This window comes from Bacillus sp. SM2101, assembly GCF_018588585.1.
Taxonomy (GTDB): Bacteria; Bacillota; Bacilli; order Bacillales; family SM2101; genus Nanhaiella; species Nanhaiella sioensis.
Window position 1 is genome coordinate 1 of record NZ_JAEUFG010000002.1, and the last position, 57,671, is coordinate 57,671.

57 protein-coding genes (1 of these 57 running past the window's edge) are annotated in these 57,671 nt (G+C 35.1%); 14 read left to right on the forward strand and 43 right to left on the reverse strand.

Features of this window, described 5'->3' with window-relative positions:
• Window positions 1–295 precede the first annotated feature (295 nt).
• On the reverse strand, window positions 296–1,171 hold the full coding sequence (locus JM172_RS02235) for a nucleotidyltransferase-like protein (RefSeq protein WP_214480458.1): 876 nt from the start codon (window positions 1,169–1,171) through the stop codon (window positions 296–298).
• A gap of 191 nt (window positions 1,172–1,362) precedes the next feature.
• Between JM172_RS02235 and JM172_RS02240 the strand changes: the two genes are divergently transcribed.
• Window positions 1,363–1,728 carry a YgzB family protein gene (locus JM172_RS02240; protein ID WP_214480459.1) on the forward strand — a complete coding sequence of 122 codons (366 nt, stop codon included), beginning with the start codon at window positions 1,363–1,365 and terminating at the stop codon, window positions 1,726–1,728.
• Window positions 1,729–1,777: 49 nt separating this feature from the next.
• On the opposite strand, the gene perR is transcribed toward JM172_RS02240, so the two are convergent.
• From perR to JM172_RS02340, 20 genes are all read right to left on the reverse strand, one after another.
• Complete coding sequence (gene perR, locus JM172_RS02245) at window positions 1,778–2,224, reverse strand: peroxide-responsive transcriptional repressor PerR (RefSeq protein WP_250886470.1); 447 nt, start codon at window positions 2,222–2,224, stop codon at window positions 1,778–1,780.
• Between the two features lie 666 nt (window positions 2,225–2,890).
• Window positions 2,891–3,523, reverse strand: coding sequence for a response regulator transcription factor (locus JM172_RS02250; protein ID WP_214480460.1), 633 nt, complete (start codon window positions 3,521–3,523; stop codon window positions 2,891–2,893).
• On the reverse strand, window positions 3,516–4,562 hold the full coding sequence (locus JM172_RS02255) for a sensor histidine kinase (RefSeq protein ID WP_214480461.1): 1,047 nt from the start codon (window positions 4,560–4,562) through the stop codon (window positions 3,516–3,518). Before JM172_RS02255 ends, JM172_RS02250 begins: the two co-directional genes overlap by 8 nt.
• Window positions 4,559–5,293, reverse strand: coding sequence for a cell wall-active antibiotics response protein LiaF (gene liaF, locus JM172_RS02260; protein WP_214480462.1), 735 nt, complete (start codon window positions 5,291–5,293; stop codon window positions 4,559–4,561). The genes JM172_RS02255 and liaF overlap by 4 nt, the downstream gene beginning before the upstream one ends.
• 155 nt (window positions 5,294–5,448) lie before the next feature.
• Window positions 5,449–6,084: a PspA/IM30 family protein gene (locus tag JM172_RS02265; RefSeq protein ID WP_214480463.1), complete on the reverse strand. Its 636-nt coding sequence runs from the start codon at window positions 6,082–6,084 to the stop codon at window positions 5,449–5,451.
• Between the two features lie 16 nt (window positions 6,085–6,100).
• Complete coding sequence (locus JM172_RS02270) at window positions 6,101–6,451, reverse strand: lmo0954 family membrane protein (RefSeq protein WP_214480464.1); 351 nt, start codon at window positions 6,449–6,451, stop codon at window positions 6,101–6,103.
• Window positions 6,452–6,622: 171 nt separating this feature from the next.
• Window positions 6,623–7,420 carry a patatin-like phospholipase family protein gene (locus JM172_RS02275; RefSeq protein WP_214480465.1) on the reverse strand — a complete coding sequence of 266 codons (798 nt, stop codon included), beginning with the start codon at window positions 7,418–7,420 and terminating at the stop codon, window positions 6,623–6,625.
• Window positions 7,421–7,475: 55 nt separating this feature from the next.
• Window positions 7,476–8,165, reverse strand: coding sequence for a DedA family protein (locus JM172_RS02280; protein ID WP_214480466.1), 690 nt, complete (start codon window positions 8,163–8,165; stop codon window positions 7,476–7,478).
• Window positions 8,166–8,182: 17 nt separating this feature from the next.
• Window positions 8,183–9,307, reverse strand: a complete 1,125-nt coding sequence (locus JM172_RS02285) for an MGDG synthase family glycosyltransferase (RefSeq protein WP_214480467.1) — start codon at window positions 9,305–9,307, stop codon at window positions 8,183–8,185.
• A gap of 426 nt (window positions 9,308–9,733) precedes the next feature.
• Window positions 9,734–10,435, reverse strand: a complete 702-nt coding sequence (locus JM172_RS02290; RefSeq protein ID WP_214480468.1) for an ABC transporter ATP-binding protein — start codon at window positions 10,433–10,435, stop codon at window positions 9,734–9,736.
• On the reverse strand, window positions 10,432–10,803 hold the full coding sequence (locus JM172_RS02295; protein WP_214480469.1) for a GntR family transcriptional regulator: 372 nt from the start codon (window positions 10,801–10,803) through the stop codon (window positions 10,432–10,434). Before JM172_RS02295 ends, JM172_RS02290 begins: the two co-directional genes overlap by 4 nt.
• A gap of 4 nt (window positions 10,804–10,807) precedes the next feature.
• Window positions 10,808–11,602, reverse strand: coding sequence for a hypothetical protein (locus tag JM172_RS02300; protein ID WP_214480470.1), 795 nt, complete (start codon window positions 11,600–11,602; stop codon window positions 10,808–10,810).
• Between the two features lie 319 nt (window positions 11,603–11,921).
• The gene (gene bcp / locus JM172_RS02305; RefSeq protein ID WP_214480471.1) at window positions 11,922–12,392 is read right to left on the reverse strand and encodes a thioredoxin-dependent thiol peroxidase; all 471 of its coding nucleotides are present in this window, start codon (window positions 12,390–12,392) and stop codon (window positions 11,922–11,924) included.
• A gap of 483 nt (window positions 12,393–12,875) precedes the next feature.
• Complete coding sequence (locus JM172_RS02310) at window positions 12,876–13,502, reverse strand: FMN-dependent NADH-azoreductase (protein WP_214480710.1); 627 nt, start codon at window positions 13,500–13,502, stop codon at window positions 12,876–12,878.
• Window positions 13,503–13,675: 173 nt separating this feature from the next.
• Window positions 13,676–14,383: a pirin family protein gene (locus JM172_RS02315; RefSeq protein WP_214480472.1), complete on the reverse strand. Its 708-nt coding sequence runs from the start codon at window positions 14,381–14,383 to the stop codon at window positions 13,676–13,678.
• Window positions 14,384–14,652: 269 nt separating this feature from the next.
• Complete coding sequence (locus JM172_RS02320; protein WP_214480711.1) at window positions 14,653–15,096, reverse strand: MarR family winged helix-turn-helix transcriptional regulator; 444 nt, start codon at window positions 15,094–15,096, stop codon at window positions 14,653–14,655.
• Between the two features lie 140 nt (window positions 15,097–15,236).
• Window positions 15,237–15,647 (reverse strand): potassium channel family protein, encoded by a 411-nt coding sequence (locus tag JM172_RS02325; RefSeq protein ID WP_214480473.1) that lies wholly within the window; start codon window positions 15,645–15,647, stop codon window positions 15,237–15,239.
• Window positions 15,648–16,083: 436 nt separating this feature from the next.
• Complete coding sequence (locus JM172_RS02330; protein WP_214480474.1) at window positions 16,084–16,869, reverse strand: ABC transporter permease; 786 nt, start codon at window positions 16,867–16,869, stop codon at window positions 16,084–16,086.
• Between the two features lie 4 nt (window positions 16,870–16,873).
• The gene (locus JM172_RS02335) at window positions 16,874–17,665 is read right to left on the reverse strand and encodes an ABC transporter permease (protein ID WP_214480475.1); all 792 of its coding nucleotides are present in this window, start codon (window positions 17,663–17,665) and stop codon (window positions 16,874–16,876) included.
• Window positions 17,658–18,671, reverse strand: coding sequence for an ABC transporter ATP-binding protein (locus JM172_RS02340; protein ID WP_214480476.1), 1,014 nt, complete (start codon window positions 18,669–18,671; stop codon window positions 17,658–17,660). The genes JM172_RS02335 and JM172_RS02340 overlap by 8 nt, the downstream gene beginning before the upstream one ends.
• A 653-nt stretch (window positions 18,672–19,324) precedes the next feature.
• On the opposite strand from JM172_RS02340, the gene JM172_RS02345 reads away from it, so the two are divergent.
• The 3 genes from JM172_RS02345 (at window position 19,325) to JM172_RS02355 (ending at window position 27,046) form a co-directional block, all read left to right on the forward strand.
• Entirely contained in the window at window positions 19,325–20,620 is a 1,296-nt protein-coding gene (locus JM172_RS02345; protein WP_214480477.1) for a glutamate-1-semialdehyde 2,1-aminomutase, read from the forward strand.
• Window positions 20,621–21,116: 496 nt separating this feature from the next.
• Window positions 21,117–25,589, forward strand: coding sequence for a glutamate synthase-related protein (locus tag JM172_RS02350; protein WP_214480478.1), 4,473 nt, complete (start codon window positions 21,117–21,119; stop codon window positions 25,587–25,589).
• 371 nt (window positions 25,590–25,960) lie between these two features.
• On the forward strand, window positions 25,961–27,046 hold the full coding sequence (locus JM172_RS02355; protein WP_214480479.1) for an FUSC family protein: 1,086 nt from the start codon (window positions 25,961–25,963) through the stop codon (window positions 27,044–27,046).
• 152 nt (window positions 27,047–27,198) lie between these two features.
• Here the strand turns inward: JM172_RS02355 and nikC are convergent, their stop codons facing one another.
• From nikC to fabL, 9 genes are all read right to left on the reverse strand, one after another.
• A complete protein-coding gene (gene nikC, locus JM172_RS02360) occupies window positions 27,199–28,098 on the reverse strand; it encodes a nickel transporter permease (protein WP_214480480.1) in 900 nt (299 codons plus the stop codon).
• A gap of 12 nt (window positions 28,099–28,110) precedes the next feature.
• Entirely contained in the window at window positions 28,111–29,121 is a 1,011-nt protein-coding gene (locus tag JM172_RS02365; protein WP_214480481.1) for an ABC transporter permease, read from the reverse strand.
• Between the two features lie 80 nt (window positions 29,122–29,201).
• Window positions 29,202–30,854: an ABC transporter substrate-binding protein gene (locus tag JM172_RS02370; protein WP_214480482.1), complete on the reverse strand. Its 1,653-nt coding sequence runs from the start codon at window positions 30,852–30,854 to the stop codon at window positions 29,202–29,204.
• Window positions 30,855–30,905: 51 nt separating this feature from the next.
• Window positions 30,906–31,874 carry an ABC transporter ATP-binding protein gene (locus JM172_RS02375; protein ID WP_214480483.1) on the reverse strand — a complete coding sequence of 323 codons (969 nt, stop codon included), beginning with the start codon at window positions 31,872–31,874 and terminating at the stop codon, window positions 30,906–30,908.
• The gene (locus JM172_RS02380; RefSeq protein WP_214480484.1) at window positions 31,849–32,865 is read right to left on the reverse strand and encodes an ABC transporter ATP-binding protein; all 1,017 of its coding nucleotides are present in this window, start codon (window positions 32,863–32,865) and stop codon (window positions 31,849–31,851) included. The genes JM172_RS02375 and JM172_RS02380 overlap by 26 nt, the downstream gene beginning before the upstream one ends.
• Window positions 32,866–33,200: 335 nt before the next feature.
• Complete coding sequence (locus JM172_RS02385) at window positions 33,201–34,961, reverse strand: ABC transporter ATP-binding protein (protein WP_214480485.1); 1,761 nt, start codon at window positions 34,959–34,961, stop codon at window positions 33,201–33,203.
• A 264-nt stretch (window positions 34,962–35,225) separates the two neighbouring features.
• Window positions 35,226–35,756 (reverse strand): nucleoside tri-diphosphate phosphatase, encoded by a 531-nt coding sequence (ntdP, locus tag JM172_RS02390; RefSeq protein WP_214480486.1) that lies wholly within the window; start codon window positions 35,754–35,756, stop codon window positions 35,226–35,228.
• Between the two features lie 359 nt (window positions 35,757–36,115).
• Window positions 36,116–36,322 (reverse strand): gamma-type small acid-soluble spore protein, encoded by a 207-nt coding sequence (locus JM172_RS02395; RefSeq protein WP_214480487.1) that lies wholly within the window; start codon window positions 36,320–36,322, stop codon window positions 36,116–36,118.
• 76 nt (window positions 36,323–36,398) lie between these two features.
• A complete protein-coding gene (gene fabL / locus JM172_RS02400; protein WP_214480488.1) occupies window positions 36,399–37,148 on the reverse strand; it encodes an enoyl-[acyl-carrier-protein] reductase FabL in 750 nt (249 codons plus the stop codon).
• 154 nt (window positions 37,149–37,302) lie between these two features.
• Here fabL and JM172_RS02405 point away from each other — a divergent pair, with 154 nt between their 5' ends.
• A complete protein-coding gene (locus JM172_RS02405; RefSeq protein WP_214480489.1) occupies window positions 37,303–37,479 on the forward strand; it encodes a hypothetical protein in 177 nt (58 codons plus the stop codon).
• A gap of 25 nt (window positions 37,480–37,504) precedes the next feature.
• Here JM172_RS02405 and mutY read toward each other — a convergent pair whose 3' ends face one another.
• Entirely contained in the window at window positions 37,505–38,599 is a 1,095-nt protein-coding gene (gene mutY, locus JM172_RS02410) for an A/G-specific adenine glycosylase (RefSeq protein ID WP_214480490.1), read from the reverse strand.
• Window positions 38,600–38,640: 41 nt separating this feature from the next.
• Window positions 38,641–38,934: a hypothetical protein gene (locus JM172_RS02415; RefSeq protein ID WP_214480491.1), complete on the reverse strand. Its 294-nt coding sequence runs from the start codon at window positions 38,932–38,934 to the stop codon at window positions 38,641–38,643.
• Between the two features lie 142 nt (window positions 38,935–39,076).
• On the opposite strand from JM172_RS02415, the gene JM172_RS02420 reads away from it, so the two are divergent.
• The 3 genes from JM172_RS02420 to JM172_RS02430 all read left to right on the forward strand — a co-directional run bounded on the left by JM172_RS02420 (window position 39,077) and on the right by JM172_RS02430 (window position 40,632).
• Window positions 39,077–40,054: a metal-dependent hydrolase gene (locus JM172_RS02420; RefSeq protein WP_214480492.1), complete on the forward strand. Its 978-nt coding sequence runs from the start codon at window positions 39,077–39,079 to the stop codon at window positions 40,052–40,054.
• Between the two features lie 214 nt (window positions 40,055–40,268).
• On the forward strand, window positions 40,269–40,433 hold the full coding sequence (locus JM172_RS02425; RefSeq protein ID WP_214480493.1) for a small, acid-soluble spore protein K: 165 nt from the start codon (window positions 40,269–40,271) through the stop codon (window positions 40,431–40,433).
• Window positions 40,434–40,470: 37 nt separating this feature from the next.
• Window positions 40,471–40,632: a YpzG family protein gene (locus JM172_RS02430; RefSeq protein WP_214480494.1), complete on the forward strand. Its 162-nt coding sequence runs from the start codon at window positions 40,471–40,473 to the stop codon at window positions 40,630–40,632.
• 43 nt (window positions 40,633–40,675) lie between these two features.
• Here JM172_RS02430 and JM172_RS02435 read toward each other — a convergent pair whose 3' ends face one another.
• Window positions 40,676–41,008: a YfhH family protein gene (locus tag JM172_RS02435; protein ID WP_214480495.1), complete on the reverse strand. Its 333-nt coding sequence runs from the start codon at window positions 41,006–41,008 to the stop codon at window positions 40,676–40,678.
• A gap of 281 nt (window positions 41,009–41,289) precedes the next feature.
• Window positions 41,290–42,954, reverse strand: a complete 1,665-nt coding sequence (locus JM172_RS02440; protein ID WP_214480712.1) for an L-lactate permease — start codon at window positions 42,952–42,954, stop codon at window positions 41,290–41,292.
• Between the two features lie 505 nt (window positions 42,955–43,459).
• On the opposite strand from JM172_RS02440, the gene JM172_RS02445 reads away from it, so the two are divergent.
• Both JM172_RS02445 and JM172_RS02450 read left to right on the forward strand, forming a co-directional pair.
• Window positions 43,460–44,131, forward strand: a complete 672-nt coding sequence (locus tag JM172_RS02445) for an SDR family NAD(P)-dependent oxidoreductase (RefSeq protein ID WP_214480496.1) — start codon at window positions 43,460–43,462, stop codon at window positions 44,129–44,131.
• 101 nt (window positions 44,132–44,232) lie between these two features.
• Window positions 44,233–44,685: a hypothetical protein gene (locus JM172_RS02450; RefSeq protein WP_214480497.1), complete on the forward strand. Its 453-nt coding sequence runs from the start codon at window positions 44,233–44,235 to the stop codon at window positions 44,683–44,685.
• A gap of 414 nt (window positions 44,686–45,099) precedes the next feature.
• Here the strand turns inward: JM172_RS02450 and recX are convergent, their stop codons facing one another.
• Window positions 45,100–45,927, reverse strand: a complete 828-nt coding sequence (gene recX, locus JM172_RS02455) for a recombination regulator RecX (RefSeq protein WP_483297235.1) — start codon at window positions 45,925–45,927, stop codon at window positions 45,100–45,102.
• 91 nt (window positions 45,928–46,018) lie between these two features.
• On the opposite strand from recX, the gene JM172_RS02460 reads away from it, so the two are divergent.
• From JM172_RS02460 to JM172_RS02470, 3 genes are all read left to right on the forward strand, one after another.
• Window positions 46,019–46,927: a TIGR01777 family oxidoreductase gene (locus tag JM172_RS02460; protein ID WP_214480499.1), complete on the forward strand. Its 909-nt coding sequence runs from the start codon at window positions 46,019–46,021 to the stop codon at window positions 46,925–46,927.
• Window positions 46,928–47,060: 133 nt separating this feature from the next.
• Window positions 47,061–47,192 carry a YfhE family protein gene (locus JM172_RS02465; RefSeq protein ID WP_214480500.1) on the forward strand — a complete coding sequence of 44 codons (132 nt, stop codon included), beginning with the start codon at window positions 47,061–47,063 and terminating at the stop codon, window positions 47,190–47,192.
• Window positions 47,193–47,466: 274 nt separating this feature from the next.
• The gene (locus JM172_RS02470) at window positions 47,467–47,658 is read left to right on the forward strand and encodes a YfhD family protein (protein ID WP_214480501.1); all 192 of its coding nucleotides are present in this window, start codon (window positions 47,467–47,469) and stop codon (window positions 47,656–47,658) included.
• Between the two features lie 116 nt (window positions 47,659–47,774).
• Here JM172_RS02470 and JM172_RS02475 read toward each other — a convergent pair whose 3' ends face one another.
• The gene (locus JM172_RS02475; RefSeq protein ID WP_214480502.1) at window positions 47,775–48,272 is read right to left on the reverse strand and encodes a DoxX family protein; all 498 of its coding nucleotides are present in this window, start codon (window positions 48,270–48,272) and stop codon (window positions 47,775–47,777) included.
• Window positions 48,273–48,668: 396 nt separating this feature from the next.
• Here JM172_RS02475 and JM172_RS02480 point away from each other — a divergent pair, with 396 nt between their 5' ends.
• On the forward strand, window positions 48,669–49,490 hold the full coding sequence (locus JM172_RS02480; RefSeq protein WP_214480713.1) for a Cof-type HAD-IIB family hydrolase: 822 nt from the start codon (window positions 48,669–48,671) through the stop codon (window positions 49,488–49,490).
• 115 nt (window positions 49,491–49,605) lie between these two features.
• Here JM172_RS02480 and JM172_RS24665 read toward each other — a convergent pair whose 3' ends face one another.
• From JM172_RS24665 to JM172_RS02510, 7 genes are all read right to left on the reverse strand, one after another.
• Complete coding sequence (locus JM172_RS24665; protein ID WP_352222758.1) at window positions 49,606–49,908, reverse strand: GNAT family N-acetyltransferase; 303 nt, start codon at window positions 49,906–49,908, stop codon at window positions 49,606–49,608.
• Window positions 49,877–50,014 carry a GNAT family N-acetyltransferase gene (locus JM172_RS24670; protein WP_250886473.1) on the reverse strand — a complete coding sequence of 46 codons (138 nt, stop codon included), beginning with the start codon at window positions 50,012–50,014 and terminating at the stop codon, window positions 49,877–49,879. The genes JM172_RS24665 and JM172_RS24670 overlap by 32 nt, the downstream gene beginning before the upstream one ends.
• Window positions 50,015–50,355: 341 nt before the next feature.
• On the reverse strand, window positions 50,356–51,198 hold the full coding sequence (locus JM172_RS02490; protein ID WP_214480503.1) for a GNAT family N-acetyltransferase: 843 nt from the start codon (window positions 51,196–51,198) through the stop codon (window positions 50,356–50,358).
• Window positions 51,199–51,673: 475 nt separating this feature from the next.
• Window positions 51,674–52,609, reverse strand: coding sequence for an aldo/keto reductase (locus JM172_RS02495; protein WP_214480504.1), 936 nt, complete (start codon window positions 52,607–52,609; stop codon window positions 51,674–51,676).
• A 140-nt stretch (window positions 52,610–52,749) separates the two neighbouring features.
• A complete protein-coding gene (locus JM172_RS02500; RefSeq protein WP_483297238.1) occupies window positions 52,750–54,075 on the reverse strand; it encodes a glycoside hydrolase family 30 protein in 1,326 nt (441 codons plus the stop codon).
• 25 nt (window positions 54,076–54,100) lie between these two features.
• A complete protein-coding gene (locus tag JM172_RS02505) occupies window positions 54,101–57,409 on the reverse strand; it encodes a cellobiose phosphorylase (protein WP_352222761.1) in 3,309 nt (1,102 codons plus the stop codon).
• A gap of 185 nt (window positions 57,410–57,594) precedes the next feature.
• On the reverse strand, window positions 57,595–57,671 hold the 3' portion of the coding sequence (locus tag JM172_RS02510) for a response regulator (protein WP_214480506.1). 1,450 nt of this gene lie beyond the right edge of the window; 77 of the gene's 1,527 nt are visible here — the last part of the coding sequence; the start codon falls outside the window, past its right edge — the gene reads right to left on this strand; the stop codon is at window positions 57,595–57,597.

Below are 57,671 nucleotides of genomic sequence, written 5' to 3' on the forward strand. Positions count from 1 at the left end.
TTAGGCACGCCGCCAGCGTTCGTCCTGAGCCAGGATCAAACTCTCCAATAAAGTTTGATTGCTCATTTGTTCAAAAAAATTAACGTTGACGCTTTTGTTTTGTTTAGTTTTCAAAGAACATTTTTTAAGTTATCGCTCATAAGCGACTTTTTTAATATAACATTTTCAAGTTGTTATGTCAATAACTTTTTTTAGTTTGTTTTTATAATGTGCTGCTTTAAAACATTGTTCCGCAGCGACGAATATAAATATATCACGGGGATAATTATACGTCAATATGCTTTTTTATATTTTTTTAATTACTTTCTACAGAATAACATCTGTGATAAATTTGCTGACCCTTTGTTTCCACCTTATGCACATGAATATACCCACGCTCTATTAAAAATTCTATCATAATAGAAAGGTCTATTGAATAATGAGTAAGTTGTGAATGATTCATTATATCCTCATAAGTCCATGGTTCATCTTTGCTTGATAAAATCTCAAGTAAATGTTCAGAGCCTAGCTCAATTTTTGAACTGATAAGAAAATCACTGGCTAAAAATAATAACTCTAAATTTTTCTCTAATGTTTCTTCACCTTCAATTAATTTCTCATACAGCTTATAAATCTCAGGTTCAATTTGCTTTACTTGTCCCCAAACAAGAACCTCAGGATGAAACCCATTTTCAATAACCGCTAAACGTGCAAGGTGATGCAGCGCATGAACAACATAATTATACGCATCTAGATATTGCCTAGATTCATAAAATTTTTTACCTTCTAAATATCTTCTAATTAGTTTAGCAAATTCTACTCCCATTTTTAGTTTACGGTAGTCCCTAGGAAACATCTCTAACTCATTTCTAAGGTTGTGAATGTATTCATTTCTATCAAATAAAACCCGTCCATTCATTAACCATTCAGTAACTTTTCTATTAGAGCCTAATAATACCCATTCATTTAATTGGTTTTCATCTACAATATGTAAAGCAGCTTTGTTATGATTGAATTCATAATGTTTAATTTGAACCGATTGTTCTGAATCTTTTATAATGACTAATAACACAACATCAAATGTATCTGTGATAGAACTAACAGCTTCTCCCTTTTTTTCAACGATAATTACACCTAGTGTATTTTTATGACTCGCTCTTTCCTGATAAATGGGACGAAGTATATCTTCCATTTTAAATTCCCCCCTTTTTTGATAATAATTTATTCGATATTAATATGAAATAACCTTTAATTTTTAAAGTTATTAATATCGAAACTATTGATATCAATAAATATACTCTCTTATGTCTATACAATGCAATTGTTAAGCGTGTACATTTCTATTTTAGTTATGCTATATTATTAAATTAGGAGGTTGACGGCATGGCTAAAAAATATTCAAGTAAAATAAACAAGATACGCACATTTGCGCTTAGTTTGATTTTCATTGGGGTTCTTGTAATGTATGGTGGAATATTCTTTCGATCATCTGTTGTTGTAATGACTGTCTTTATGATTTTAGGTCTTCTATGTATTGTAGCTAGTACGGTTGTTTACTTTTGGATTGGTATGTTATCTACAAAAACTGTTCAAGTAGTGTGTCCATCATGCCAAAAGCCAACAAAAATGTTAGGTAAAGTAGATATATGTATGTATTGCAATGAACCACTAACTCTTGATCCATCACTTGAAGGAAAAGAATTTAATGAAAAATATAATAAAAAAGACAAAAAAACAATAACCAAATAACATCTTATAAGATAATAAAAAGCTGATAGTCTTTTCGACCATCAGCTTTTTAATGCTTTTTATTTTGTTGACAATCTTCACATACTCCGTAAACTTCCATACGGTGATGGCTTACTTTAAATCCTGTCACATGTTCCGCTAAGGCTTCTACCTCATCCAATCCAGGATAATGGAAATCAACAATTTTACCACATTCTTCGCATATCACATGGTAATGATCTGTTGTAACATAATCAAAGCGGCTGGATGCATCTCCATAAGTTAGCTCTTTAACTAAACCTACTTCACGGAACACCCTCAAGTTATTATATACTGTTGCTACACTCATATTAGGAAATTTACCTTCAAGCGCTTTATAAATATCGTCAGCAGTTGGGTGTGACACATTATGAATAAGATACTCAAGAACCGCATGACGTTGTGGGGTAATTCTAACCCCTGTTTGCTTTAACGCCTCAAGAGCTTCTTTCAATTGGTCATGATGGGACACCGTCATGCACCTCTCTCCTAAAAAGATTCTTACTTTATAATATTTATAATTAGTCTACATTGTTATACTGAGTTTTGTCAATATATACACCTTTACTATATGAGATGAAATCTAATTTTACGCACTTTTCGAAAAAAATAATACAAATTATTTGATTAGTATCCACTTTTCAAGATTGTTCGGACTAGTTATTGTTTTACCTACTAAAGCGAAACAATTATGCAACTAGCGTTAAAACTATGACAAGGGGATATAGCATCATCCTACATTGTTAATTTTAGCAAGAAATTAACAAAATGAGTTTCTTCACTTCAAATAAATAACAAGATCCTAACTTCTTGATACACAAAGCTACCTTGGCATTAATTGTTGCTTTTCATAATAAGAACTATACGAGTATATAACATACGTTTGGAGGAACTTTTCTTCTCTAAAGCATATAATAAAAATCAATTTCTCGAATGTAAGTGAAAAAGCAATAAAGTTTACAAAAAGATCCATACACAAAAAAATGCGGAACTAAATCCCGCAAAATGAATTGTATTGAATACTGAGGAGGTATGCCCTACAATACTATCATACTCAACTAAGATGAATTCGTTTGGATGTTTGCCCCTATACTAAAAAAGATAGGCTTTGAGGTGAGATTTAACAGGGGTAATATGTATATGATTACTTAACTAACGAGTGCTTAAATGCATAAATCACCGCTTGTGTTCGATCTTGTACTTCTAATTTACTTAAAATATTACTGACATGTGCTTTCACCGTTTTTAATGCAATATATAACTGATCAGCAATTTCTTGATTTGTTTTCCCCTCTGTCATTAATAGTAAAATTTCCATTTCTCTACTTGTTAGTTCTTCATGTAGAAGCTGAACATTTTTTTGTCGCATTTTCCGCATCATCTTCCCTGTTACTTCGGGTTCAAGGACTGACTGCCCACGATACGTTTCTCGCACTGCATTAGCAATTTCATTAGCTTTTGAAGTTTTTAATAAATAGCTCGTTGCACCTGCTTCTAAAGCAGGATATACTTTTTCATCATCTAAAAAACTCGTAACAATAATAATTTTCGCTTCTGGCCATTGATCGATGATCACCTGAGTTGCTTCTATCCCATCCATCTCCTTCATTACTAAATCCATAAGGATGATATCTGGACGTAATGAAAGTGCTAGTTCAACACCATCTTTCCCATTATCGGCTTCACCCACCACCTCTATGTCTGATTGGGCAGATAAATATGATGACACACCGATACGAACCATTTCATGATCATCAACAAATAATACTTTAATCACCAGCTTCTCCCTCATTTCTTAATATCGGTATTTTCACTTCAAGACGGGTACCATTATTTTTCACACTTACTATATTCATCGTACCACCTATTTCGATCGCCCGTTCATACATATTCTGTAAACCATAAGAACCTGCTTTCGTTTCTTCCACGTCAAAGCCAATTCCATCATCTACTACACGTAAAATAATTAGTTCGTCTCTTTGAATCAATAACACTTCAAGTTTAGTAGCCTTCGCATGACGCAAAGTATTTGATAACGATTCTTGTAATATTCTGAACAGATGATCTTCCACTCCTTTTTCCATAGGTGTCTCTTCAATCTTCCATTGGATCGACATTGATACTTTTTGAGATAATTCCACTAATAGCATCTCAATCCCTTCTTGAAGAGACTTCCCTTTTAGAGCAGCTGGCCTCAAATGAAGTAACAGGGCACGCATTTCTAACTGGGATTGATGAATCATTTGTTCAACCATTTTTAGCTGTTTCGTTTCACGCTCATTTGAAAGGGGATTTGCTTCGTTGATCGCAGACATTAACATAGATGCTGCAAATAGCTGCTGACTAACTGAATCATGTAATTCACGAGCTAAGCGATTCCTCTCTTGAGAAATCATTTCTTGAATTCGTTGCTCTTGATCCTCCACAATATCATTAGCTAGCTTCCTTGATAATTTCGTCTGTTCCGACATCTTTCTTTGTATTTTGTCCATTCGATCATGAATAGCTTGAATTTCACTGAGTGGAGCTTTTTCATCTACCTTTATTTTGTGACCAGTTTCCATTTGGTGAAGCATACCACTTATTGATATAAGTTGTTTTCTCCAAGATAATCCAGAGATCGCGCCAAAAAGAAGCCCAACAATAATACTTATGGCAACAATAAATAGTACAAACGGTATCTCCATTATTTCTTTTTTCCACAAAACGTTCCATTCTGGTAATGGAAATACTAGAAATGTACCAATCAATGTCACTAGTAAAACAACCATCGACATACTTAAACCAATAATCAGCTGCCTTTGGATTGCATTCATACTCGCTTCACCTCAATATTCCCGACTATCATTGAGGTAACAATTTTTATTTTTTGATCAACATTATCATATTGAGGAGTTTGTAAGCTAAATACTTGATTAAACATATTAGCATCATGTACTTCAAAGACCGTTGATGAACCAATGAAAACTGAATGGCGAATACTAACTTCTAAATCATATGGAATAAGAACTTCAATATTACCTATAAAATTTCTAATGAAGATAATTGTTTCTCCCTTAGGAAGAACAGTATAACTTAAATCTATTACGGTGTTACCAATACCAGCTTGAATATTAACATCGTTCCATTCATATACATGAGACGGTGTTTGTTGTTGCCCGATTAAAATATTTTTCATGAGAGGCGAACGTGTAATTAATGTTTCCTCAGAAGCTATTATTTCAGGTTCTTTTATTGTTGGCTTTATAATTGTTGGTTCTTTTTTCGTTTGTACGAAACTATTAATTAAGAAAATAATGATGACCAACAGCAAGAGTTTAAACGTCATCATACCTGTTACACTTAATAATGTAAAAAGTAACCCAAACCAAAACAGAATTTTCCCACTAGCCTTTGGCATACGTTTGCGGCCAATATAAATTAAACTTATTGAAACGATTAGAGAAAAAATAACCCCACTGTTAAAAAACGAAACCTCTAGCAGTAGCATAGCGATTATTATTACTACAATCCAGCTTAACTGTTCTGTAGTTATTTTATTAAACATGGGCTTACTCCTCTCTGTATAAGACCTCTTCTTTTAAAATTGTATGGCTACTTGATAGGACTCACACTATAAGTCAATTTTTAGAACCGAAAAGGCGCAGTTACCTACGCCTTCTAGCATACCATGTCTAGTCTAGAAATTTGAATGCGTGTCTTCTAATTTACTTCTTTTTTTTCTTCCTTCTCTAATTGAGCAATCCTTGCGTCAATTGTGTTTCTAAAATATGAACTATTTACTTCATGTTCTAATCGATCTAGATAATTATCTATTTCTTCAAATTTAGTGAAAGGGCTGTTCTTTGCGTCATTCGAATTTATTACTTTGTTCATACGGTGATGTGCACGAGTAATATTCTCTCGACCCATAAGCTCCATTCGTCTAATGTGCATATCTTTTACCTTATGCTTCATTTCCTCATATTTTCGTTCAAGGACATCTACTTGTTGAGTAGCTTCTGTAAGTAAATTATTTAAGCGGTATGCTCGCTCTTCATATTGAGCTTGCTCTTGTACTGCAAAATCATATAATTCTTTTTCATCTGCTTGAGAAGCGATTTCAGCTTGTCGTTTTCTTTTTTCTGCAAATTGTTTTGCATGCTTATATTCGCGAGTAAATTCATCTTTTAATGTATATTGACGTTCTAATAATTTGCGGGCTTTTTCTGTTTCTTGCTCACATTGTCGCAAATACTGATTTAAAACCGCCACAGGATTTTTATGTTCTTTTCTATCAAGAGCATCATGTAAATCTGCTTCAATACTATTTCTTATACGTGAAATTATGTTAGGCATTTCTCGTCATCTCCTTTTAATTATACCTTTTCATTTCTGACCATTGTTTTTCAAAATTTACAAAGGGATCATCTGTTTCTTCTTCAATCGTATCTTGACTAGCATTCCATTTTTTATACACAATATATAAAACATAAGCGGCTGCAAAACCAATAACAGCTGGAATGTGTGACCCAACGATCATAAGAATCACAATACCGATTAACGCCCATCCGAATTTAGCGAATGTAGATTTGGTTTTCATAAACTGTTTGAAAACTAAATAGAGGATGAGAAGATTAATTGCTAATCCAACCATTGGTCCAAGTGATGAAATTAACACCATTGCAGCTATTCCACCGATTATAAACAAACCAACATTTTTCATTATTATGTTCCTCCTTTCTTAAGTCCATCATATCTATTTTTACACTTTTTCATAACGCGCCTGCGCTCTATTTTCTATTAAGACTCGAGTCCTAGTAACGATAAGACCCTAATATCAATTCATAGTGATTTGCGTTCTCATTCTATATAAAAAAGCCATTTAAACCCAGTATTAAACAACCTTTTGCTTATAAATGTTAGCAACACTTTCACTAGCATTCATATTTAAACTAGAAAAAGCTCCACATGCTTGTTGCTTTCCTAATTCAATATATCTGTCCATAGACTTTCTCTCAGAGCGAGCGACCCCTTGAAGGTCAATATTAATGATTAAATCCGCATATTTCTCTACGAGCTGGCTTGTATGATATTTACTTGCAACTCCTATATACCGTGAAAGCTGATGAAAAATATGTTTTGGGTTACTGTCTTTTGATCCTTTAATGCTCACCGCTGTAATATGTTGAGCTCCCATATCTTTCACCACATCTACTGGATTATTATTTAAAATATAACCATCAACAAGAAGTTGATTTCCATGTTTTACAGGTGCAAAAATACCAGGAATAGCGATACTAGCATGAATCGCCTTAGCAACTTCACCTGACTTGATAATAACCAACTGTCCAGAAATAAGGTCTAAACTTATAATTGCTAACGGTATGTCAAGATCTGAAAAGTGCTTACCATTTGTAAGCTGAACTAATTTTTCATAAATCCGTTTTCCTTTTACCCATCCTTTTCTACCTACTTGTATATCTAACATTTTTCTAATTGATAAATCTTCTAGCTCATGTTCCATTTGTTCTGGTCTCATACCGCATGCATATAAACCTGCAATTAATGCACCTGCACTCGTACCAGCAATATGTGTAATATCTATGTTTTGAAATTGTAGTTCATTTAGAACTCCAATATGTGCTGCTCCCCTTAAAGAGCCCCCACTCAGTGATAAACCAGTTTCCATCATTATTTACTTCCTCCTGTTTCTATAATTTTACATATTAGAGATCGATAGGAGTGAATTATTTCATTACCTCTTTTTTCCTCTCTTCACGGACCCCACGAACCAACATATCCAACGCCGGAGCTAAGTTCTGCTGTTTTTCATTGTCTATCATTTCATTTTTTTGAACTTGCCCCTTTACTTCATTAGTATTGTTTGTTGCCTTCCACCATATATATAAACCATAAATAAGCAGCACTACGATCAAGAATGAATAAATATAAATCTGGTATTCTTTGAAAAAATCTCTTATTGCTATTTCGTTCCCAAACTTACCTATTAATAGCACCAAAAATGACCATGGTAAAATACCTAAAAATGTATGAATGGTATAAACGCTAGCCTTCACTTCGCTCATTCCTGCTATATATGAAATATAATTCCCCATACCAAATGGTCTAGATAAAGAAATACTCCAAGTCCCGTACTTTTGAAACCAACACCTGGCTTTGTTAATCCCCTTTTGAAGTTTTTTAGGAAATATAGAACTCATCTTTAAACCAATTAAATAAGGAATGAAGCTTGCCAATGTATATATCATTGCCATGCCAATTGAAATCACAACCAAATTAACATAGCTAGGGTTTAATAAAAATCCATACGATAATACAACTATTACCCCAGGGAAAGGTAATGAAGATCCTTCTAAAAACATTGAGATGAATAAACCAACAACTCCTAAATTTTGGACAATTTCAACAAAACTCAACTTAAAATGCCTTTCTTTTAGCCAACGTAACCAACCTCTATGCGGTTGGTCGTTTTCATAATTTGCAATAGTTGTTCATACGGGTTATGAAAACTTTGAACATGTTCTTCTATTCTACGTTGATGTTCTTCCCAGTTTTCTTTATTATTTAATTTGTCCATAAGTTGTTGATTTAGTGGGGTATTAGCATTTAGTTTGTACACGAGTGCTTTCTCTTGTAGGTATGCCAAATTAAAATCTTCTTGACCTGGTAAGGCAGATTCTATAAAGATAGGTAACCTTTTTTGCAAAGCTTCACTGACAGTTACTCCGCCAGGTTTCGTAACAATTGCATCAACATCTTCGTATAAGTCATTCATTTTTTCTCTAGAAGAGATATATGGATATGGAGTAATATAGGGGTTCTTGCTATTTTTGAGATCTTGATACAGTTTTTCATTTTTACCACATAATACAGAAAATTGAGTTGTTTCTCCTATATCAACTTTACTCAAGAAGTCTGTTATATTTCCTAAACCACTACTACCACCTGATATGAGAATATGATATCTCTCCTTTTGCTTAAACTGCCTGTTCATTCCATTGAATACTTCACTAATTGGTATACCAGTCAATATAATTTTATCTGGTGATAATCCGTTTTCATCTATTAAATATGTTTTCATTTGTTCGCTTGAAACAAAGTGAAAATCAACACCTTCTCTTCCCCATACATTATTAATAAAAAAGTCAGTATAAACATTGACTAAAGGTATGTCGATTTTATTTTTCACTTTTAAACGACTAACTAAAAATGATGGAAAACCATGTGTAGCTACTATTAAATCAGGTTTCTCTTCCTGCAGGAGTTTTTCCATATTCCTCAAAAAGAATAACTCATACCACTGTAAGGAATAATTTTTAGATGATGAATATCCAAAATTTTTATAAACCCATTCATAAGATTGCGGAGCTAGTTTAATCCATTTTAGGTAAAACGAAGTAATAAACTTTTCTAAAGGAGGATTTGAATGACTAAGCAAATCTATCTTCTTCGTTTTTACATACTGGTCATGACAATTAAACGAATGAATGAAAGCCTCTGAAACTTGATGATGCCCTGATGGCATTCTTAACAATGGTAAAAATAAAACTTTTTTCATCATTATTTCTCCCTTCCCTTTCACATATATCGAATTCACTAAGATTCCTCTGTTTAAGCTCCATGTTGCAATTAGGCTTCTATACAGTTGGGATTGACCATGTAGAAAAGCCTCTCTACCTAATTCCGGTATTCATGTTAACTTGAACAAGTTCACCTTGGATTTAAGATATTCAAACTTTACGTAATTCAATCTTAGCGAATACAAGATTTTTACATAACGTGCCAGAGTATTATACTTCTCTAAGACTTAAGGCTTATAGATAATTAAGACTAACAATCAAGCTGTTACATTCAGTTTTGAATATACTTAAAAATCAGAAAAATAAACCTACAAAAACCTTACGAATGAAAAAAAATAACCTCCCCATCCTTTCGTCATATATCTAGGTGAAGGGAGGTACATTTATTTTCTTTTTCAAAATCCTCAACTACTTTTAGGTTCATGTAAACTTTTCAAATAATCTACTATACCAATATTTTTTTCCTCATGTAAATGCTCAACATCAGTAATATTAACTACATTACCATCTCTAATTACAACAACCGTATCCAGTAAGGGTTCAACTTCATCCACTTCATGAGTTGTTATAATGACAGTTTGTTTTTCCAAATTGATAAACGATATGAGCCCTTTGACAACGGACTCTCTTACCATAGGATCTAGCCCTGAAAAAGGTTCATCCATTAATATATAAGGTACATCCCTAGCTAGAGATAATACTATTTTTAATCGACCTCGGTTCCCTTTAGATAAATGCTTAACCTTTTGATTTGGATCTAACTTCATAAACTTCATAATCTCAAAAGCTTTGGATAACTGAAAATCTTCAAACTGAGTTGCAAAAAATTCTATTGTCTGCTTGACGGTGTAAAATGGATAATAATCGTCTAACTCAGATAAATAGGTTACAACATGACAAATTCGTCTGTCAGCTTGCATATTACCTACTTTCACAAAGCCTTGCGAAGGTTGGATTAATCCAGCCATCAACTTCAAAAGGGTGGATTTCCCACTGCCGTTCTCGCCGATAATTCCTATAATCTTACCTTCAGGAAATGATAAACTTACATTATGCAAAGCTGTTTTACCGATATATTTTTTCGTAACATTTTGTAATTCAATCATTTCATATTCTCCTTTACCATAAAGGATTGGATGTCTCTTATAATTTCATCTTGCTTAAATCCCATTGCAGTCATTTCTTGAATGAATTTCATAATGTGATTTGATTTAAGCTGTTCTCTTAACATTTCCAGCCTTTCTTCACTTTCTGATACAAAAGTCCCTTGCCCTCTTCTCGTTTCCACAATACCCACCCTTTCCATTTCGCTATAAGTTCGTTGAACTGTATTCGGATTTACCCCTGATTCAACTGCCATTTCACGAACTGATTTTAATTTATCACCCGGTTTTAACTCTCCCCTAACAATCTTATGACTAATCCGGTCTACTAATTGCATATAAATCGGTCTATTTGCTTGAAAGTCTTCCATTACTTTATACCTCCAACTTCTTGTCAATAAGCCATGATGATATGAAAAACAAACATGCGGTGAATATTAAGAAAAACAAGAGTGAACCTGCATAGATTGCTCCACTAACAAAAATACTAGGATAATATATCTCATAAGCACCCCACTCTAACATTACCTCGATGATTGATAAATTCATCAAAGAGTTAAAGAAATAAAGTGATACGATAACGATAAGGAAAAGTATTAATTTGGATCCTTTACCTATTCTAGTTTTGATGAAACGGTATATTACCCAAAAAAAGAGAACGGTGATTGAAAGTACTGTTGAGATACTAATAATATAGAACATCTCTAGCGAGGCAAAATTAAATATTTCAGCCAAAATTGGTGATTGTAATTCTCCGTATAGCGGAATGAAGTTAATTAATATAAAAATGATGATTGTTGCTTGTGAAATGATTAATGCACAAAAGCCATTTAAGAATTTACTAGCTATTAACTGAAACGATGGTTGAGGATTATGCAGCCATAAATGCATTTTTTTTGCTTCTTTATTCAAGCTAGAAAACATATATACACTTAAAAAAAAGACATGCAATACACTAACAGTTAACAACGGAATAAATTTAATTAAATGATCATCTATCACCTCTAACCCATTAAGTCCAATATCAAAGTTAGACCATGATAATTTTGAATAAAGGTACCACCCTAAAACAAAGGCTGCTGTATTTAAAATTAAAACAGCGACTAAATGACTTCTCATTAGTAAAAAATCTTTTTTCAATACCCCACTAAAGGAACTTGTTCCTACCATTTCGCTACCTCCTAATAATTTAATTCAATAATTGTTTTAGTGTTCTAGTTACATAGTACACCGTAACAATATAATTGTCAATATATGGACAAGTCTAAAATGGCATAAAAAAAGTGTAGAGAAATTATGTATCTTCTCTACACTCTTAAAGTGAGTCTTTTTTGCATTAATTGTTGTTTTACGAACTAAAACACAACCCACGGCATCATTCTGCCATAAAACGATGACAACCGTATATGACCGCTCCCTGTCGTTTGGTATGAATAGCAACAAAGATCACGAAGAGAGCCTTATGAAAAAAATGATTGATTTACCTTTGTTATTGTAAGTTATCCTTTATAAATTGTAGAGCTGATTCAACATGGTCTTTCACTCTAACTTTTCGCCATTCTTTTACCACATTTCCCTCTTTATCAATGACAAAAGTTGATCTTTCAATTCCCATATACTCTTTACCAAAGTTTTTCTTCAACTTCCAAACATCGTATTCTTCAGCAACTTTATGGTCTTCATCAACGAGTAATAAGAAAGGTAATCCATGCTTTTCAATAAATTTCTTATGCCTTTCGATTGGATCCGGGCTAATCCCAAGAATTACTGTATCTAATTCAGTAAACTGTTCATGTCTATCCCTGAAATCACACGCTTCGGTTGTACATCCAGGTGTCATGTCCTTTGGATAAAAATATACTACAACATTCTTGCCTAAATAATTGGACAGTTTAACTTCTTCACCAGTATTTGATAATAGTTGAAAATCAGGTGCTTTTTGATTAAGTTCTAAGCTCATAGTATGCCTCCATATAATAGCGACTGACATAGCTCGCCTTTTTTGAACACTTCTATGTAAAGTTTAACGCTAATAGGACAATAAAAACAAATGAATTGTTTTCAAACTCAAATACATATCTGCTCAATATGTAATTTACTATAAATACTGAGTAATAACAGCTATTATGCTTTTATGTAATGGCTGTTTTCGCATTGATTGTTGCTTTTCGTACTACTAAGAACAGAATACGTATAAACTAAGTATACGCTTCATCTTTTCTCATTTAAATTGAAGTCAATTGCATAAAATTATTATTGGTTGCTGTTCTATATTAATCTCAATAGCAACAAAGTTAACGAAAAGAGCCTATGTAATTGACATCGTTGTAGTGAGGGATTTGGAATTTGGGTACATTTTAATTTATTGGTACGATTATAGCACCTTGAATAAGCAACAATAAAAAACCACGTCTCTAATGTGACGTGGTTTTATTGTCATTATTTAAAATGTTTTTGCTACTTCTTTTGCTTTGTTAGCCGCATTTTGGAATATGTTCTCGGCATTTGAAGGGTCAAAGTTAACTCCTTCAACTACAACTGTTTGGAAATTCTGAATGCCTATGAAGCCCATAACAGTTTGTAAATGACTTACAGTATGTTGCGCACTTGCTGCTGGACCTTCTGAATAAATTCCCCCGCGCGCTTCTAATAAAACAACTGGCTTATCTTCTAATAACCCAACTGGACCATTTTCAGTATATTTGAATGTCTTTCCAGCAATTGAAATAGTATCAATATAAGCTTTTACCATCGGTGGGAAACCAAAATTCCACATTGGTGCAGCAAAGATCACTTTATCAGCAGCTATAAATTGATCAGTTAACTCATTCATTCTACCTACTTTTTCTTGTTCAGTTGCAGTAAGCTCTTGCTGTGCTGCGAATTTCCCCCATGCAGATAACACATCACCATCAATAAAAGGGATATTTTCCTTATATAGATCTAGTTCAATAATCTCGTCATTTGGATTTTCAGTTTTATACGCATCAATAAAAGCATTTGCTAAGCGTAATGAATATGAATCTTTCTCTTGTTTTGGATTTCCTTTTACAAATAATACTTTTGTCATTTTTTCTACACTCCCATTATTAGTTTTAAATTTATTTATAATATTATTAATAAATCCCATTGTTTATCCTCCTCATTAACATGTAGAAGTCAATAACCCAATTGGTTAATCACTTCCAATAAGGCATCACCTCCAATATTGTGACAACCTATGATTTCCTAAAGTGTGCTACGTTATGCTGGCAAATCAATTAGCATAAACCGTGACTGACCAACCCCATCTATATTTAGAGAAGTTACGTCTACAATACGTGCTGAATCTCTTTTATTTAATGTTGTATTTCCATTAAGAAGTAACTCTCCCTCAATGACGAAAATGAGCGTTTTTCTATCTTTATCTTGTGTAAACGTTATAGCGTGATCTGACTCTAAATCAGCTAAATAGATCGTTAGGTCTTGATTAATATCTGCTACTTTACTATTGTCAGGATGATTAGCGACAACAGGTAGTAAATGATTCTTCATCGCTCCGATATCAAAAGCTGTCTTTTCATATGAAGGAGTTACACCTTGTTCTTTCGGGAAAAACCAAAGCTGCAAAAAGTTAACATCTTCTTCACTTGATGGATTGACCTCCGAGTGATATATTCCAGTCCCTGCTGACATCCGTTGAATTTCACCGAAAGTCGTCGTTGCCTTATTACCTTGACTATCTTCATGCTGTAATTGCCCTGATAATACGATTGAGACGATTTCCATTTCCTGATGTGGATGTTTCCCAAAGCCTCGTAAAGGAGCTACAACATCATCGTTAAGTACACGTAATGGACCAAAGGTTTCATTTTCTGGGTCATGATATTCCGCAAAGGAAAAACTTAAATGCGTTTTCAGCCATCCATGATTCATCTCATGTCTTGAATTAGCGGGAAATTTTTTAATCATATTCTTTCACCCCTTTAGTGTGTAAATTTATTTCAACTGATACCAAAACCTCGTAGCTTCATACATTTATACAAATATAATCTAAAGGTAGAATTCTCTAATTAGAGATATATTTGCAAAAAAATATTAATTACCTTAAACATCTCAATTCTATATATTATTAAATCGAGGTATCATTCGACTATTATGAACCAATTGAATTGTCATGAATTAATATATCACGAATTCAAGATAAATGCAACCAAAAAAATTTTGTTTCTAAATATTAACTATGACTGCGAAACATGAAATCCTACTTTTTTCCATAATCCAATCATCATCTGTTTTTCATCTTCTGTAAGCACAGAGAAAATCTCATCAATGACCTTTTTATGTTTCGGAAATATATCGTCCATTAACTCGACCCCAGCTTTAGTTATTGCCGCATAAGTTACACGACGGTCTTTCGGACAACCTTTTCGTTCAATAAGCCCTTTTTGCTCTAATTTGTCAACAACATATGTTATACTTCCACTAGCAATTAAGATATGCTCACCTATTTTTTGCAATGGAAATTTTTCTTTATTATATAATAAATCCAGCACACCAAATTCAGTTGTGTTTAAGCCATAGCTTTTAACATCTTTGCTAACAACATCTACAATCGAACGCTGTGCTTTTGACATTACAACAAATAGCTTAAGTGCAGAATTAATTTCTTTATTTTCTTCCATTATATCAAACCTCTCAATATCCAATATCTTGAATTCATTATACATAACACATCCTTCCGTGTCAATTTATCATCCCAGAAGCCCCCCTCCTCAAGCTTCGCTTCGTGGTGAGCTTAGGAAAATAAAATATGGGTTTTTCATTAACTCTCCTTCTTATCAACCTGAATAACTGTCTTCACTACAAAGGCTGCTGGTATTGTGTATCCTAATAATGCCTCTGCTATCGCAATCCATCTGCCGCCACCAACTGGTGTTATGTCACCATAACCTACAGATAATAATGTTATTGCACTGAAATACATACTTGTTTGTAGCTTAGTAAGAAAATCCCCTATTATATGTTGACCGTCTTCTTTTAATATTGAATAGCCATTTTCCTCAAGTATCGTATAGATTAACCCAAACCCGACTAATACCGTTATATAAATAGTAACTAACGCAAACAAATTCTCAAAGGATACTAATTGGTGGGCTTTTCGTTTTAAACTCCATATCGTTCTGACACTCATTATAATGCAAAAAAAAGTAAGCAAGACGATAAAACTCACCATTTCTACCCCTCCAATATTCCATCGATTAAACCTACTCTATATATACGAAAAAAAAACAAGCCTATTCTCGTTTGTACATAAATAAAGGCTTTTTTCAAAAACTTTGTTGCTATAGAGACGAGTTTAGGACAACAATAGATAAATTGACCTCATTTTAAATGAGGAAAGATGCCACGAACGCTTGGGTTATACGTATTTATTTCTTACGAAAAACAACAATCAACGTGAAAACAGCCTAAATTAATCGAACAAAATAACCTTAGCCTAATAAAACTTAGACTAAGGTTTTACATAAGTAGAGCCTCGGTTTATACAATGAAAAGTTGCCCCGGTTTCATAGTTGTTCTTCCAAGTTTATTTCTTAGTACGAAAAACATCAATCAATGTGAAACAACCATCGTATTAATATAAGGGCATAGAAATAAAATCCGTTATGCTAGTTGCCCGCCCCTCTATACTTTTTCACTCCTATGTTCCATATAACTACAGCTAAAACGAAAAACAAACTACCAATAATTGGAGTAATAAAAGAATATCCATACCACTCTGTTCTCTTAAGAAAATACGCAGCTGGATACACTCCAACAAATGCAAATGGTAATATCCATGTTAATATGTAACGAATTACTTTATTATAAATATCAACTGGGTATCTTCCATAGTTCCCGATGTTATACATCATAGGCATAATTGATGTCCGAGCATCAGACCAAAAGCCTATACTAGCAATCATAATAAAAATCCCGGCATAGACAAGTGCACCGCCGATTACAAATAATATAAAAATTACTACATCATACCAGTGAAAAGCTAACTCCAATTGATAAGCTGCATAACTCATTATCGCAATTCCTGTCACGCCACCAAATAATGACTCAAGCTCCATCCTCTCAAGCACAATTTGAAATAAACTATGAATTGGTCTAGTTAAAATACGATCCATTTCACCTTTAACAATATACCTCTCATTAAAATCCCAAATATTAAAAAAAGATGTAAACAAAGCGAACGGTACAAGGAAGAAGCCGTAAATAAAAATGATCTCTTCCCTACTCCACCCATTTAGCAATTGGGTATGACCGAATACGACTAGTATAAACACGAGATTTACACCTTGAAATAATAAGTCAGATAAAATTTCAACGACTAAGTTTGCTCTATATTGTAATCTCGTTTTTAAATATTGACTAACGTATTGAAAAAAAGTCGATATGTAAAACACGTTTTTATCCTCCTTGAATGATGAGCTGCTTTTTAGCACTATTCCATAAAAGCTTAATAGGTATGACTAATACGATTGCCCATATAAGTTGGAACATAAGTGCTTCAATGATGTCATTTCCTTTGAATCCTTCAGTAAATATCATACTCGGAATATAGCTAATTGCCTGAAACGGAAAGAACATCATAACTTCTTGTGCCCACAATGGATAAAAGCTAATAGGTAGCAGTAGTCCTGAAAAAAGGTCAATCACTACTCTTTTTGCACGGATTAAGCCATCGTTATTAAATAAAAAGAACGTCATAATTCCGGTAATTAGGTTTATTTGAGTATTTATAATGAAGCTTAAAACAATTGCAATAATAAAATAAAGCCATGTTGATACACTAGTAGAAAAATTAAAAGGAAAAATTAATCCTACAATAAACATACCCGGTAAAGAAAAAAACAACAAACGAAATAAACCTTCTCCTAATCCCTGCATCGTCTTCATACCTAAATAGTTGTATGGACGTATGAGTTCTATCGCTACCTTTCCTTCACGGATCTCCATCGCAATCTCTCGGTCAATATTATTAAAATAAAAAGCTCTAGCCATCCAAGCTACCGCTACATACGTAGTCATTTGTATAACAGACAATCCTTGTAACTCGCCCTTATCACCATAGATTGCTGTCCATAAGAAGTAGTATGCACCTATATTTATACTGTAAATTAAAATCCCACTGTAATAGTTTGTTCTATAAGCCAGCATCATTAAGAAGCGTATTCTAATCATTTCTATGTATTTATCCATTAACAACGCCTTCTTCGTATATATTTCTTATAATTTCTTCAGTAGCAACCTCATTAATATTAATATCTTTAATTTGGTATACTGCCACAATTCTTCGAATGAGCTCTGAAATGATTATTTCTTCATCTCTGACATTCGCAATCCAAACATTCATTCTTTCGTGATTTTGCCACTTAACATCTAGATCACCAGTATGTGACAATAATTCAGCTTCATTTACTTCCTTCGTAAATTGAAACTGTATTTGTTTACCATCACCCCAATTTGATCGAAGTGCTTGTAATGAACCATCATATATTATTTTCCCTTCATCAAGCATGACAACACGCTCACATAATGCTTCAATATCCGATAAATCATGTGTCGTTAATAATATTGTTGTTTTATATTTTTCATTTATTTCTTTTAAGAATTTCCTAATTTTAAGCTTTACTAACACATCTAAACCAATTGTAGGCTCATCTAAAAATAATAACGGCGGGTTATGGATAAGAGCTGCAGCTAGTTCACAGCGCATACGTTGACCTAAAGACAACTTTCGCACAGGCTTATCCAACAAAGGTCCAATATCTAACGTTTCAATAACGTGTCCCATATGATTGTTATAGTCTTCATCAGACACTTGATATATTTTTTTTAATAACCTAAATGATTCTTGTACCGCAATATCCCACCATAATTGTGACCGCTGACCAAACACTACCCCGATTGTTCTTACGAATTTTTCACGATCTTTATGAGGGTTCATCCCATTCACGCGAACACTTCCAGACGATGGAGTTAAAATACCTGTAAGCATTTTAATCGTTGTTGATTTACCAGCACCATTCTCTCCAATGTAACCTACCATTTCTCCTTCTTTAATCGTTAACGATATATCATCAACAGCATGGATTAACTTATAATTTCGAGTAAATAAATCTCGAAACGCTCCCTTTAACCCAGCTCGACTTGAGAAAGACTTAAATTCTTTGTTCAGTCTATCTACTTCTATTACATTCTTCATTTTTTTCCCTCCAACTACACACGATAAAAACTAGTTTATATAAATATTGTGAATGAAACAAATACAAAGCATACAGCATACCAAAAATATATTTTGATAGTATAATAAATAAAAGTGGAGCCGACTGTTCAGCCTCGACTAGCGTTGGAAGCTTTTCAACTGAAGACGCTTTTTGTCTTCTGATGAAAAGGTGAAACGACTCGAGAGGCTAGGAGGCGGAGCTGGACAAATATAAAAGCGGAGCCGACTGTTCAGCCTCGACTAGCGTTGGAAGCTTTTCAACTGAAGACGCTTTTTGTCTTCTGATGAAAAGGTGAAACGACTCGAGAGGCTAGGAGGCGGAGCTGGACAAATATAAAAGCGGAAGCGCATCGTTCATCCCCGACAAGCACTGGAAGCATTTCATTCGAAGGCGCTTTTTGCCTTCAAATGAAATGGTGAAGTGACCTCGAGGGGATTGGCGCTGAAGCTGGACAAATATAAAAGCGGAAGCGCTTTGTTCACCTTCGATAAGCAAGCGATCCATAAAAAATGAAGGTGTATTTTTCCTGGAATGAATGATCATGATGAACCGAAGAATCATGCACTGAACTGAATCTTAACCAATTGAAAAGCATAACGCGAGTATATTTTAACTATTATGGAGGTTAGTTATGAATTTTACTAAATCTAAACAATTACATAATGAAGCTTTACAACACATTCTTGGGGGTGTGAATAGTCCTTCTCGTTCTTACAAAGCCGTGGGGGGAGGATCACCTGTAACTATGGAGAAGGCGAATGGAGCCTACTTTTGGGATGTTGATGGTAATAAATATATTGACTACTTAGCTGCATACGGTCCCATTATTACAGGTCATGCCCATCCACATATTACTGAAGCAATAAAAACAGCTGCAGAAAATGGCGTATTGTATGGAACGCCGACACGACATGAAATTACTTTTGCAAAGATGCTAAAAGAAGCTATGCCATCATTAGAGAAAGTTCGATTCGTTAATTCTGGGACCGAGGCAGTGATGACCACCATTAGAGTAGCACGTGCTTATACAAAACGTGATAAAATTATAAAATTCGCAGGCTGCTATCATGGTCATTCTGATCTAGTTCTCGTCGCTGCAGGTTCTGGACCGTCTACACTAGGAACACCAGATTCTGCAGGTGTTCCAAAAAGTATAGCTCAAGAAGTCATTACTGTACCATTTAATGACATAGAACCATTTAAAGAAGCACTTCAAAAATGGGGAGATCAAATAGCAGCAGTACTAGTAGAGCCAATAGTAGGGAATTTTGGAATAGTAGAACCTAAACCTGGCTTTTTACAACAAGTGAATGAGTTAACACATGCAGCTGGAAGTCTTGTCATTTATGATGAAGTTATTACAGCATTTCGATTCATGTACGGAGGTGCTCAAGACTTACTAAACGTAAAACCAGATTTAACTGCATTAGGTAAAATTATCGGGGGAGGCTTGCCTATTGGAGCATACGGTGGCAGAGCTGAAATTATGGAGCAAGTTGCACCACTCGGTCCAGCGTATCAAGCGGGAACAATGGCTGGGAACCCCGCATCAATTTTATCTGGCATTGCCTGCCTAGAAGTATTACAACAAAACAATGTATATGAAAAGCTAGATAACTTGGGAGCGATGTTAGAAGAGAGTATTTTGACTCACGCAAAAGCCTATGAAATACCTATATCTATAAACCGACTTAAAGGTGCCCTAACTGTTTATTTTACGAACGAAACCATTGAAAACTATGAACAAGCTGAAAAGACAAACGGCGATACTTTTGCTAAATTTTTCAAGCTTATGCTTGCTCAAGGCATAAACCTTGCTCCTTCCAAGTATGAAGCATGGTTCATTACAATAGCTCATACAGAAGAAGACATTCGTACGACAATAAAGGCTGTGGAGACTGCATTTAAACAATTGAAAAATGCATAATTATACATTTCAAACAAACACTATTTTATAGTAAATGATAGTGTTTGTTTGAAACACACACATGAAAACGCTTACAAATCAATGTTGTTGTTTTATGTAAAATTGATTGACTATTCAGTATTATGTATATTGTATAAACAATTATGAATAAATAATTGATTTTTCCTACAGAACATGTTAGAATAGGTTTTAAATTCTGTAATTTTCCCTTCAAATATTAGTATTCTTATATACTTTTAATTGAATTGTTCGATCTAGAGGTAAAGACCTCACTTCCACAGGTGAGAGCTTCTTAACAGGTGTAGTAAGTAGTGTCTGTCCTCATTACCCAACACTAACTCATTGCTTAAGACGATTCACCCAAATTTGATTCCTCGTAACCTTATCCAATATGTTTTATAGATCATTCTAAATAGGAGGTGAACGGCTAGAAAGTGGGTACAACTGTGATCAAAATTAACTTTAACATACCATATCCTACTTCAAAGCCGCTTGTATGAAAAACAACTGGAGCCCAAGCTTATTCGAAGATTATCAACACGCTGAGCATGATGCTTGTGGAATTGTATCAGCTATTGAAAAGGAAAAAATCCCTACAAAAGCCAATATCGACACATGTATTAATGCTCTCGTTACTATGAACCACCGTGCTGGATTTATTAACGGTGAAGGTGATGGTGTTGGAATTCATATAGATATTCCAAAAGCTCTTTGGGAAGAAAAGTTAACAAAAATAAATCAAGATCCACAACTCGCTAGTCGACATGATTTCATCGTTGGTCATCTTTTCATTACTAAATCTGATAACACGCAAAAAATAAAAGATAGCATTAAACATCTCTTCCAAGAACATGAATTGACAATTGTATTTGAATCAGATCAAGTTACTTCATCTAAAGCCTTAGGCCCTATCGCCTCACAACAAGATCCGATCTTTTGGCAAATAGCCTTATTACCAGAAGACGCAAATAATAACTTAGGTAATACTCTTTTTGACTTAACAGTTAACATTGAGCAAGATGAAAATGTTCATGTTGCATCACTAAGTAATTACCATGCTGTTTATAAAGTCATGGGTGCTGGAGATATTTTACCAAAATACTACGATGATTTAGCCAATCCATTAGTGGCGTCTACTATGACATTAGGTCATAACCGTTATTCAACGAATACACTGTCCAACTTTTTTAGAGTACAACCTTTTAGTGTATTAGGGCATAACGGAGAAATTAATACAATTGCTAAACTTCGTGATGAAGCAACAATGATTGGGGTTCCTTTAACGGATGGTGGGAGCGATTCACAAGATTTAAATCGTACAATAGAAACATTCATAGCTAGAGATGGCTATAGTTTGTTTGAGGCAGTAGATGTGTTATTTCCACCAATTATTAATGAAATAAAAACATTCCCTAACCATCTTCAAGATTTGTATACTTACATTCGAGAAGCTTGGGGACATTTCGCTCAGGGGCCTGCGGGAATTATTTCTAGATATAATGACGAAGCTGTTTTTAGTGTCGATTCACTAGGATTACGCCCATTATGGCAAGTAGAAACTGAAACTAGTTATCTTTTTGCTTCTGAACAGGGCATCATTCCTGCAAGTGAATTTGTTGCTGAACCGAAACCACTTTCTCCGGGTGAAAAAGTCGGCTTAAAATGGGGAGAAGACAATTATATAAAACTATATGAATATGATAAGTACCAAGAAGAGGTATACAATAGATTTAATAGTAGATGCGACATTACAAACTATAGAGAACGTTTAACTTATCCATCGTACGAAAAACAAGTAATGATCTCTAACGAAACTAAAGTTCATAACCGTCAATATGCTGCATTTGGTTGGGATAGAGAGCATATTCAACTGCTTGAACAAATGGCGGAAAAAGGAGCGGAACCGATTCGTTCTCTAGGCCACGATGCACCTCTTGCAGCAATTAATAGCTCTAGAAAAAATATTGCAGATTTTATTAAGGAAAGTGTCGCTGTTGTAACAAACCCAGCAATAGATCGTGATAGAGAAACTGAACATTTTTCAACTAGAACCATTGTCGGCAAAAGGCCATCTCTATTTGATAACAGCGAGGATAGTTATGCTGTTGAACTTATATCTCCAATTCTTTTAGAAGGTGGCATTGGAAATACATGTGCTAATGACCTAAGTCAACCATCTTACGATCAATTAGTGCAAACATTCAGCAATCATAAACTTACCCATTTTATACCAGCAATTTATGAGGAACATGAAACGATTCCAACCGCGTTAAATCGTCTTGTAGAAGAGGCATGTGAAGCTGTAAATAACGGAAAAGCTATCATTATTATCGACGATGCACAAGCACATAGTGACGGGAAATTATGGATTGATCCTTTGCTCATTACTTCTGCAATTGATCAAGCTTTAGTTAAGAAACAATTACGACGACATTGTTCTGTACTATTACGCTCTGGGGCGATCCGATCATTACATGATATTATAGTAGCTTATGGACTTGGAGCTAATGTTATTAGTCCGTATTTATTATTTGCTACTGTTGCTGATGACACAACTATGAAAACCCAAAACCTATTTAATTCATTAAATAAAGGTTTAGAAAAGGTAATATCTACGATCGGCATACACGAGCTCCGTGGATATGGCAGGCTCTTCTCAGCGATTGGATTACATGATGAAGTGGCAAGTACATTAAACGTTGTAAACTTTTTCGGATCAAACGAATTGAAACATAATTTTGCATCTCTTAAAAATGATGCAATTACAAGAGCACAAGATTTTGAAAACGAAAGCGCGCGTCCTGGAAAAACTTTTCATTTGTTCCCACGTTTATGGAAAGCCATTAGCGATGTTGCAAAGACAGGTTCATATGATTTATACCGAGAAAAACTTTCTGAACAAGAAGGAGCTAACCCAACGACAATACGTCATTTAACAGAATTGAAGCAGACGGAAAAACAAGTACCTGCTGAAAAAGTTGACATTAGTGTAGCAAATCATGATCTACCATTTGTCATCGCATCAATGTCATTCGGATCACAAAATGAAATTGCTTTTAGAGCATACGCAGAAGCAGCCAATCGTTTAAATATGGTCAGCCTTAATGGTGAGGGTGGAGAAATTAAAGATATGCTTGGAAAATACCCTCATACTCGTGGGCAGCAAGTAGCATCTGGACGATTTGGAGTAAACGCTGAGCTGTTAAACTCATCGAATTTATTAGAAATTAAGATAGGTCAAGGTGCTAAGCCTGGTGAAGGTGGACATCTTCCTGGATCAAAAGTAACTGCCAAAATTGCAGAAGCACGAAACGCGACGATTGGTTCTGATTTAATATCGCCGTCTAATAATCATGATATATATTCTATTGAAGATTTAGCACAAATGATTTCAGAACTGAAAACCGCTAATGACCAAGCAAAAGTTATAGTGAAAGTACCTGTTGTCCCTAATATCGGAACGATTGCAGTTGGCATAGCAAAGGCTGGAGCAGATATTATAACACTTAGCGGTTTTGATGGTGGTACGGGTGCTGCAAGAATTCATGCTTTACAACACGTAGGCCTTCCTGTAGAGATTGGTGTAAAGGCCGCACATAACGCATTATTAGAAGCTGGTTTACGAAACAAAGTTGAACTTTGGGCTGACGGTGGTATAAAGAGCGCAAAAGACTGTTTGAAAATAATGCTACTCGGCGCAAACAGAATTGGTTTTGGAACCCTATCTATGATTGCGATTGGATGTACGACATGTAGAGGATGTCATCTAGATTCTTGTCACGTTGGAATTGCGACGCAAATCGAATCAGAAGCTCAGGCGAAAGAGCATGGACTCCGCAGATTCGTTCCTAGACAATTTGATGCTGCAGTACAAGGACTTGAAAATTTATTTACTGCTTTTGGCAAGGAACTGAAAGCTCTAACCGCTTCATTAGGCATGACTAATTTACAAGATATTGTAGGTAGATCTGATTTACTTGAACAGGTTCACGGGATTGATGCAATGGACCTATCACGCTTATTATCAACACTTGATGTTGAACAATTTTCTTATCGAGATACAACAGTTGAAAAAGCAGAAAAGCAATTAGCTACAGCTGTAGGTGCAGAGTATTTAGATGACAAAGTAGAAGACTTACATCGTTCTCGAGAATTTACGACCGTAACGGCAGAACAACGCATTCTTGGAAGTCGCGTGTCATGTCACCGTGTACGTGGACGTCTCGATGGCTCATATGAACAACTTCCAGATGTAACATTAAAATATAAAAACGGATCCATCCCTGGAAATGGTTTAGGTGCATATAACAGCAGCGGTATTAATATCCAAGTTGATGGTGGCGCACAGGACGGCATTGGAAAAACTTCCTTTGGTGGTAATATCTCAATCCTAAAATCTAAAGGAAAAGATGGAAAATACTATAATGGTGCTGTTGGAAAGGGCTTCGGTTATGGAGCACAAAAAGGCTTACTCATTGCCCAAGGTAATGCGGATGCTCGTGCAGGAATTCGTTTATCTGGTGCAGATATGATCATTGGCGGAAAAGTAACAACGCCTATTTCAGATAAAGAACATGGCAATATAGGTGTTCATGCAAATATTAAAGGATTTGCTTTTGAATATATGACTAACGGTCGCGGACTCGTCTTAGGTGATCCAGGCCCTTGGATTTGTGCAGGTATGACCGGTGGAGTAGTTTATTTAAGACATCAGCCTGAAATGGGCCTTACGAAAGAAGCTATTATGAAAAGAATTGCAAAAGGCGCCAAAGTTTCTATAGAACCATTAAGTAGTAAAGGCATTGACGATGTCAAAGAGCTACTTAACAAATATATTGAAGCACTTAGTGAAACAGATCAGTCTGATGAAATACAGGAATTAAATGTATTACTTGAAGATCTTGAAAATAACTTTTTACAATTGATTCCATCAAAAGAACAAGCTGACCCTTCAGTATCAACTGAATAATAAAATCATTTAGTTCTGGAATTCATTAAGTAAAAACAAGTTTTCAAAACCTAATTTAAGCCCCGCATTCTTTAAAATGTACCCTATAGAGTAGACACTTTAAAAAAGTCTCCTTATAGGGTACATTTTTGTATAACAGAGAAACACAAACTTATACAATGTTTACCCACCTTTTCTCACTATACTAATGTTCACCTTTACAAATAATTAAAATCGATTGACACATTCTATCTCTTGCCAATAAATCATAATCATTGTATAGTACATTATTATTTACATTTTGCTAGGCTTAGTAAAAACAAGTATAGATTATTAGAAATCTGTTGTACGTTATTTTTTTACTTAGCCTAAATGAAAGGACATTTTAAAAAATGAAACTCGGTGCCCGAATGTTAAAAACGGGAATTGCAATAGCTCTTGCATTATTTTTGGCTCATATGTTGAACCTGCCTTCCCCTGTGTTTGCTGGGATTTCAGCTGTTTTTGCAATACAGCCTTCAATATATCGGTCATATTTATCTATCATTGAACAAGCTCAAGCAAATATTATAGGGGCAATTATTGCTGTGATCTTCGTACTGATTTTTGGTAACGACCCTTTTATTATTGGATTAACTGCCATTATCGTAATTGCTATTAATTTAAAGCTTAACCTAGAAAAAACAATTTCTATATCATTGGTTACAGTTATCGCTATTATGGCAAGTCCAACTGACAACTTTATTCAATTTTCATTCATACGATTTTCGACAATTATGCTAGGAATACTATCAGCTTTTTTCGTAAATTTAATTTTTTTACCACCTAAATATGAAACAAAGCTTTACTATAATATAGTTGAAAATACTAATGAAATTATAAAATGGATCCGAATGAGTACAAGAAATGCCTCTGAACATGGGTTCTTAAAAAACGATATAAATAAATTAAAAGATAATATGATAAAACTTGATCAAATGTATTTATTATATAAAGAAGAAAGAATCTACTTGAGAAAACATAAATATGTAAAAACAAGGAAACTTGTACTATTTAGGCAAATGATTATCGTAACAAATCGGTCGCTTGACACATTAAAGCTATTACACCGACTAGAAAATGAGTTACGCCATATGCCAAAAGAATTCCAATCTATGATTATATCTGAACTCGATTGCTTATTAGGTTTTCATGAACAGATTCTATTAAAATTTATCGGAAAAATAAAGAGTCAACCAACTGAGGATGCAAAAAAGGAAGCACACAACGGAAGATATTTTCTGTTACAATCATTTATTAAAGATTTCAATGCACAAAATATTAATGATCATTTAAATCATTATCAAGTGTTACCTTTAATTGGTGTAATTATTGACTATTATGAACAACTACTGCACCTTGATCATCTCATTGATAGTTTCCAACAATATCATAAGGATGAGAATGAATTTCAAATTGCTAATAAAGAAGATATGTAAGAACTGTGCAAAACAACTGGGGTGTATCGGAAGCATATACTAGTTGACCGGAAAATTGCCTTATTACCTCCTTGGCTACTTTCTTTACGACCTTACCTTTAGTAATCATCCCTTATTAATAAAAAACAGCTAACAAATGAGGTTAGCTGTTTTTACGTTTTCATTTTTGGATCTAAAGCGTCCCGAAGACCATCGCCCATTAAATTGAACCCTAATACAGTAAGCATAATGGCAAGTCCAGGGAATATCATCGTCCATGGGGCTTGTATTAAATAATTTTTTGAATCTGCAAGCATTTTCCCCCATTCTGGTTCAGGAGGTTGTGCACCTAGCCCTAAAAACCCTAGTGCTGCTGCTTCAATAATTGCTGTGGCAACAGCAAGTGTTCCTTGAACGATAATTGGAGCCATACTATTTGGCAAAATATGATGTAATAGTATTCTCGAGTCACTCATGCCAATAGCCTTTGAAGCTACGATATACTCTTCCTGTTTTACACTAAGTACTTTTGAGCGAATTAATCGGCCAAATATAGGTATATTGATGACCGCAATTGCAATTAATGCATTCCTAAGTGATGGACCTAATACAGCAACGATTCCAATCGCGAGTAGCATACTTGGAAAAGCAAGCATAATGTCAAATATTCTTGAAATAATAACATCTACCCAACGACCATAGTATCCAGCGATAACACCTAGTAATGTACCAACTACAACAGAACCTAATACAGCAAAGAAACCTACAGTTAAAGAGATTCTAGCTCCAAAAATAATTCGGGAAAATATATCTCTGCCAAAGTCATCAGTACCTAACCAATGCTCACTAGATGGTGGCTGCAAACGGTTAACAATGTTTTGTTCAGCATAATCATACGGTGCGATGTAAGGTGCGATTAATGCCACAATAACAAAGAATAAAATGATAAACATACCGACTACCGCAAGTTTATTTTTCTTAAAGTTTTTCCATGCATCTCTCCATGGAGATGATATATCTTCTTTCGTATCTGTTTGTTTTAAAGGGGATTTCTCCCTCGCAAGTTCCGCCATTTTCCCCTCCTGTTACTTTGTGTCATACTTAATGCGTGGATCTATAGCTGAATATAAAAGATCAATAATTAAATTAATCAGCACAAAGATAGTAGCAACAATTAACATTCCAGATTGAACAACAGGATAGTCCCGAGCAAAAATTGCATCAACTATGTATCTTCCGATACCAGGCCAGCTAAAAATCGTCTCTGTTAAAATGGCTCCACCTAATAACAGTCCTGTTTGCAAACCAATAATTGTTAAAACTGGGATAACAGCATTTTTCAAGGAATGTTTATAAACGACCCAAAACATTCGTACTCCCTTTGCTCGCGCTGTACGAACATAATCAGAGCGCATAACTTCCAACATACTTGATCGTGTGATCCGAGCAATAATTGCCATCGGTATCGTTGCTAGTGCCAAGCTTGGCATTACAAGATGCTTAATAACATCTACAAATTGATCAGTTCTACCTTGTAGTAATGTATCTACTATAAATAAGTGCGTTATAGGTTCAACTGGGTCACGAACTGATTCTCTCCCAGTTGTCGGTAGCCATTCTAATTGCACTGCAAACACCCATTGCTCCATTAACCCAAGCCAAAATATTGGCATCGAAATGCCTATTAAGGCTAATAACATCGCAATATAGTCAAACCAAGAATTTTGAAACCAAGCACTAATAATTCCAGCATTAACACCAAGAATAATAGCAATAAGCATCGCAGCAAATGAAAGTTCAATAGTTGCTGCAAGATAAGGCCATATTTCCTCATTAATTGGTTGACTCGTCGTAATTGATTCCCCTAAGTCGCCAGTTAACAAATTACCTAAATAAGAAAAATATTGAATATACCATGGTTGATCTAAACCAAGCTTTATCGTTAGTGCTTCAATCGCTTCCTTCGTCGCAAGCTGACCTAATATAATTTGAGCAGGGTCGCCTGGAATCGCACGTAGCATTACAAAGACAATTAGCGACATACCTAACAAAACGGGTATGAGCATCAATATACGGCGAATGGTATATGATAGCAATATGTTCACCTCTTTCTTACAAACTAATCAATACAAATAGATAAGAAAGGAGAGCTTTTACACTCTCCTTCCAATAGTCGTTATTTAAAATCAACCTTCGTTAGTTTATCAGATCCAGTTGGGTGTGGTAAAAACCCAGTAATATTTTCTTTACCTGCTAACATAGGTTTAGAATGAACGAGTGGAATCCAAGGTGCGTCATCTTTAATAATTTCTTGTGCTTGTTTATATAAGTCATTTCGAGTATCTTCATCAGCTGTCGTTTGTGCCTCTTTTAACAGCTCATTTACTTCAGCATTATCGTAGTATGAATAGTTATTACTTCCGATGCTACCTCCACTTAATAATACATTTAAGAAGTTATCAGCATCTCCGTTATCACCAGTCCATCCTAATAAGAATGTATCTGCTTCCCCTAAACGAGCTTTATCTAAATAAGTACCCCAATCAAAAGTAACAATCTCAGCTTTCACACCAATTTTTGCAAATTCTGCTTGTAATACTTCAGCAACCTTTTGTCCTTCTGGCATATATGGTCTTGGTACTGGCATTGCCCATAATTCCATTTCAAAGCCATCAGGGTATCCTGCTTCTGCAAGTAATTCTTTAGCTCTGTCTAAATCGTATGGATAATCTTCAATGTCATCATTATAACCTGAAATACTAGGAGGCATTGGGTTTTTCGCTGGTTCTGCTTGGCCAGCATAAAATGCTCCAATCAATGCTTCTTTATCAACAGCATGATTTAATGCTTGTCGAACGAGTTTCTCTTGTAATGGTCCTCTCGTACTCGTTAAACCTAAGTAGCCAACGTTCATTGAAGGACGTTCAAACACTTGTAAATCTCCATTATTTGCAGCTAAGTCCACATCTGAAGGATTTATTCCGTCCATTAAATCAATTTCACCGCTTTGTAATGCATTAAATCTTGCAGCATTATCAGGAATTGCCAGGAATGTAACTTTATCTAATAATGGGTAGTTCGCTAACCAATAATCTGTATTTTTTTCAAGAACGATACGCTCATCACGCTTCCATTCTTTAAAGACAAATGGACCTGTACCTACAGGGTTTTCTGTGAAGTTGTCACCAAACTCTTCAATTGCTGAAGGACTTGCAATACTAAATGGTGTCATTGCTAAGTTCTTCAAGAATGGTGACTGTGGTACAGTTAATGTAAATTTCACTGTATATTCGTCTTCAGCTACTACTTCACTAATGACGTGACCTTCTTCACCTGCGAAGCCACCGAACATTGAGCCGTAGTAGTAGAATGAATCTTTGCTTCCATTTGCCCAGCGTTCAAAGTTATATACAACAGCATCAGCATTAAAATCAGTACCATCATGGAATTTAACACCTTGTTGTAACTTAAACGTATAAACTAAACCATCATCAGATATCTCCCAATCTTCAGCTAATGATTTGTGAATAGTTGTATCTTGATCACCATATTCTACTAACGTATCATAAATATTTTTTGCAACCTTCATAGATTCTCCATCTGTAACGATTGCAGGATCTAAGTCTACTGAGTCACCACCACGTCCGAAGACAAGCTCTTTTGGCTTTGCTTCCTCTTCAGGCTCTGTAGCTTCTTCTTCTGTTTGCTCTTGCTCTGTCTCTTCTACATCTTCACCTGAGCTCGTATCTTCTGATTTACCACAGGCAGCAACGACAAGTGACAGCATAAGTATAAATATGAATGTCATAAATAGATTTTTTCTCTTCATTCCCCACTTTTCCCCCTTGTAATAATTGTTATTTATCATCAATACTGCTCACTATTCAAATAAATGGCAAGCAACATAATGACCCGTTTCAACTTCCTTTAATTCAGGTCTTTTTGACTTACAAATATCCATGCATTCACTACACCTCGTGTGAAAAGCACATCCTTTAGGAGGATTTGATGGACTCGGTATATCACCTGACAACACCTCTGTTTCCATTTGGAAATCAGGGTCAGGTATTGGCACAGCAGATAGTAAAGCTTTCGTGTAAGGGTGTAGCGTATTATTGTAAAGTTCTTCACTATCTGCTAACTCTACTAATCTACCGAGATACATTACACCAACACGATCGCTAATATGCCTGACAACACCTAGATCATGGGCAATAAATAAATATGTTAAGTCAAACTCCTTTTGTAAATCTTCAAGAAGATTAAGTACTTGCGATTGAATAGATACATCAAGTGCAGATACTGGCTCATCAGCAATGATAAGCTTTGGTTTTGTCATTAGTGCTCTCGCAATACCAATTCTTTGACGTTGACCTCCACTAAATTGATGTGGATAGCGCTTTGCATGATAGCTGCTTAGTCCAACTACTTCAAGCATTTCTTGTACTCTTTTTTTCCGTTCCTCTTTCGTTCCGATACCGTGAACAATCAGTGGTTCTTCTAGTATTTTTTCCACAGTATGACGTGGATTTAGCGATGCAAATGGATCTTGAAATACCATTTGCATGTCGCGCCTTATTTTTCTTAAGTCTTTTTTTGAAAGGCGTGTGATGTCCTTATTCTCAAATAACACTTGGCCTTCAGTCGGTTCTAATAGTCGAAGTATCGTTCTACCAGTTGTCGATTTCCCACAACCACTTTCACCAACTAAACCTAAGGTCTCTCCCTTTTTAACGTAAAAAGATACACCGTCAACAGCTTTCACTTCACCTATTTTTTTATTTAACACTCCTCCATTAATCGGAAAGTGCTTCGTTAATTCTTTAACTTGTAGTAACTGTTCTGTCATAGCTGTCTACCTCCTTTTCATCATGTAAAAAGCAACGTACTCGGTGCCCAATTTCATCTGATTGATAGAGTGGAGGTGTTTCTGTGAAGCAACGTTCCATTGCATGAGAGCATCGTTCAGCAAAACGACAGCCTTGATTAATAGAGCCTGGTTTAGGTACATTCCCGGGTATTGAATAAAGACGTTCTGCTTTATGACGAATATCAGGAACAGATTTGATTAATCCAACAGTATATGGATGTTTAGGATTTTTGAAAATTGTTTTAACGTCGCCTTCTTCTACAATCTTACCTGCATACATAACAACAACCCGTTCACAAACTTCCGCAACCACGCCCAAATCGTGGGTGATTAACATGACCGCAGTATTCATTTTTTTATTTAACTCTTTCATCAGTCGCAAAATTTGTGCTTGAATCGTAACATCAAGTGCAGTTGTAGGCTCATCAGCTATAAGAATTTTTGGATCACATAGCATCGCCATTGCTATCATTACCCTCTGCCTCATACCACCAGATAACTGATGAGGATAGTCATTTATTAATTCTTCAGCCCGTGGGAGACCTACTAAATTTAATATTTCAATAGCACGCTGCCGTGCTTTTTTTCTATCTAAGTCAGTATGTATTCGTAATGCTTCTACTAATTGCTGCCCTATCGTGAATAGTGGATTAAGCGAGGTCATTGGCTCTTGAAAAATCATCGCTATATCATTTCCTCTAATATCACGCATTCTTTTTTCCGAAGACTTTGTTAAGTCTTCATCATTATATAAAATTTCACCTGCAACTATTTTCCCCGGAGGTTTTGGAATCAACCCCATTATCGATAGAGAGGTAACACTTTTTCCACAGCCGGATTCACCGACTATTCCTAACATTTCTCCCTCTTGAAGGTGAAAATCTATGTCGTCAACTGCAGGAATTTCTCCACTATCAGTAAAAAAGGACGTTCTTAACCCTTTCACTTCGAGAATTGGACGTTTTCGCAAAAAAATACCCCTCTCAAAACATATTATTAATTCAAAATTATTATACTAGTTAAAATAAATATATGTATCATTATGCCATTCATTTTATATTATTACAATACTAAATTTTCCGAATGTTTCACTTTCATCTTCCCCTTTAACGAGATAAAGTTGAGAAGCATTATTATACTTTTTTGTCCATTTCACATTCTTTATTACATAAGAGTATGCCTTATAACTCTTTCATCACCCTACAATCATCGGTACTTTGTTACTTTTTTCCTAAATGAGAATGAATAAACTATAATTAACAGGCACTGAAGTAGACAACAAAAAAACATAGAACAACGTGTGTCCTATGCCATTTCTTCTTGATCAAGCTGTTGTACAGTAAACAATTGATAGTAGCTACCTTTTTTGTTCATTAATTCATGATGAGTACCTACCTCAACAATTTGACCATGTTCAATAACAACTATTTTATCTGCATGAGTAATAGTCGACAAACGGTGAGCAACGATAAACGTCGTTCTTTCCTTCGCAAGTTGTTCTAACGCCTCTTGTATAAGGTGCTCACTCTCCAAATCTAATGCAGAAGTTGCTTCGTCTAACACTAGTAGTGGCGGATTTTTTAGGAAGACACGTGCGATTGCAACTCTTTGCTTTTGTCCCCCTGATAGCTTAACTCCGCGTTCACCTACTTTTGTATCATAACCTTCAGATAAATTTAAAATAAACTCGTGGGCATTTGCTGCTTTTGCTGCTGCAATCACCTCTTCATCAGTAGCATCTGGCTTCCCTAATAATATATTCATTTTCACAGATTCACTAAATAAAATACTATCCTGCAATACCATCCCAATATGATTTCTTAATGAACGAACCTTGTAATCACGAATATCTACACCATCTAATTTAATTGAGCCTGATGTTATATCATAAAAGCGTGGAAGTAGACTTACAAGAGTCGATTTTCCACCACCACTCATCCCTACAAATGCAACCGTCTCACCTCTATTGACATGTAAAGAAAATTGATTAATGACAGGAGCTTCACTTTCACTATATTTAAAAGAGACAGAAGAAAAAGCTACTTCCCCTTTCACATCTTTACATTCTATTGCATCTCGGCGGTCGGTAATATCGTATTTCTCATCCATAAACTCAAATACACGGTCCATAGAGGCAAATGCTTGAGTAAGAGTCGTTGACGAATTAACTAATCTCCTTAACGGATTATATAAACGATCTATATACCCAACAAACGCAATCATCGTTCCGACTGAAAGACTTCCTTGAATGACTCCATAACCTGCATAGCTAATTACAATAAGTGGTGATATATCTGTAATTGTATTCACTATAGAAAATGCCTTTGCATTCCAACTTGTATGTTGTAATGCCTTTGTTAAAAAATGATTATTATGATGATCAAATTGCTTTTGTTCATAATCCTCAATTGCAAAACTTTTGATTACTGGCATTCCTTGAACACGTTCATGTAAATGTCCTTGAACTTGAGCCAATGCTTGTGAACGTTGTCGTGTTAATGAACGAAGACGCCCAAAAAAGAATTTGACAGATACCGCAAATAGTGGCAGTAAAATGATAGAAACAAGCGTTAGCTTCACATCCATTGTAAACATTATAATAATGGCTATAACTATGGTTCCCATATCGAGCCATAAATTCATTAAGCCGGTAATAACAAAGGATTTTGTTTGCTCCACATCATTAATCACTCGTGAAATTACTTCGCCAGCTCGAGTGTTCGCATAATATGAAAGCCCTAGTTTTTGCATATGTTGATAGAGGTTGCTACGAATATCAAATAATACTTTACTAGCTGTCCATTGGGCGAAATATTGACGAAAATATTCAACCGGGGGACGAACAAGTACAAAAATAATGAACATAATCCCCATAATCGTCATTAACTTTTCAGTTTTAGAGTCTGTTGTTAAATTTGGATTACCTATAACATCATCTATTACGTATTTTAATAACAGCGGAATAATTAAAGGTATAGAAAATTTAATAATGCCAATTAAAACCGTTCCTATTACATGCCATTTATACGGTTTGACAAACCGTAAATATCTCGTAATATTATTCAAATAAACACCTCAAAATGGTGAACTTGTCTAAGCTACATAAAAATGATCAAGTGAAGATTACTCAACTTGACCTCACTATCGTACATTTAATAAAGCTGTTCTATCTTATCAAGGAATAAATACAAATAATTCAAATGTTCGTGCATTTCTTGTCTAAAAACGATACCAACTGAAAAACTCATTTTTTGGTGTTCTCATTTAGTTATCATAGCCATAAAGTTTACGTAAAGAGGTATGATACAAATGAGAACTTTTATGTAAGAATTATCCCCGAAATGTTAAAAAACGCTCATACCACATGTCTATAAAATCAGGCGAAAAAGGACCTTTTCTTTGTCGAATCCAATGAACTAATTGTTCAACATTCATTTTCAAAATGCGATCAATTACTTCAGGGTAGTTCATTTGATTGCGGTGTTGCTCATATTCATCCTCATCTAAAAGTACATACGTCATATCTGGGAATACTTTTATATCCAGATCATAATCAATGTATTTTATAGCTTCCTTATCCCATACAAAAGGAGAGCTAATATTGCAATAGAAATATACCCCATCTTCCCTTAGCATACCTATCACATTAAACCAATGTTTGGCGTGGAAGTAGCAAATTGCTGGTTCTCTCGTTATCCATGTTCGACCATCAGATTCAATAACCATCGTCCGATCATTTCCACCTATAACCAAGTTTTTCGTCCCTTTTAAAACTGTGGTTTCTTCCCAAATTCGATGAATATGTCCATCATGTTTGTAGCTATGTATTTGTATTTTGTCTCCTTCCATGGGAAAACCCATCTTTCTCCCCTACTTTCATTGGACGCTTTGGAAACTATTGAACCTAAATTTTTTTCAAAATGTTACCAAAGAATTATTTCCTGTTTCTCTTATTATAACGGTTCAATTGAGAATTTAAAACAATTGAACTTAATAAAAGCTCTCATACTGTCAATTCCTCTCATAATAAGTCCAAATTCTATGGATAGGAGCAGGGTGTAATATGCTAAATTTCACATTCCTTTTTGAGTGAATAGCAAATTTACCCATAAGGGACGCATGAGTTTATAGAAATATGATTTATTCTTTTTTGATATTAAAAGCTATTCGATTAAAAAGGCACTTCTTATGCGTGAATAAGAAGTGCCTGTTGGTGATTCTTAGTATTGTTGGTTATTTTGGTTATTTTGGTTATTTTGATTTTTTTGCGCTTCTGCTTGTTGATTTTGTTGTTTCACTTCTTGAGCATTCGTTTCACCCGCAAATTCTGTTCCGTACTGTCCAGCTTGCGCGTTTTGTTGCTTTACCTGTTGAATATTCGTTCCAGAAGCTGTTTTGTTAGGCTGTTGATTTTGGTTTTTTGCCACTATTAATCACCTCCACGACATATAATGTAACCAGAAGGTGAAAGGACTATCCAAAAAAAATGATATTTTTCATATTCTAAACGAGCAATGATCTTCCTCCATCAACTATAATCGTTTGGCCACGTATCATCTGTGCATCATCAGACACTAAAAATAATACTGTTTTCACAATATCTTCTACTTCTACCATTCGACCAGCTGGTGTATGTTTACGGGCATCCTCTAACATGTCGTTTCTGTTAGGAAAATGCTTTAGTGCATCAGTGTCAACAGCCCCACCTGAAACTGCATTGACTATAATGTTTTTAGAAGATAATTCAACAGCTAAGTATCGTGTTAAAGCCTCTAAAGCAGCTTTCGACACTCCAACTGCTGTATAATTCTCCAAATATCTTATTGACCCTAATGAGCTAATGCTAACAATTTTTCCACCGCCATTTTTCTCCATCAGGTTGGCGGCTTGTTGAGCACAAAATAATAATGCTTTACTATTAATATCCATTGTCCAATCCCAATGAGACTCTTTTAGCTCCATGACAGGACGTTGCACACCTGATGCAGCATTATTTACGAATATATCAAGCCTGCCAAATGTGTCATCAATCGCACTGAACATGTCATTTATTTTTTCAATACTCCCTACATTAGCCTTTATAAGCAATGCTTTTCTGCCTAGAGATTCTATCTCCTTTGCTACTTCGAGAGCAGCACTTTTGCTTCGGTTATAATTAATTACAATATGATATCCTTTTTGCGCTAGCTCAAGTGCAATCGACTTGCCAATCCCTTTACTGCTTCCTGTAACGAGTGCTACTTTTTCTGCCAATTAAATCAAGCTCCTTTTCCTTCATTCACATTCTGATGAATATTTTATCACATCATTGATTCAGATGAACAACTTCTAGAATTCAGTATAATTAATTATAAGAAAAGTAAAAATAACAAAGGGAGAAATAACGCGGAAAAAAGGGGTGAATAACATGTATACAGGTCGTGATCTAACAGAGTTATCAATGATGGCAAAAAACAAATGGAAGAACGAAGAATTGTCTTTTTTTCATCATTCGCTACAGCAAATAACACCATATTTAAATGTGGAAGGTCAAACAATCCATAGAGAGATTATTGAAGAGATCGAGTCAAGAGGAGGAGTATAACATTCTTAACTCGAATAGTAGAAGCTTACCTTAACATTTTAAATTGTTCATATATACGTTGATGTGAAACAGGAAAAGCGTATTTCTCCATTTCTTCATTTGTTACAATTTCACAATCTAGTGTCTTATCCACATTCTCAATGATCTCTCCTTGATATACAGTAATGTTCCATATAAGATGTGTGAAAACATGTTCAATAGTTGTTATTTGACTACCTATTTTACAATTCACCTTATACTCACTCTCAACAAAGGCTTTTATTTGTTCTTTTGCTGTCCCTAAGTCTGTAAACAGCTCACAATTTGGAAATTCCCATAAGTTAGCCAAAAGACCCGTTTTCGGACGTTTATGAATCAATATTTTGCCATCCTTCGTTGTTAACACAACCGCTACCATCGATTTACGTTTAGGTGGTTTCTTTTTGCTTTTAACTGGAAGGTCACTTTGTACACCTTCAGCTGTTGCTTGACAATGCTCCCGAACTGGACATAATAAACAAGCTGGCTTTCCTGGTACACAAATCAATGCTCCTAGCTCCATTAAAGCTTGATTGAAGTGTGATGGATTCTCCTTTGAGATCAAATCTCTAATTATTTCTTCAAATATTTTTCTCGTGCTAGTTTTAGCTATATCCTCCCAAATAGACAAAATCCTTGATAATACCCGCATTACATTTCCATCTACTGCAGGCTCTGGTATACCATAGGCGATACTTAATATAGCACCTTTCGTATATGGTCCTATCCCCTTTAGCTTTGATATTTCTTCAGGTTTATTTGGAACGACGCCATTATATTTCTCATTCACTTCTTTTACTGCAGTATGTAGGTTACGTACTCGTGAATAATAGCCAAGTCCTTCCCAAGCTTTTAACACTTCATCTTCATTCGCTTCTGCTAGCACTTCAATCGTAGGAAACTTATCAATAAATCGTTTAAAATATGGGATTACAGTGTCAACTCTCGTTTGTTGTAACATGATTTCCGATACCCATACTTTATAAGGATTTTGATCCTTTCTCCAAGGTAACTGACGCTGTTCCTTTGCAAACCAATAAAGTAGATCATCTTGAAATTGTTCAATGTTAAAGTTTTCTAAAATATTGTCATAATATTTCACGATATACCTCCTAGATGTTACACTTAAGATGAAATTGATACCTAGCTAACAATAGCCCAACTGTGTATGTTTTTTAATCCACCATCGACAAAGTTCTCAAATTGACCAAAAATAGAATGATTTTTTTGCTTACGAACCTTTCGAAGTGCAAAATAATGAGATCTTGTAGGAAGATAAAATGATTCAATATAACCGCTAGAAGTTCTATACCATTCAATCTTTGCTGCTTCAAATTCTGTTAGAAAGAATAACACATCTTCCATAACTTGTTCATATTGATAAATATGGAGATCATTTATAGGATACTCAATAAACATCTTTAAGCTTTCTTCCATTAAAAAAACCCCTTTAGAAATCTTGGTATTTGGTTACATTAAATAAGAATAGAGCAAAACCCAATATGTTTGTATTGATATGTTCTTCTGTTCTCCAAAAACGCTCAAATGCCATATAATATTCCATTAAGGAGGATCAAGATTGGATACTGGAACACATATAGTTATGGGTATTGCTATCGGTGGTTTAGCAACACTTGATCCGATAGCAGGAGCTGATTCAATAACTGCACAAGGCATCATGATAGGAGCTATTGTTGGCTCACTTGCACCAGATCTAGATACAATATTGAAATTTAACAATGCAAAATACATTCGAAATCACCGAGGTATTACACATTCTATTCCTGCGGTATTACTATGGCCTTTGTTGATCACTTTCGTTTTATATTTTATATTTCCTAGTGGGAATGTGCTACATATATGGATTTGGACGTTTCTAGCTGTAATCCTCCATGTTTTTGTCGACATTTTTAATGCTTATGGGACACAAGCTCTGCGACCTTTTACAAAAAAATGGGTTGCTCTAGGCGTAATAAATACCTTCGACCCTTTTATTTTCATTATGCATATTCTTGGTATTTTTGTATGGAAGCTAGGTGCATATCCAGGTTATACTTTTTTGACAATGTATATGATAATTGCTATCTACTATGTGATACGACTAGTTAAACAGCGACAAATTACTAAATCAATTTTAAAACATCATAAAGATGTCGAAAGTATAACCATATCTCCTACCTTTAAATTTAATCAATGGCATTTGGCTATAGCTACAAAAAATAACTTTTATGTAGCAAGAGCTATGGATGATGATATTATTTTACATGATAAATATGAAAAGCAACCTGTTCCTAATTCACCGATCATTGATGCTGCTAAAAAAGATGAAAACTTATCAGCATTTTTATCATTCTCGCCCATTTATCGTTGGGTAATCAATGAATTTGATGATTATTATGAAGTGAAATTTATTGATTTACGCTATCGTAGCAAAGGACATTACCCATTCGTCGCAGTTGTTCAGCTTGATTTAGACTTAAATATAATAAGCTCATATACAGGATGGGTATTTAGTGATCAAAAGCTTAGAAAAAAATTAAACATGATGACATACTAAGCTAGACTTCTAAAAGGGTCAGACTACACACTTTCAAAAAAAGTTGTCACATCTGACCCTTCCCCAAGCTGTTGTCGGAATTAGTAGAAAAAAGATAACCGTCTATTATTTGTTTATCCGCAAATTCCCATTTCTACACATACATATGCCCCGTGTATCTTCTCATACTAATAATGTGTTCCTGAACACATCTACACTTAGGAGGCGGAGAGATTTGGTAAGAAATAAAACGACAGGATTTCCAAATCAAAACAACCAAAAGTTCGAAGGAGAACCACGTGCGAAAGCTGAGTATGCATCTAAACGAGCAAATGGAACGATTAATACTCACCCTCAAGAAAGAATGAGGGCTTCAGGTCAAAGGCAAAACTCTTATTGAATAAGCATTACTTTACCTTAACCTTGGAGGTGTGATAGTGGCTAAGCATACTAAAAAACGTTTTTTTGATAACCGTTATTCTAACCCGTATCAACAGCCAGGTGCTAACCCTAAACATGCTCACGCTCAAGTGAATGGTGAAACACAGCAAGCACAAAACTTAATCATATTAGAAAATCAAACGAGAAAGCGCAGTTAATAATTTGATGTGAAGACAAAACAAGAGAGGGGTATACCCTCTCTTACTTTGTATCCTTCACTTTTTTCCCTAGCATTGAAATCGGAATACCTTCCTCAATATCTTCTTGACCAGTTCGATTCCCCCAAGCGAATATACCATTTAAATATTTCACTACAAAATGAACCCCTACATCGCCTTCTAATTCATATACTTCACCAGGCAGAAAATCTTCAGGATTTAATAAGTAAGCCTTTGCTATAACAGCTTTTCGCTCTAGTACAGCAAATTCATTAACCATGCCAAGTTGTTCCGCTTTACGTGCTTTTTCCGATAGGGATCCAATTTCACTCTTAAGTTCAAACTCAGACATTTCACTAAAACGTTTCTCAACCATGTGTAGCTACACTCCGTTATCGTATTAATGAATGGGAAATGATAATCAGGTGAAGTAGCTCCCCCACCTGATTACCCATCTATCCATATTCATAATTATTAATGACTTTGATCTAATTTTTATTGATATTGTTATTTAAATAGAAATAGCTATGCGATTGTCATCTTATAAAAGGAAAAAAGAAGCCAATAGTGTTACTCCTTTGTATAAAATTACAACAATCAATGTGATAATAATCTATTAATAGTATAATGCATTTTTATTAAGATACAAAGCATGATTTAAACAATAAATGAAATAATTAAACCTATGATACCTGCTGTTATGGCATAAAATAACATCGGAATAATCGTAAAACGGATAATTTGGCCCTCTTTACCTAAGAGCCCTACAACAGATGCAGCAGCAACTACATTCAGTACACAAACCATGTTACCCGCATTTGCCCCTAATACTTGTTGTGACAATACTAATTGATTACTTACACCAATTTGATCAGCAACACTAAATTGGAATAACGAGAACATCATATTACTAAACGTAGCACTACCTGATATAAATGAACCTAGTGCCCCAATAATTGGTGCAACAAGAGGCCAAGCATTACCAACAGCATTTGAAACCATTAGAGCTAACTCCATTGGCATACTTAATAAATCCGCACTATTTTCTCCCGAGTTTATGAAAATCCGAACCATAGGCAAAGCTGTACCTAGTGCGATCGCACTTCCTACTAGCGTTTTTGCTGAAGTAACAAAGGATTGTTTAACTGCTGTTGCTGACATACGGTGAAGAAACACCGTTATTAATACGACTACGAGAAACACAGTTCCTGGTAAATATAACGGCTCGAATGAATTACTTATGTTTGTGCCAAGAATATTACCCATACCAACCTTTACTGAACGGAGCATATCTTTAAATGGCAGCACATCAATACGTGTAAGAACGAGTAACAACGCTACTAACAAATAAGGAATCCATGCCATTAGTATAGAAAGTGATTGTTTACCTTCATCTTCTGTCTTTATATGTTCATTAATTTCATGTTGCTGTTCATTGTCACCAAAGTCCCAATGCTTTGTTGGTAAAAGGAAACCTTTTTTAGCGGCAGGTATAACGATAGCTAGACCAACAAGTCCACCGATAATTGATGGGAACTCTGGCCCAAGGAAGGTGGCGACGATAAAGGCAGGTACAGTAAAGCTTAACCCTGCAAACAAAGCAAATTTCCATACTTGTAAGCCTTCCTTCCAAGAACGGTTTTCACCGAAAAAGCGCGTTAAAATGACAACGAGTATTAAAGGAATAAATGTCCCAATAAGAATGTCCATTGAAACAGCTTGTTTAGCAACATTTTGTAGATATACTCCTAATGAATCAGTACCAAGTGATTCGACCACTTGAGGTGCAACTGAGGAACCTTGCTGAAGACCTTGATTGACTCCAACAATCACTGGTGTACCAACTGCACCAAACGATACAGCACTACTATCTGCAATGAGTGCTAAAACAACTGCGGCTAAAGGAGGAAAACCTAATGCAACTAGTAAAGGTGCCCCAATGGCAGCAGGCGTTCCAAAGCCAGCAGCTCCTTCAATAAACGAACCAAATAACCATGCTATAATAATGACTTGTACACGTCTGTCTTGTGTAATTCCTAAGAATCCATTACGAATTGAATCCATTGCACCACTATTTGTTAACGTATTAAGCAATAAAATTGCACCGAATACAATCCACAAAATTGAAATAGTTATAATCCAACCTTCAATTGTCGCAGCTGCAACTTGAACAAAAGGCATCTTCCAAAAGAGTAACGCCATAATGCCTGTTAGAACTAAACTAATCGGCATTGCCTTTGTTGCAGGTAGTCTTAAAATGACTAAGAAAATAAAAACTGCTAATATAGGGGATGAAGCCGTAATAATTTCTAAAAAATTCATATCGATATCACCTTTTTCATTTATTAAGAAAGCTGTTTCCTCATCGATTGTCGGTTTTAGTACTACGAAAAGAGCCATTTAGAAAAGTACATACTTCTAAACAATACTTAAACAAGCCTACATTCTCTGTAGGCAAAAGTAACAAATCGTAACGTTTGTCATAAAAGTGTAAAGCAAATGGGACAGTGCTTATTCATTTTAAATAAGACGGCAGTAACTGCCTGAAGTAATAACTACAAAATTAGATCATCTAATCTAAACACACAGATCATTATACTCGAACTATGTGCTGTGTTTCACAATCTTTTATGGCTTATTTGTGAACGTATTTGATTATAGTTTATGTAAAGCGTTTTCTTGATAAAAAGTATTCTTAACGAATTCATAAAGTAATTTTCATTCAAAGGATATTTTCACAATATTTATTAGTTTAAGCATAGTTGTGGTAAAATATCAATAAAATTTTGAACCATAACGATTTATAAACGCATAAGGAGAATTCAACATGACAGAAACAATCTTAATTACTGGAGCTGGTTCCGGCTTAGGGCAAGAACTTGCCGTCCAATACAGTCAAAGTGGAAAGAATATTGTCTTAACTGGCCGATCACTAGATAAGCTTTACAAAGTTCAATCTATGATCAATGAAGCTGGCGGACGTGCCTTTGTATACAAAATGGATATACGCAACGGTAATGAAATCGAATTACAAATTCCTAATCTATTAAAGGAATATAATGTGTCAACGCTTATTAACAACGCTGGCATAGGTTACTTCGGTAGCTTAACAGACCTAACATATTCAAATATTAATGATATGATTGAAACAAATGTAACTGGAACTATCAATTTAACAAAGGCATGCCTACCTTATCTTTTATCATTACCAAAAGCCAAAGTTATGAACATTATATCCACCGCCGGTTTGCGAGGAAAAGTGAACGAATCTGCTTATGTAGCTAGTAAGTTCGCTGTTAGAGGTTTCACTGAGAGTTTAATTAAAGAATTAGAACATACTTCTGTATCATTGACAGCTGTATATATGGGTGGTATGGACACACCATTTTGGGAAGAATCCGACCATATTAAGGATAAAAATCGCCTTCGGTCACCTTCAGAAGTTGCACAAAAAATCATTGAACTAGACGACGGTCGTCCAGAAATTATTATAGAGTGATGAGGAAAGTAAAGCGAACTCAATTCTTACCTAACACTAGCCCCGGCTTTTGCTAGCAGTGGAATTTCATCGTCCATATTTCGGGTCAAATTTTCTGTTATATGGGTCAATTCACTATATTTACGGGTCAATTATTCAGTTATATGGGTCAAATCACTGTATTTACGGGTCAATTATTCAGTTATATGGGTCAAATCACTGTATTTACGGGTCAATTACTCAGTTATACGAGTCAAATCATCGTATTTACAGGTCAATTTACCGTATTTACGGGCAATTCACCGTATACGGGTCAATTATTCAGTTATTCGAGTCAATTCACTATATTTACGGGTCAATTACTCAGTTATATGGGTCAAATCACTGTATTTACGGGGCAATTATTCAGTTATATGGGTCAAATCAATATGAGACAAATCACTATATTTACGGGACAATTACTCAGTTATATGGGTCAAATCACCGTATTTACGGGTCAATTACTCAGTTATACGGGTCAAATCATCGTATTTACGGGTCAATTCACCGTATTTACGAGTCAAATACACGATTAGCATTGGAGTCAAAGACTATGAAGGCGTTTTTTGCCTTGAAATGGTGAAGTGACCTCGAGTGGATAGGTGCTGGAGCTAGACAACCTGAAATACAGAGCCGATTGTTTAGACTCGAAAAGCGTTGGAAGCTATTGACTGAAGACGCTTTTTGTCTTCTGTTGAATAGCTGAAACGACTTAAGAGGCTAGGAGGCGGAGCTGGACAATATAAAAGCGGCAGCGCCTCGTTCATCCCCGACAAGCACTGGAAGCATTTCATTAGAAGGCGTATTTTGCCTTCAGATGAAATGGTGAAGTGACCTCGAGTGGATAGGTGCTGGAAGCTGGACAACCAGAAATGCAGAGCAGATTGTTCATCCCCGACACGTAATAAAAGTCACTTAATGACGCTTTTTGTCTTCTAGTCTTATACCTATTACTCAATGGGCTTATTCTTTTGAATAAATTCCTCAATTAACTCAATAGAAAATCCTTTGCGGTACAGTGCTTGCTTCAACTTTTGCTCATATTCCCATCCGGTATATTTCTTCAGACGGTTGTTTATCTTGTTAGCTTGATGCTGTAACGCCTCCAATTCATTATTTTCTTCTTGGCCAGAAATTTGTGAAATCTCTACAATTACAATTTGTATAATATCCCAAGAAAACCCTTTTCGAACTAAAGTTTGTTCAATTTTTTGTTTTATGTTTAATATTGAAAGCTTAGCACTTTGTTTAGATATTTTCTCGGCATGTTTCATTGCGTGTTGAATTTGCAACTCAGTAGTATACGTATTCATTGCTTTTTCTGCATACTTTGCCGAAATTCCTTTTTCTTTCAATTCTCTTTTTATTTTATCAGGACCTTTTATAGACGTTTTAATTTGTGTTTGTACGTAAGACAACGCAAATTGCTCATCATCTACATAATTAGCTTCTTGTAACTTATGTACGACCTCTTGAATGATCTGCTCTGGGACTTCATTTTTTTTCAAATAATCATCAATTTCTTTAATCGACCTTATTCGATATGACAAATATCTTAATGCAACATTATGAGCTTTTTTCACTTCATCTGCAAACTGAATTTCTCCAACATCTAGCTCATCAACTTCTTTGCCTTTTGTAAGATTATATTTTATAAGAACATCTTGATCGACGCTAAATGCATATTCTTCACCTTTGCCTCGATCGAGATAAACATTATATCGATCCGAGTTCTTCTTTTGCGTAACTATTTTTGTAATAAAAGCCAAACTTATCACCCCTCCTTTAATTTTAGCAAAAAATTAGTGTTAAAAGGAGTATACGATTTATAATGAAGAAAATAGTACTTAATGGTTAGGAGTGAGCGGAGTGAAAATAACAATTGCTGGTGGTACAGGGTTTGTTGGTAAAGCAATTACGCAATATTTTGTTGATCAAGGACATGAATGCTTCATTTTAACTAGAAAGGAAAATTTAATTCATAATAATCCACTTATACACTACGTGACATGGCTTAATGATGATAGTAACCCTGAGAGTCAGTTGAACGGAATGACTGCTTTTATAAACTTAGCGGGTGAGTCTCTTAATAGTGGTCGGTGGACTGAAAAACGTAAAAACAGAATTGTTAATAGTCGACTCGAAGCCACGAATGAAATAATTAGAATCATTGCAAATTTAGAAATAAAACCTGATATTTTAGTAAATGCAAGTGGAATCGGTATCTACGGTACATCAGAAGCTCTTACTTTTTCAGAACAGGATAAAAACATCGGAACTGATTTCCTCGCAAAGACAGTTTCAGCATGGGAAAACTCGGCTAATGATTTACAGTCATATAATGTCCGAACAGTATTTGCTCGGTTCGGAATTATCCTCGGAAAAAGTGAAGGTGCATTACCTAAGATGACGACTCCATACAGGCTGTTTATCGGAGGGACTGTGGGTTCAGGAAAGCAATGGCTATCTTGGGTTCATATCGATGATGTATGTCAGGCTATCGCTTACGTTATTAGTAATAAAAACGTGCACGGGCCAGTTAATATTACTGCACCTAACCCTGAAACGATGAAAGAGTTTGGCATTAAAATAGGAGAAGCTTTGAGAAAACCTCATTGGCTCCCTGCGCCAGCTATCGCCCTTAAGCTACTACTCGGAGAAATGAGTATGCTTATTGTAGAAGGGCAAAAAGTTTTGCCAGATGTCCTTACAGCAGAAGGTTTTACATTTCGTTATCAGCATTTAGAGGATGCGTTGTCAGCATTGCTAGTGAAATAACTACTTACCATCACCTTGCATGATTTAACCTAACAAAGAGATACTCATATGAAAAAGGATTCAATGATTTATGCATTGATAATCATATGTATGGTGACACTAAAAATACTTACCTGAAAAAGGGGGTTGAATGATGGTAGACAGAAAAAAAAGACGCGATAAGACAAAAAGCACATTAAGTAATGCACAAGAAGTTTCTTATGCTAGAGATTTTAAAATGGCTGATCAAGCTGGTGGATTCACAAGTAAACAAGCCCATCATTAACGATGACTCTGAAAAACAGCCTTGACAAAAAACTGTAGCTTTATCATGCATATTTTACCTAAATCTGTTCACCCTATTAATGTTTGTTAAAGAATCTTTTGTAGTGTTTTTTAGAGTTTTTAAAGACTGTTATTGTTAATAAAGAAAAGTCGTTATGAATACTGCATGTATACGGATTTAATTGTTAACAGCAACAAGGTCAACACATCGAAACAGCTTTACAGTTAAATTAAAAAGTTTAGTTCTTAAAATAATTAACAGGAGTGATCGTATTATGGGTAGAAGTCGTGGACAAAATTCGCGAGATAAAAACAAGGCAGGTCTTCCACAAGTCCCTAGAAATTTGAAGTTTGATGGGATTAACGAGGAATTTTCACGGGAGCTGGCTGATCAAGAGGATTTAGAAGCTCAAGCCCGTGCAGATGCAGCAGGCATAAGACAAAGTAAAGCTAGACAAAAAGGTTAAGTGCTAAACGCTATAACTCCCAGCTTGGGTTAGTTTACTTTAATAAAATCAAACTAAAGGTCTGAACTTCACTATACACGATGTGTATAAATTAAAGGTTCAGACCTTTTACACGACTATTTAGGTAATTGCTTAAAATTAATGTTCTCTTTTCCTTGTCGGTTTCTAACGTAATTAATTACAAACCGATCGACACCCCAATAATAGCTTGCTGTCCCTACGCCTAATAATATAAATGCTACAGTATATAGAATCGGATTTGTACTAGTTGTTCCAGCTAATAAAAAATTTAGGTTCATAAATGCTCCTGCAATTAATGCTGGAATAGTTGCAGCACCTAAGATTAGTCCTATGCCAACTAATAGTTCCCCCCAAGCTACTAAAAAGTTAAATAACCCTACATTAGGAACCGCCACATTTTCTAAAAATGTTGCATACCACCCTTGTACAGCTGGATGATCTCCTGAAGCTTTACCGATAGCACCTTGCAGATAACCAGACGCATCAAATTCACCTGTAACTTTCTCCCAACCTGCTTGTATCCATTGTACCCCTAACCAAATTCTAAGTAATGTCCATAAAACAGCCATTTTAGGACCCTTTATCCAAGACATCATTATTCAACTCCTTTGGTTTGTGAATGTTTTCACATGTAATCTTACTAAACCACTCAATATGCGACTAAACCAATACCCTTGAAAAAGAGAAAGTTTATTATTTTATCTTCCTCATTTCTAATATATACCATTAGCATTATATCTACAATATAATGTAACATCATTTCACAGTTTCTTCATAACATCACTCAACTTGTTATATATTTTTCATTATGTACAACTGTACAAGTATAAGATCCTAGGAAACATAAGTGTATACGCTAATACATTATATTGCTTTTAATACATTTTCATTACTATAAAAATGTACTATTTTTTTCATTTCTAATAATTGTTTATTTGTAGTAGTATAATAGAGTTCAAGCAAACAAGAAAGGAACTACCAAGATGACTATTCAATATAAAATGATTGTACTTGATTTAGACGATACCTTGCTCAGAGATGATCAAACTATATCCCCCCGCACAAAAAATGCATTAATGATGGCACAAGAAATTGGCGTGAAAGTAGTTCTTGCTTCTGGACGTCCAACATTTGGAATGCTTCCAATTGCATCAGAGCTTCAGCTAGAAAAATTCAGAAGTTATATTCTGTCATATAATGGAGCAAAAATCATTGATTGCCATACAAAAGAAGAATTATATAGCAATGTACTTTCACCAGAAACGGCTCACCGTTTGTACGATTTAAGTGCGCGGGAAGAAGTTGCAATCTTAACGTATGTGGGAGATTCAATTGTGACAGAAACACCAAATAAATTTTCCACCATCGAAAGTCAGTTAACAGGATTACCAGTGCAACAAGTAAGCAGTTTCAAAGAGGCAGTCAGTGATTCTGTCGTGAAAACATTAATGTTAGCAGAGCCTGAAAGGTTAATAGAAGTAGAGAACAAGCTACAAGCTGAGCTAGCTGGGGAATTATGTGTCCTGCGATCAAAACCTTTTTTCTTAGAATTTACATCTTTAGGTGTTACAAAAGGAGCCAGTTTAGATTTCCTCATTAAGCAGCTCGGAATAAAGCAAGAAGAAGTGATCTCATTTGGTGATAGCTATAATGACCTTACGATGATTGAATTTGCTGGTCTTGGCGTAGCCATGGGTAATGCTCCTGATGACATCAAAGCAAAAGCAGACCTTGTTACTGATACAAATATGAATGATGGTGTAGCACAGGTTGTAGAGGAATATGTTATCAATAAAGTTTCACTCGTATAGAATACGAACAATCAGAGTGTATACACCCTATTCTTCGCCATTTCACTGGAAGGTTCATTTCTTTAGATGATATGGCGAAGTGACATAGGTTGCAAGTTAATGAGCAGTGTAGTGTTCACACCCACTCTCTTTTTAATAGTGAATATGAGTAATGATCATAGTTCTTCCCACGATATAAGTGTTTTTCACGATAGATTCCTTCATTTTGGAACCCTAAAGATTTTAGTAAATATTTAGATTGATCATTCTCTATCGCTACAAATGCATTAATTCTAATTAGATTCATATTGTTAAAGACACTATTAATCGTAGTAGTCAAGGCTTCCTTCATATATCCTTGCCCCCAATAATCAAGCCATAAATCATAGCCAATTTCCGCAATATGATTATAACGGTCGGTCCCAGCAATGGAATCCACATGTACCTAATTGTTGATTATCTTCTTTTCTAACGATACACCATCTATTTCGACCTTTTGCCTCAGCATGACTATAATCTCTTATAAACTCTTTTGCATCATCCATACTCGTATACAATTCTTCATCATATAGATATTTACATACTTCTTCGTTACTAGAGGCTACTTACGCATTAGTTGTTCCTTTTCGTAAAAAGAACTAAACACGAATATGAATAACGTTTGGGGCATCTTTTCTTCTATAAAACGGTGACAATTTCAGAAAACCTTTTTGTTGTTGTAGTTTTGGATAAATAATAACTTTCCTTACGAAAAGAGCCTAACTAAATAGCTTATATACAAACGCTACATCTTTTTCATTTACTTGTCTTAAAAACAGTCTTTCTGTCTCTAGGTTGGGGAAATTTTTGTAATTACACATTCTATCATACCTACTCTTCCCTTCTTTCATTTCAATTTTTTAACTAATAAAAATTCGTAACCGATATAATCACACTTTAATGTAAAGCCAACACTTTCTGCTACAGCAATTGAAGGTTTATTCATTTCCATGCAATCCCAATAAGGCACGATACTATTTTTAAGACAATGATAAACAAATTGATGTGCTACTTTTTGCCCAAGCTTTTTTCCTTGATACGCAGTTAGTGTTTCAATAGCTATGCCATGAACGTTATGACCTACAAATCCTGATATACATAAACTTACAATTTTATTTTGATGAACAATACAATAACCAATTCCCTTATTAAAAAAATCAGTTAGTGTTTCCCAAAACTCCAAGATTTTAGCTCGTAAAAATTCAATGTTTTTAATAGGGACTTCACTGTTATCGAACATAGATTTTGTCACTTTCATTGTCATATAATCTTGATCGACAGTTGGTTCATTCTCTAGTTTGAAGTGATCCTTTCTCAGCTTATATACTCTTTGATTCCAGCTCATCAATTCTCTTTGTTTAAATACATTTTCTAGTGTCTTATTCCAGCCAGAATGAGTGGCCATTGCTTCAAAGTAATCCAACCCTAATCCAACAGCTTCTGGTAAAATCTTAGTATCTATAAATTTATTAAGGTTCAAATTAAATTCTTCATTATGAGGGTTTCCAAAAAAGATAAATCCATCATTGTTCCCTAACCAAATGACTCCAGATGAAGGAGATATGGTATTATCTACAAATATGCGACCTGGATTATTTCCTTCAATAATTGCTGAAGCCTCTACCTGTCCTTGTTCACTAACTAACGATTTACACTTAATAAAATCAACCTTATCTAATTCAGTAATCATAGCGTCTCCTCCTGTCTTACAATTATATCTGCATCAATAAAATGATAATATATACGAAATTAGTATAATTGTTTTTTACCTCGCTATAATTGTTGCTTTTCGTAATACGAGTTAAACTCGAATATAACTACCATTCTTTGCATCTTTTCTTTCTCAGTAACAAAATTTATGAGAAACGCCTTCACTTAAAACATTTTCTAAGTATTATCTAGTCAAGGTTTCCCTATTCTAGTTAAAAAACAATACATCAGGCAACTGGTCGCGACTCTGCCCTAACTAATTAAAATGACCCTGCCTATAAAGGTTAGGGTCATTAAGTAAGGCTCTTTCATAAAATTTGTTGCTAATTAGACTAATGTAACGTTTTAAATGAGAGAAGTTACCACGAATGCTTTGTGTATTCGTATTTATTTCTTAGTACGATAACAAAAAATCTATTCGAAAACAGCTTTAGCTAAAAAACCTAACAATAAAATTACCAAGGTAACGGCTGATCTTTAAGTTCTTTCTCCCAAAGGTGTCGGATTTGTTTTACATCCTCATCCGACAATACCATCTCAGTTGCTGATACGTTTTCTGTCAATTGCTCAATATTTTTACACCCAGGGATTACGGTTGATACTTCAGACCTAGCTAGAATAAAACGTAAGGCAGCCTGTGCCATAGTTGCTCCATCAGCTGTTAAAAATGATAACTGCGTCAATAAGTTTGCTCTTGTTTCAATTTGTTCTTTCGACCAACGGCTGCGTACACCTTCAAATGTACTATGTGCATTATATTTGCCAGAAAGCCAACCAGAATCTAGTGGGACTTTAATAATAAGACCAACACCTTTGTCTTTTGCTAGTTGGAATGCTTTTGCGGGCTCCTGATGGAAGATGTTATACATGACTTCAATCACTTGGCTGTTTGTTGTTTCTAGTAATTCAAATAATTCACGGCTGGAATCAACCGATGCACCATATGCACGGATTTTTCCTTCTTCTTTTAAACGTTCTAGCAATTCATAATGCGGACTATTTCCATTTAGAAATTCAAATGGAGGATTATGCAATAAGATCGAATCGACATAATCAGTATTTAAACGCTTTAAGCTAGCTTCAAGAGATTGTCTTAATAAACTCACATCAAAATCTTGAACATTATTAGGATGATGACCAAATTTAGTATTAATAATTACTTGATCTCGCTTGCCCTCCAACGCTTTGCCGAGTAACTCTTCGCTTTTCCCTAACCCATAGTTAGGAGCTGTATCAAAAAAATTACAACCTTGACTAATTGCTTCATGAATTAGTTGAACCGCGTACTCTTCACTCATTTTCCCCCAATCTTGTTTGTTGCCTAATTGCCATGCACCGAAGCCTACCTCTGATACTTGTATTCCTGTCTTCCCTAGCTCTCTATAGTTCATATTAATCACCTTTCATTCTATTAGGCTCTTTTTCGAAGGTTTGTCGAATATAACAAGAAAAACGGGTGAAAGTACTATTATTTCACGTATAGTTACTTTCTCCCGTTTTATTATTAACTCTATATGATAGCCCTCGTTGTTTATATAAGTACTGTAGTAATTGAATGCTCTGGTAATACTAGCTCTGAATGTTTACCATCTAATAAAATACTAATTCTTTCATCTTTGTCAGTAGCGTTCATCATAACTACTGCAATTGAACCGTCTTCATTTTGAAATGCAACTGTTTGTAGTGAATCATTATTTAATTCATGTCCAATTCTTGTTGCATTTGGCTTAACGTATTTACTGAAATGACCAATATAATAATATGAGCTATTATAATGGACTTCACCTGTTTTTGTATTAACGATAATAGGTGCATCACAATAGTTACCTACATGATTTGGCCCACCTTGTTCATTTAGCACGATATTCCAGTCAAGCCAGCCCTCAAGCCAATTATTAAAATCACCAATCATGTTTCGAGCATAACGTTCCCCTGTATGCCATGCACCAAGCTGTACGCCACCTTCGATACATCCTTCTGTAAAAATAAGATGCTTATCAGGAAAATCAGCATGAATTTTTGATAAGTTTTCAAATTCCTCAGAGACATACCAATGGATGCCTGTTCCCCAAATATAATTTGCAGCATTAGAATCTGAGAGAATTGTTTTTGCACGTTCATATGCAATATCCCGATTATGATCCCAAATGATAATCTTTTTGTGCCCTAGGCCTTCTTCTTCCATTGTAGGTCCTAGATAATTTTTAACAAAATCTCTTTCTTCCTCAGCAGTATAACGACATGAGTCCCAAACCTGAGTAGCTTCTGGTTCATTTTGGACAGTAATACCCCAAATGTTAATACCTTCTTCTTCCATTGCTTTAATGTATTTTGTGTAATAAAGAGCCCATGTTTTGTAGTATTCTTCTTTTAATTTGCCCCCATGGTTCATGTCATTATTTGTTTTCATCCACGCTGGTGGACTCCAAGGTGAAGATAGTATTGTCAACTCTTCACCTCTTGAACTAATAGCATCCTTTATTAATGGAAGAACATATTTATGTTCACGATCAATTGAAAATGTTGTCAGTTCTTTATCATTTTCTTCTACATACGTATAGTTCTCAAGTGCAAAATCACAACTATGGATATGTGTTCTTCCAAGTGAGTACCCTAAACCCTTCTCAGGATGAAAATAGCTTTCAATGATGCTCCTACGTTCTTCTTCTGGAATTTGGGACAATGTATAAGCAGCGGCCTCTGTAAAGGCTCCTCCAAATCCAATGATTTTTTGATATTGTGTACTCTTATCGATCGTTAGGACATTATTAGACTTCGGTTGACCAGCTAAAAGCTCTACTGTTCCTTTATCTTCAAAACGCTCGTTACTGTTCTTTGCTGTTTGTATGACTTTCATTTGCATAGTTTTTACACCTCAAGATTTAGTTTAAATGTACGTCTATTTTGTTAACATTTCCTTCACGGATTTGCATTGCATATTGCTCTTCCACCTTCTCACCTTGTACCTCGACAGAAGAGTTATCACTGTGTAACACATATTTTGCTATTTTTGCACCGTTCTCACCAAATGTATCCTTGCGATTCGGGTTATGATAAGTAACTTTTGTCTTCCCTAAGAAAGTAAATTCAACTTGATTGTTATCATCAAATAACCATTCTGGAAGTATAGGCTGCAGCGTTAACATTAGTTGCCCTTCCTCGACAGTAAATAATGTTTTACCTGTCATCATCATTTGCCACATCGTTAAATATTCAGCTGTTGTTCCACTTAATCTCGCTACAAATCCTTGTCCGTGTACAGTTGGATCTGGATTACAACTACTAGCAATAAATGATGAATGCTCTAGTACACTTCTTCCATACACCTCAGGATTCATAAATGGTGGTAAGGCAGTTCTTAAATCCTCGAAAAACTCATCATATAGACCTGCTTTTAATGCACTCAATATATACTTGAACTCCATATGCATAAAGATAGATTCACGTTCTAGCCAACCAGGGGTAAATGCTCTAGAACGACCAATTTCGAATGTTTCATCTTCAAGTGAGCTTGATGTTTTGTACATTTTCAAGTCACGGTCAAACATGTCAGAAGCCTTCACTTTTGTATAAGTATCTGATGCTTCTTGTTTTGTCATACTCTTTAATGCTCTTGCAGGACCTTCTAAGAAATGTGGTAATGTGTGAACCGTAAATGACGTTACTTCTACTAGCTGTTGACCTTTGTCATTCAGAATTAATGAGCCATCAGCTGTCGTTCTCTCAACATATTGTTCTGCCTCAAAGTAGAAATATGTTGGTACTAGACCATTTCCAAGCTCTTTTGCTTTAGTGATCCCCTTGTGTATTTTAGTTAAATAAATCGTGACCATTTCCTCTATAGTAGCTAAAGAAACAGCTGATTCTTCCCCACTGAAGCCTGAGCGAATAGCTTCTCGATACTGTTCGCGTGCAGATGTAACAGCATTCCAATAATGATAATCATCTACAGAATTTGTAATAGACTCATTTATTGCCTTATTCACGCTTTCAAACAGTTTATGCACTTCAACTGGAAGTGAAATCGAGCTTTCTTCAGATGTTGCAGCAGCAACCTTCACAAATTGAAGCAGTCGTTTCAATTCAAATGTCTCACTCATACCAGATCCAAAAAGCCCTGGCAAGCCGTTCATTGAATCATTCCAACCTGGCTTGTTAGCCTCCATCTCAACTCCCATACCGTATGGGTCTAATGTAGCAAATTTCACGAGGCTCAAATTAAATAATTTCACAAACAAGTTTGTTGTATATTCTTCTCCACTTTTCGTTGTTAACCAATTTCCACTTGTGGCTTGCTCTTCTTCAAGTATCGCTCCATACTGTCGAACTTTATCGTTCGCAAGTACGTACTTTTCAGACCTTGGCTTGACGAACACAGGGCTATAAAAATATTTATATGATTGGTCTTTAAACAGTAATGAAGCTTTATTTTCTGGGAATATTTTTAAATAATTTTCTATTAAATCAAGGTTGTATGTCCAGTGATCCATCCAATAACCTTCACCAAATTCAGCTTCAATGTTTTGTTTACTTTTAGAGAGTATAACCGTTAAAAAGTCCTCTAGAGAAGTTGATAGAGACAGTTGTTTATCTACAATTGTTTGTAATACATCTCCTGGTGTGAACGTCTTATTTAGCTTTTGCTTCATAAATTGACTATCTTCTAGAGAAGTAAACAACTCGCTAAGCCACTCCATATCAGTCTTATCAACTAGCTCAAAGCTTGCACCTTTTACTACTAGTGGGTTGTAACCGTCAGCTTGGACAAGGCTCATAAATAGCTTAATATTGTAATCTCCAACCTCTGGATGGAAGAACACATCATTTCTTCTATTTTGATTTACATCACGAAAATTCCCATTTCCTTGTGAGAAAAATTCTGGCGCAAGGGAGAAAAAGTTATAGTCTCGTTCTAAATCTCCATGCTTTCGAGAGTACACGTAGTAAACAAATGGATTTTGATCAGTTCCAAGTGTAATCGGATACCCTCCGCGCAAAATATTATCTAAATAGCTTTGTTTACTGTATGCATCAAATAACGGATGAGCAGTTTTAGTCGTAACATCTTCAGTTATATCATTCACGATCGTTTTTGCTTCTTCATATTTTAAATTAATAAATTTGGAAGTAACAATCTCATCTTTTTTGTTATTAACAATTTCTATGTCGTTCACATGACCAATGATTGTATTTAAGACAACGTTTTCATCCGGTTGCAACGACGCCTCAAATGCTGAAAATCCACACGGCACTTTGTTGCTTGTAATTGGAGTCTTATCAACTAATTGCGAAACAGTATACTGCTCAAACATATTAGGATATGACATTGAACTATTGTGACCGAAGATTAGATCTCCATCTACAATAGGGGATAACAGCTCACCATCATTTACAAAGCTTAAATAAAAATGCCCCTTTGTAATTTCTTCAACTTCTGCAGTGTCATTAGTTGATGATCGTACACGATAATATGGGATGTTATTCTCGAGATTAAATACATCCATCCAGCTTTTTAGTGTATTCCCAACTGCTTTATAAGCTGCATCATCTATTCCAAATGGAATAATTGCTGGAAGGCCATCAAGAACCTCCATTTGCACTGCTTTGTCAGAAATATTCTCAATCTCAACTTTACGAATTAATGCACCAAAGTTTTCATTTGGAAGCGTGAAATATGTGACTACCGTTTTAATTCCACTTACTTCGTCAATCTCTTCAATCTTTAATTCGTTTTCTTTTATTTTCATGCTCCTACCTTTACCATTCGAACCGCCGTAGGAAGAGAACGGCTCAATGATAGATTCACCAGCTTCACCTTTAACCTTAATAAATGTACGAAAACCATTCATTGATACACGTTGGTATGCTTGGTTTGCCGGAAAAAATTCTGTAATCGCATGGTTTTTATCTTGAACACCAAAAGACACCATAGCTTGTCCACGATTTACATAAAATGCCCACATCGGAACACCGTAAAGACCTGCTACCCCAGGTAAGAAGCTTGAAAAAGTTTTTGCGTTATCGTAATCTTGAATGACAAAATAGCCTTCATTATCAAATTTGTATTTTTCCATAATTAACACCTCAATTAATGTTATTGAAATTACTTGTCCTAGTGCAAAATATCGTAGACCTCTATTTTGCACATACCTACCAATCGTAGGAAAATTTCCTTTTCCTTCAACCCTCATTTTTATTTCTCATCATTATTTTACCTTTGCTATAAGCACATCTTTAGATATATAATTTTGTATTCGGTTACAAAATTTTAGGGAGGGCTATAAACCTATAATAATTAAGAGAAATAACGAACTATTTTGTTCAGTTAATCACTGTTTACACAATGATTTTTAGGAATATTATATAGTTAATTTACTTATTTTATTTTTTCACGATATTCCTTTGGTGATATGCCTTCAATTTCACGGAAAACTCGTGTAAATTGTTTTGGGT

Coding starts and splice junctions, on each gene's coding strand:
- JM172_RS02235 (WP_214480458.1), bottom strand. CDS start 1,171: ATGGAAGATATACTTCGTCCCATTTATCAGGAAAGAGCGAGTCATAAA.
- JM172_RS02240 (WP_214480459.1), top strand. CDS start 1,363: ATGGCTAAAAAATATTCAAGTAAAATAAACAAGATACGCACATTTGCG.
- perR (WP_250886470.1), bottom strand. CDS start 2,224: ATGACGGTGTCCCATCATGACCAATTGAAAGAAGCTCTTGAGGCGTTA.
- JM172_RS02255 (WP_214480461.1), bottom strand. CDS start 4,562: ATGAATGCAATCCAAAGGCAGCTGATTATTGGTTTAAGTATGTCGATG.
- liaF (WP_214480462.1), bottom strand. CDS start 5,293: ATGTTTAATAAAATAACTACAGAACAGTTAAGCTGGATTGTAGTAATA.
- JM172_RS02265 (WP_214480463.1), bottom strand. CDS start 6,084: ATGCCTAACATAATTTCACGTATAAGAAATAGTATTGAAGCAGATTTA.
- JM172_RS02270 (WP_214480464.1), bottom strand. CDS start 6,451: ATGAAAAATGTTGGTTTGTTTATAATCGGTGGAATAGCTGCAATGGTG.
- JM172_RS02275 (WP_214480465.1), bottom strand. CDS start 7,420: ATGATGGAAACTGGTTTATCACTGAGTGGGGGCTCTTTAAGGGGAGCA.
- JM172_RS02285 (WP_214480467.1), bottom strand. CDS start 9,307: ATGAAAAAAGTTTTATTTTTACCATTGTTAAGAATGCCATCAGGGCAT.
- JM172_RS02290 (WP_214480468.1), bottom strand. CDS start 10,435: ATGATTGAATTACAAAATGTTACGAAAAAATATATCGGTAAAACAGCT.
- JM172_RS02295 (WP_214480469.1), bottom strand. CDS start 10,803: ATGGAAGACTTTCAAGCAAATAGACCGATTTATATGCAATTAGTAGAC.
- JM172_RS02300 (WP_214480470.1), bottom strand. CDS start 11,602: ATGGTAGGAACAAGTTCCTTTAGTGGGGTATTGAAAAAAGATTTTTTA.
- bcp (WP_214480471.1), bottom strand. CDS start 12,392: ATGAGCTTAGAACTTAATCAAAAAGCACCTGATTTTCAACTATTATCA.
- JM172_RS02310 (WP_214480710.1), bottom strand. CDS start 13,502: ATGACAAAAGTATTATTTGTAAAAGGAAATCCAAAACAAGAGAAAGAT.
- JM172_RS02315 (WP_214480472.1), bottom strand. CDS start 14,383: ATGATTAAAAAATTTCCCGCTAATTCAAGACATGAGATGAATCATGGA.
- JM172_RS02320 (WP_214480711.1), bottom strand. CDS start 15,096: ATGGAAGAAAATAAAGAAATTAATTCTGCACTTAAGCTATTTGTTGTA.
- JM172_RS02325 (WP_214480473.1), bottom strand. CDS start 15,647: ATGGTGAGTTTTATCGTCTTGCTTACTTTTTTTTGCATTATAATGAGT.
- JM172_RS02335 (WP_214480475.1), bottom strand. CDS start 17,665: ATGGATAAATACATAGAAATGATTAGAATACGCTTCTTAATGATGCTG.
- JM172_RS02340 (WP_214480476.1), bottom strand. CDS start 18,671: ATGAAGAATGTAATAGAAGTAGATAGACTGAACAAAGAATTTAAGTCT.
- JM172_RS02345 (WP_214480477.1), top strand. CDS start 19,325: ATGAATTTTACTAAATCTAAACAATTACATAATGAAGCTTTACAACAC.
- JM172_RS02350 (WP_214480478.1), top strand. CDS start 21,117: ATGAAAAACAACTGGAGCCCAAGCTTATTCGAAGATTATCAACACGCT.
- JM172_RS02355 (WP_214480479.1), top strand. CDS start 25,961: ATGAAACTCGGTGCCCGAATGTTAAAAACGGGAATTGCAATAGCTCTT.
- nikC (WP_214480480.1), bottom strand. CDS start 28,098: ATGGCGGAACTTGCGAGGGAGAAATCCCCTTTAAAACAAACAGATACG.
- JM172_RS02370 (WP_214480482.1), bottom strand. CDS start 30,854: ATGAAGAGAAAAAATCTATTTATGACATTCATATTTATACTTATGCTG.
- JM172_RS02375 (WP_214480483.1), bottom strand. CDS start 31,874: ATGACAGAACAGTTACTACAAGTTAAAGAATTAACGAAGCACTTTCCG.
- ntdP (WP_214480486.1), bottom strand. CDS start 35,756: ATGGGTTTTCCCATGGAAGGAGACAAAATACAAATACATAGCTACAAA.
- JM172_RS02405 (WP_214480489.1), top strand. CDS start 37,303: ATGTATACAGGTCGTGATCTAACAGAGTTATCAATGATGGCAAAAAAC.
- JM172_RS02415 (WP_214480491.1), bottom strand. CDS start 38,934: ATGGAAGAAAGCTTAAAGATGTTTATTGAGTATCCTATAAATGATCTC.
- JM172_RS02435 (WP_214480495.1), bottom strand. CDS start 41,008: ATGGTTGAGAAACGTTTTAGTGAAATGTCTGAGTTTGAACTTAAGAGT.
- JM172_RS02440 (WP_214480712.1), bottom strand. CDS start 42,954: ATGAATTTTTTAGAAATTATTACGGCTTCATCCCCTATATTAGCAGTT.
- JM172_RS02445 (WP_214480496.1), top strand. CDS start 43,460: ATGACAGAAACAATCTTAATTACTGGAGCTGGTTCCGGCTTAGGGCAA.
- JM172_RS02450 (WP_214480497.1), top strand. CDS start 44,233: ATGGGTCAATTCACTATATTTACGGGTCAATTATTCAGTTATATGGGT.
- JM172_RS02465 (WP_214480500.1), top strand. CDS start 47,061: ATGGTAGACAGAAAAAAAAGACGCGATAAGACAAAAAGCACATTAAGT.
- JM172_RS02470 (WP_214480501.1), top strand. CDS start 47,467: ATGGGTAGAAGTCGTGGACAAAATTCGCGAGATAAAAACAAGGCAGGT.
- JM172_RS02475 (WP_214480502.1), bottom strand. CDS start 48,272: ATGTCTTGGATAAAGGGTCCTAAAATGGCTGTTTTATGGACATTACTT.
- JM172_RS24670 (WP_250886473.1), bottom strand. CDS start 50,014: ATGGATGATGCAAAAGAGTTTATAAGAGATTATAGTCATGCTGAGGCA.
- JM172_RS02490 (WP_214480503.1), bottom strand. CDS start 51,198: ATGATTACTGAATTAGATAAGGTTGATTTTATTAAGTGTAAATCGTTA.
- JM172_RS02495 (WP_214480504.1), bottom strand. CDS start 52,609: ATGAACTATAGAGAGCTAGGGAAGACAGGAATACAAGTATCAGAGGTA.
- JM172_RS02500 (WP_483297238.1), bottom strand. CDS start 54,075: ATGAAAGTCATACAAACAGCAAAGAACAGTAACGAGCGTTTTGAAGAT.
- JM172_RS02505 (WP_352222761.1), bottom strand. CDS start 57,409: ATGAGGGTTGAAGGAAAAGGAAATTTTCCTACGATTGGTAGGTATGTG.